46 protein-coding genes, 1 tRNA gene and 3 pseudogenes are annotated in these 52032 nt (G+C 38.6%); 36 read left to right on the forward strand and 14 right to left on the reverse strand.

The window, feature by feature from the left end:
* Nucleotides 1-1934 precede the first annotated feature (1934 nt).
* From RG963_RS07675 to RG963_RS07690, 4 genes are all read right to left on the reverse strand, one after another.
* The gene (locus tag RG963_RS07675) at nucleotides 1935-2399 is read right to left on the reverse strand and encodes a hypothetical protein (RefSeq protein WP_310575681.1); all 465 of its coding nucleotides are present in this window, start codon (nucleotides 2397-2399) and stop codon (nucleotides 1935-1937) included.
* A 529-nt stretch (nucleotides 2400-2928) separates the two neighbouring features.
* A complete protein-coding gene (locus RG963_RS07680; protein WP_310575682.1) occupies nucleotides 2929-5919 on the reverse strand; it encodes a hypothetical protein in 2991 nt (996 codons plus the stop codon).
* Nucleotides 5920-5922: 3 nt separating this feature from the next.
* Nucleotides 5923-7974, reverse strand: a complete 2052-nt coding sequence (locus RG963_RS07685; protein WP_310575683.1) for a trypsin-like peptidase domain-containing protein — start codon at nucleotides 7972-7974, stop codon at nucleotides 5923-5925.
* A 2-nt stretch (nucleotides 7975-7976) separates the two neighbouring features.
* Nucleotides 7977-8345 carry a CU044_2847 family protein gene (locus tag RG963_RS07690; RefSeq protein WP_310575684.1) on the reverse strand — a complete coding sequence of 123 codons (369 nt, stop codon included), beginning with the start codon at nucleotides 8343-8345 and terminating at the stop codon, nucleotides 7977-7979.
* 359 nt (nucleotides 8346-8704) lie between these two features.
* Between RG963_RS07690 and RG963_RS07695 the strand changes: the two genes are divergently transcribed.
* From RG963_RS07695 to RG963_RS07710, 4 genes are all read left to right on the forward strand, one after another.
* Nucleotides 8705-8920: a hypothetical protein gene (locus tag RG963_RS07695; RefSeq protein WP_310575685.1), complete on the forward strand. Its 216-nt coding sequence runs from the start codon at nucleotides 8705-8707 to the stop codon at nucleotides 8918-8920.
* 552 nt (nucleotides 8921-9472) lie between these two features.
* On the forward strand, nucleotides 9473-9802 hold the full coding sequence (locus RG963_RS07700; protein WP_310575686.1) for a DUF2551 domain-containing protein: 330 nt from the start codon (nucleotides 9473-9475) through the stop codon (nucleotides 9800-9802).
* 37 nt (nucleotides 9803-9839) lie between these two features.
* The gene (locus tag RG963_RS07705) at nucleotides 9840-10241 is read left to right on the forward strand and encodes a hypothetical protein (protein ID WP_310575687.1); all 402 of its coding nucleotides are present in this window, start codon (nucleotides 9840-9842) and stop codon (nucleotides 10239-10241) included.
* 134 nt (nucleotides 10242-10375) lie between these two features.
* A tRNA-Gln gene (locus tag RG963_RS07710) sits at nucleotides 10376-10448 on the forward strand.
* A gap of 179 nt (nucleotides 10449-10627) precedes the next feature.
* Here the strand turns inward: RG963_RS07710 and RG963_RS07715 are convergent.
* A complete protein-coding gene (locus tag RG963_RS07715; protein WP_310575688.1) occupies nucleotides 10628-11209 on the reverse strand; it encodes an MJ0548 connectase family domain-containing protein in 582 nt (193 codons plus the stop codon).
* 514 nt (nucleotides 11210-11723) lie between these two features.
* Here RG963_RS07715 and RG963_RS07720 point away from each other — a divergent pair.
* The 9 genes and pseudogenes from RG963_RS07720 to RG963_RS07760 all read left to right on the forward strand — a co-directional run bounded on the left by RG963_RS07720 (nucleotide 11724) and on the right by RG963_RS07760 (nucleotide 18667).
* Nucleotides 11724-12098: pseudogene (locus RG963_RS07720) on the forward strand (pirin family protein).
* A 69-nt stretch (nucleotides 12099-12167) separates the two neighbouring features.
* Entirely contained in the window at nucleotides 12168-12632 is a 465-nt protein-coding gene (locus tag RG963_RS07725; RefSeq protein WP_310575689.1) for a pirin-like C-terminal cupin domain-containing protein, read from the forward strand.
* Nucleotides 12633-13165: 533 nt separating this feature from the next.
* Nucleotides 13166-13561, forward strand: a complete 396-nt coding sequence (locus RG963_RS07730) for a hypothetical protein (protein ID WP_310575690.1) — start codon at nucleotides 13166-13168, stop codon at nucleotides 13559-13561.
* 17 nt (nucleotides 13562-13578) lie between these two features.
* Nucleotides 13579-13785 (forward strand): helix-turn-helix transcriptional regulator, encoded by a 207-nt coding sequence (locus tag RG963_RS07735; protein WP_310575691.1) that lies wholly within the window; start codon nucleotides 13579-13581, stop codon nucleotides 13783-13785.
* A 289-nt stretch (nucleotides 13786-14074) separates the two neighbouring features.
* Nucleotides 14075-14788, forward strand: coding sequence for an ABC transporter ATP-binding protein (locus tag RG963_RS07740; RefSeq protein ID WP_310575692.1), 714 nt, complete (start codon nucleotides 14075-14077; stop codon nucleotides 14786-14788).
* A gap of 136 nt (nucleotides 14789-14924) precedes the next feature.
* Nucleotides 14925-16268 carry a COG1361 S-layer family protein gene (locus RG963_RS07745; protein WP_310575693.1) on the forward strand — a complete coding sequence of 448 codons (1344 nt, stop codon included), beginning with the start codon at nucleotides 14925-14927 and terminating at the stop codon, nucleotides 16266-16268.
* A 24-nt stretch (nucleotides 16269-16292) separates the two neighbouring features.
* On the forward strand, nucleotides 16293-17675 hold the full coding sequence (locus RG963_RS07750) for an ABC transporter permease (protein WP_310575694.1): 1383 nt from the start codon (nucleotides 16293-16295) through the stop codon (nucleotides 17673-17675).
* Between the two features lie 11 nt (nucleotides 17676-17686).
* The gene (locus tag RG963_RS07755; protein ID WP_310575695.1) at nucleotides 17687-17854 is read left to right on the forward strand and encodes a hypothetical protein; all 168 of its coding nucleotides are present in this window, start codon (nucleotides 17687-17689) and stop codon (nucleotides 17852-17854) included.
* A gap of 63 nt (nucleotides 17855-17917) precedes the next feature.
* Entirely contained in the window at nucleotides 17918-18667 is a 750-nt protein-coding gene (locus RG963_RS07760) for an endonuclease III domain-containing protein (RefSeq protein ID WP_310575696.1), read from the forward strand.
* A gap of 261 nt (nucleotides 18668-18928) precedes the next feature.
* On the opposite strand, the gene RG963_RS07765 is transcribed toward RG963_RS07760, so the two are convergent.
* Both RG963_RS07765 and RG963_RS07770 read right to left on the reverse strand, forming a co-directional pair.
* Nucleotides 18929-19141: a hypothetical protein gene (locus tag RG963_RS07765; protein WP_310575697.1), complete on the reverse strand. Its 213-nt coding sequence runs from the start codon at nucleotides 19139-19141 to the stop codon at nucleotides 18929-18931.
* A gap of 1025 nt (nucleotides 19142-20166) precedes the next feature.
* A pseudogene (locus tag RG963_RS07770) lies at nucleotides 20167-20517 on the reverse strand (DUF2173 family protein).
* 426 nt (nucleotides 20518-20943) lie between these two features.
* Here RG963_RS07770 and RG963_RS07775 point away from each other — a divergent pair.
* The 5 genes and pseudogenes from RG963_RS07775 (at nucleotide 20944) to RG963_RS07795 (ending at nucleotide 23869) form a co-directional block, all read left to right on the forward strand.
* On the forward strand, nucleotides 20944-21147 hold the full coding sequence (locus tag RG963_RS07775) for a hypothetical protein (RefSeq protein WP_310575698.1): 204 nt from the start codon (nucleotides 20944-20946) through the stop codon (nucleotides 21145-21147).
* 190 nt (nucleotides 21148-21337) lie between these two features.
* Complete coding sequence (gene modA, locus RG963_RS07780) at nucleotides 21338-22171, forward strand: molybdate ABC transporter substrate-binding protein (protein WP_310575699.1); 834 nt, start codon at nucleotides 21338-21340, stop codon at nucleotides 22169-22171.
* A gap of 11 nt (nucleotides 22172-22182) precedes the next feature.
* Entirely contained in the window at nucleotides 22183-22866 is a 684-nt protein-coding gene (gene modB / locus RG963_RS07785; protein WP_310575700.1) for a molybdate ABC transporter permease subunit, read from the forward strand.
* Nucleotides 22867-22967: 101 nt separating this feature from the next.
* Nucleotides 22968-23320: pseudogene (locus RG963_RS07790) on the forward strand (ATP-binding cassette domain-containing protein); the annotation flags it as partial.
* A 114-nt stretch (nucleotides 23321-23434) separates the two neighbouring features.
* On the forward strand, nucleotides 23435-23869 hold the full coding sequence (locus RG963_RS07795) for a hypothetical protein (RefSeq protein ID WP_396654696.1): 435 nt from the start codon (nucleotides 23435-23437) through the stop codon (nucleotides 23867-23869).
* A 100-nt stretch (nucleotides 23870-23969) separates the two neighbouring features.
* Here the strand turns inward: RG963_RS07795 and RG963_RS07800 are convergent, their stop codons facing one another.
* Nucleotides 23970-24221 (reverse strand): MscL family protein, encoded by a 252-nt coding sequence (locus RG963_RS07800; protein WP_310575702.1) that lies wholly within the window; start codon nucleotides 24219-24221, stop codon nucleotides 23970-23972.
* Between the two features lie 660 nt (nucleotides 24222-24881).
* On the opposite strand from RG963_RS07800, the gene RG963_RS07805 reads away from it, so the two are divergent.
* Entirely contained in the window at nucleotides 24882-25181 is a 300-nt protein-coding gene (locus tag RG963_RS07805) for a carboxymuconolactone decarboxylase family protein (RefSeq protein WP_310575703.1), read from the forward strand.
* A gap of 297 nt (nucleotides 25182-25478) precedes the next feature.
* Here RG963_RS07805 and RG963_RS07810 read toward each other — a convergent pair whose 3' ends face one another.
* Nucleotides 25479-25766: a DUF1330 domain-containing protein gene (locus tag RG963_RS07810; RefSeq protein WP_310575704.1), complete on the reverse strand. Its 288-nt coding sequence runs from the start codon at nucleotides 25764-25766 to the stop codon at nucleotides 25479-25481.
* Nucleotides 25767-25960: 194 nt separating this feature from the next.
* Here RG963_RS07810 and RG963_RS07815 point away from each other — a divergent pair, with 194 nt between their 5' ends.
* From RG963_RS07815 to RG963_RS07840, 6 genes are all read left to right on the forward strand, one after another.
* Nucleotides 25961-26539, forward strand: a complete 579-nt coding sequence (locus RG963_RS07815) for a TetR/AcrR family transcriptional regulator (RefSeq protein ID WP_310575705.1) — start codon at nucleotides 25961-25963, stop codon at nucleotides 26537-26539.
* Nucleotides 26540-26684: 145 nt separating this feature from the next.
* Nucleotides 26685-27887, forward strand: a complete 1203-nt coding sequence (locus RG963_RS07820; RefSeq protein ID WP_310575706.1) for an aldo/keto reductase — start codon at nucleotides 26685-26687, stop codon at nucleotides 27885-27887.
* A gap of 64 nt (nucleotides 27888-27951) precedes the next feature.
* Complete coding sequence (locus tag RG963_RS07825; protein WP_310575707.1) at nucleotides 27952-28767, forward strand: nitroreductase family protein; 816 nt, start codon at nucleotides 27952-27954, stop codon at nucleotides 28765-28767.
* Between the two features lie 212 nt (nucleotides 28768-28979).
* Nucleotides 28980-30173 (forward strand): aldo/keto reductase, encoded by a 1194-nt coding sequence (locus RG963_RS07830; RefSeq protein WP_310575708.1) that lies wholly within the window; start codon nucleotides 28980-28982, stop codon nucleotides 30171-30173.
* Nucleotides 30174-31130: 957 nt separating this feature from the next.
* Nucleotides 31131-31727 (forward strand): restriction endonuclease subunit S, encoded by a 597-nt coding sequence (locus RG963_RS07835; protein WP_310575709.1) that lies wholly within the window; start codon nucleotides 31131-31133, stop codon nucleotides 31725-31727.
* A gap of 24 nt (nucleotides 31728-31751) precedes the next feature.
* On the forward strand, nucleotides 31752-33242 hold the full coding sequence (locus tag RG963_RS07840; RefSeq protein ID WP_310575710.1) for an N-6 DNA methylase: 1491 nt from the start codon (nucleotides 31752-31754) through the stop codon (nucleotides 33240-33242).
* 473 nt (nucleotides 33243-33715) lie between these two features.
* On the opposite strand, the gene RG963_RS07845 is transcribed toward RG963_RS07840, so the two are convergent.
* Complete coding sequence (locus RG963_RS07845; RefSeq protein WP_310575711.1) at nucleotides 33716-34285, reverse strand: flavin reductase family protein; 570 nt, start codon at nucleotides 34283-34285, stop codon at nucleotides 33716-33718.
* Between the two features lie 490 nt (nucleotides 34286-34775).
* Between RG963_RS07845 and RG963_RS07850 the strand changes: the two genes are divergently transcribed.
* On the forward strand, nucleotides 34776-35102 hold the full coding sequence (locus RG963_RS07850) for a hypothetical protein (protein ID WP_310575727.1): 327 nt from the start codon (nucleotides 34776-34778) through the stop codon (nucleotides 35100-35102).
* Nucleotides 35103-35130: 28 nt separating this feature from the next.
* Nucleotides 35131-35640 (forward strand): Ig-like domain-containing protein, encoded by a 510-nt coding sequence (locus RG963_RS07855; RefSeq protein ID WP_310575712.1) that lies wholly within the window; start codon nucleotides 35131-35133, stop codon nucleotides 35638-35640.
* A gap of 110 nt (nucleotides 35641-35750) precedes the next feature.
* Here the strand turns inward: RG963_RS07855 and RG963_RS07860 are convergent, their stop codons facing one another.
* Nucleotides 35751-39476 carry a hydantoinase B/oxoprolinase family protein gene (locus RG963_RS07860; RefSeq protein ID WP_310575713.1) on the reverse strand — a complete coding sequence of 1242 codons (3726 nt, stop codon included), beginning with the start codon at nucleotides 39474-39476 and terminating at the stop codon, nucleotides 35751-35753.
* Between the two features lie 381 nt (nucleotides 39477-39857).
* Between RG963_RS07860 and RG963_RS07865 the strand changes: the two genes are divergently transcribed.
* Entirely contained in the window at nucleotides 39858-40103 is a 246-nt protein-coding gene (locus RG963_RS07865; protein WP_310575714.1) for a hypothetical protein, read from the forward strand.
* Between the two features lie 37 nt (nucleotides 40104-40140).
* Here the strand turns inward: RG963_RS07865 and RG963_RS07870 are convergent, their stop codons facing one another.
* Nucleotides 40141-41001 (reverse strand): GNAT family N-acetyltransferase, encoded by an 861-nt coding sequence (locus RG963_RS07870; protein ID WP_310575715.1) that lies wholly within the window; start codon nucleotides 40999-41001, stop codon nucleotides 40141-40143.
* 291 nt (nucleotides 41002-41292) lie between these two features.
* Here RG963_RS07870 and ade point away from each other — a divergent pair, with 291 nt between their 5' ends.
* Nucleotides 41293-42948: an adenine deaminase gene (ade, locus tag RG963_RS07875; RefSeq protein ID WP_310575716.1), complete on the forward strand. Its 1656-nt coding sequence runs from the start codon at nucleotides 41293-41295 to the stop codon at nucleotides 42946-42948.
* A 516-nt stretch (nucleotides 42949-43464) separates the two neighbouring features.
* On the opposite strand, the gene RG963_RS07880 is transcribed toward ade, so the two are convergent.
* A complete protein-coding gene (locus tag RG963_RS07880) occupies nucleotides 43465-43878 on the reverse strand; it encodes a hypothetical protein (protein WP_310575717.1) in 414 nt (137 codons plus the stop codon).
* 404 nt (nucleotides 43879-44282) lie between these two features.
* Here RG963_RS07880 and RG963_RS07885 point away from each other — a divergent pair, with 404 nt between their 5' ends.
* From RG963_RS07885 to RG963_RS07915, 7 genes are all read left to right on the forward strand, one after another.
* The gene (locus RG963_RS07885) at nucleotides 44283-44750 is read left to right on the forward strand and encodes a peptidylprolyl isomerase (RefSeq protein WP_310575718.1); all 468 of its coding nucleotides are present in this window, start codon (nucleotides 44283-44285) and stop codon (nucleotides 44748-44750) included.
* A gap of 934 nt (nucleotides 44751-45684) precedes the next feature.
* On the forward strand, nucleotides 45685-45891 hold the full coding sequence (locus RG963_RS07890; RefSeq protein WP_310575719.1) for a hypothetical protein: 207 nt from the start codon (nucleotides 45685-45687) through the stop codon (nucleotides 45889-45891).
* Between the two features lie 634 nt (nucleotides 45892-46525).
* On the forward strand, nucleotides 46526-47512 hold the full coding sequence (locus RG963_RS07895) for an NAD(P)-dependent alcohol dehydrogenase (protein ID WP_310575720.1): 987 nt from the start codon (nucleotides 46526-46528) through the stop codon (nucleotides 47510-47512).
* A gap of 545 nt (nucleotides 47513-48057) precedes the next feature.
* Nucleotides 48058-48354, forward strand: a complete 297-nt coding sequence (locus tag RG963_RS07900) for an MscL family protein (RefSeq protein WP_310575721.1) — start codon at nucleotides 48058-48060, stop codon at nucleotides 48352-48354.
* Nucleotides 48355-48459: 105 nt separating this feature from the next.
* Nucleotides 48460-48756 (forward strand): hypothetical protein, encoded by a 297-nt coding sequence (locus RG963_RS07905; protein WP_310575722.1) that lies wholly within the window; start codon nucleotides 48460-48462, stop codon nucleotides 48754-48756.
* Between the two features lie 764 nt (nucleotides 48757-49520).
* Nucleotides 49521-49859, forward strand: a complete 339-nt coding sequence (locus tag RG963_RS07910) for a hypothetical protein (RefSeq protein WP_310575723.1) — start codon at nucleotides 49521-49523, stop codon at nucleotides 49857-49859.
* Between the two features lie 254 nt (nucleotides 49860-50113).
* Nucleotides 50114-51454 carry a radical SAM/SPASM domain-containing protein gene (locus RG963_RS07915; protein ID WP_310575724.1) on the forward strand — a complete coding sequence of 447 codons (1341 nt, stop codon included), beginning with the start codon at nucleotides 50114-50116 and terminating at the stop codon, nucleotides 51452-51454.
* Nucleotides 51455-51752: 298 nt separating this feature from the next.
* Here RG963_RS07915 and RG963_RS07920 read toward each other — a convergent pair.
* Nucleotides 51753-52032 (reverse strand): hypothetical protein (locus tag RG963_RS07920; RefSeq protein WP_310575725.1); only part of this gene is annotated, 280 nt, incomplete at its 5' end.

Below are 52032 nucleotides of genomic sequence, written 5' to 3' on the forward strand. Positions count from 1 at the left end.
AATTTTTTTTATAATTTGTATTAAAAATAGGTTAAATTTTATAAGTGCTAGATTTCTAATTGCAAAATATGCTTGCATGTATGTATCATTAATAACATATTTATAACTCTGAATGGTGAGTAATTATAAGAAAATTATCCAATTAATATAATATATATTAAAATGCATATTTTTAGTTTCATATATAAATTATAATTACTCTTAAAATATACAGAATAATATAAGTATAATATAGAACATATTAAACAGATATTAATTAACTTATGTGTCTCGTTGTACATAATAAATATCACTTCGTTTAAAAGCAGCTTTTAGAATGCATATATAAGATAGAGTATCGAAGTTGTGGATTTAATATACTACTATATCGAAATGATCATTTAAGCAAGACAATTTATTTATTGGCATAACTTTCTTTTGATACATATGTTATATAAAAGACATTTAGTTGTTTACAAACTAATTAGTGTATATAAGTGTCACCTATATCTTTTATTTTTTTAATTACTATGTGAAATATAAATCAAAAACAGATTATTAAATATAGATACTCAAAAAATAAAAACTATATCCTGCTAAATTCATTTTCCTTTTATAGCTTATAATATTTCTAAATAATAATTTTAATTTTCATAGACTTTCTCGTCTTTCTTGTGCAGTCTGTTTAATATTTCACTATATTTATAATTTGGTTTTTCGAGTAGATAGTGTAGGACTTCTGTTTAAAATATTAGTGAAAACACATAGGTAAAAATTGGACTGAAAATTAAATTTACCGGATAATGTGTAAATTAATAACAAGTAAAGCATTTTTAAAAAGGATGTTTGAATTTTTAGATTAGATAAGGCAGGCACCATCTGTACCTATAGTATATGTGTATAACTCAGTTGTTATTCTGAGAATCTTTCTCCAGTATTTTTTTTGTATTTAATGGGGCGGTTTTCGGTCAGAACCCTTTTATTCCTATAGTCTATGTAATGGATGAGTTTACAAAATGAGGGGTCAAGTGCTGTTTTGTGAACTTAGCAAAATCCATACATATACTCTATATGAATAGATTGTCCCGTAAATTTTTAGAGCCTGGAAAAAGGCCCCCAAACAAAAGAATAAGAAGCAAAAATTAAAATATGCATTTGAGTTATAATCGCTGCTCTCAATTATTAGTATATTGTGGCTTTGTTCACTCAGATTCTGATTTATGGTCCTGAATACCAAATGTTTTAACATTTGACTATTATATAAAATATTCAGTTTCTAAAAAAAACGTTTTCTGGGTTTTAATCGATAAATTCTCTTAATTTATACTTCATTATTTTATATCTACCTTGATAAAATAAAAATTTCATCTTTTATGTACCTGTATTTATATATTACTTTTTGATCAATAGAGTGTATACTGCGTAAGTAAAAAGTCAGTTAGAACGCATAGTGAGAATATATTGGTTATTTGCTAGAATTCAAATTTATTCATCCAACATTATAAAAATATAGTCCGCGATGCCTAATTACAGTAATACCCTTTTATCGGGTAAAATGTACGTTTTTTTAAAAAACTATTGATTTTGTTAAAATGTGTATGTATTTCTAAAAATGCAATATAACATATATTAAAGATGTTATACATTTGATTTTTTGTTGTTTTTTATTAGACCTAATTACATTTAAAAAATATCGTTAGAATTGAAATATAATTTATTTTTTGTATGTATTTTTATATTATTACGCTAACTAAGTAAGAATTCAAATTAAGACCTGAAAGAAAAAAATTATCAAAAGATCTCATTCCACAACCGGTTTTATTCTTAATCAGTAAGAGTTTCAAAAATAAATTTCATGAGCAGAAATCTTGAGTAATTATTCAGAATACGAGATTAGGAGAAGCAATTTTGAGTTTGGAAATCAGCTCCAAAAATAGAGAACAGGTGTAGCTAAATTATATTACCAGCTTCAGGTCAAATATTTCTTCAAAAAGTCCGTATTTTTTGCGGGCCCTATACAGGTACTGGCGAACAGGAGTTTTATCTTTTGCCCTGGAAATAAGGGCTTCGATTTCCCCTTTGGAAAATACGGCTTCAAGCTTTTTTATAGGAATTGTCTCAAGCCCTTTCCAGTCATCAATTATCTGGTTGCTTATAGGGATAGGGATTGGGAGCAGGGCTACAGGGGCCTCATCTACCCAGTTCCATTCTGAATTGTAGATGTTTGCATAGAAAGCCCCGCATGAAACACATTTTGTTACGACTACAGTCCTCTCCCCGGCAGAGTGGTAGCTGAGGCTCATAAGTATCGAATCGCAACTAGTACAATTACCAATCTCATTTTCTTCCAGGCTATACGCAGGTATCCGGCTTTCTTCAATGTAAAGATTATTCCCGTTAAGGTCATAGCTGTATTCCATATTATCCGCTCCTGGATGAGGCTGAAAGAATCGGCGCTGCTATTAGTTTCAGGCTTTTTCTTGAGTTCCTTTGCTGTTCTGTCTAAAGGTTATAAACCTATTAATATTAATCGGGTATATACACTCTTCGTTTTTGGGGGGGTTTATAAGGTTAAAGATAATATAAACATACTTTCTTGAGATTAATAGCATGAATTTTATTTTAACATACATTTTCTAATAAATAACACTAAAAGAGAAATAATCCTAATGAGAAGAACTGTAATCAAAACAAGTTACATAATATTTTCAAGATTTATTAAATTTTTAATCCCATATAAACATTTTATTTTAGTTGTTTTAGCGAAGACATTTAAATAAGGATATTTTAATAATAGCAATTTTTCCAAATAATCTAGATTTGCCCTGATAATAAATTTAACCTCTTTTCTATTTTTTCTTTTTCAAAAATTGCCTTAGCCAAAATCAACATGTCTTAAATTTAGCGTCAAATTAAGGTTCTTAAAATATACTACTTTAACCTATCCTTTCAATAAGTTAAGCCATATTTTTTACACAATTTCTCATAGATTGTTGCAAGGGTAGCTTTTGGAGAAAATTTAGTATCTTTAATTGAAAGTTTTTTTGAAGGGTTGAGATCAGTTAAAAAAGAAAAATCGGACAATAAGATTTCTGACTCATTAATTATTTTTAAAATTGCTTGTGAGTTGTCTGGATATAATTTAACAAGAAATCTACACATATCAAACGCGCTTTCTAAATAATATGAACACGGAATTAGTAATTTTTTAAAGTTATCAAAATCACCAATGAGGATCAGAGCTTCTGCAATGTCAGAAAGGTTCTCCGCTCTATCGGTCAAAATTGTTTCAGCAATTTTTACTATACGATCATTATTGCCAGCGTTTACATTAATAATAGATATCAGAGCTTCGCTTTTCTCCCCGTCATCACAAATATCCATAGTAAGATTTACAGCAGTATTCAATGTCGATTTTGCTTCTATATCCCTGTTTGTAGAACCTTGCTCTTTAGCAATCGCTACTAATACTTTTTCTTGTTTGGATATGCCTTCTATCATTTTTACGGTATCTATAGCAGATATGTAATTTCCAACACTTGCTTGTGCCACTGCAATGAATTCTAGTGCATTATGTCTATATAGTTTGTGTTCATTTGTAATTCCCTGAACTGTTTTTAAGGCGGAAGTAAAATCATTTTTCTTTGCCTGTGCTTTAGCAATAAACTCCAAAGCTTCACTATAGACAGAATCATTTTCAAAATTTTGAATAATTGTAAAAGCAGAACTAAAATCTCCAGTTTCTGCCTTTGCCTTAGCAACATACTTTAGAGCCTCCTCTTTTCCCCAGTTCCATTCTATTTTCATTGCTGTACAAGTGGCAGAATCGAGATCTCCCAGTTTTACGTACGCTTTAACGAGGGATCCTAGAAGACGATCTATTTGTTTTACTCCTATTTGTTCTGCCTTCCTGATAGCATATTCTAAATCATGTGGTTCAATCACTTCATTAAGTATAGAATTTAGTGCATGATATTTAGGATCCAAATCTACCATTTTGTTTATAGTTTCGAAAGCAGAAGTGACATTCCCGGATTTTACCTGTTCTATTGCAATGAGTTGCATGGCTTCTTCTTTTTTTAGATAAAATTCAATTTTGTTTGCAGTCGCGATAGCATCTGTGTAAAAACCGACTTCTGCTTGTGCTTTGGAAATAGCCTTAAGAGTATTCCAACGTTTCGAATTTATCTGAATCGTTTTTGAAGTTTCGACTGATAAGGTATGTATATTAAGCTGTTTATCATTTAATTCTGGAGGCAACAACCACAACTTATGGTCTATGCTAAGAGCCATTTTTAATGCTTTTTTAAATATTTTTTTTGCTAATTTTTTTTCTTCAATCCTCGCCGCGGCTTTGGCAATAATTGTGAGATTTATTGCCTTGTATTCCTTTCTCTTCATTCCTCGCACTACTATCTGAGCAAATTCAAGAGCTAGTAGGGCATCTTTTTTATCAGTACAATCCTCTGCAATAAAAGTTAGGAGTCGCACTTCCTCATTTTGATCGTTAATACTACTTACAATATCTACCGCTAATCTAAAATCGTTCTGTTTAGCCAGTATCTCTACAATTTTCACAAGTGTTTCGTCTTTTAGCGACTTCGTTTCGATCCAATATGAACTCTCTATATCAAATGCAAATACGTTTACTTTTACCATTGCCTTAATAACGGGTTTTAAATAAATTATCCACATCCCGCCCAAATGTCTCCGTGCTAATTTTATTGCTTTGTAAAACGTGTCGCTAGCCAATTCCTTTTTTCCACATTTTGCTTGATTTACTGCGATGGAAGCTAACGCTTTTAAATAAGAATATAATATTGATATTATCGGACCTGTCTCTAGATCAAAACCACAATCTTCTAAAGAGGCCATTCCTTGTAAATGATTGATTCCACGTGTACTCATCTTAGTGAACTCAAAAATTTCTTTTTCCATCTCACTCTCAATTTTTTGAGAAATTTCCGTAGCGGAAGTTAAATCTCTATTATCCGCCTGCTTCTTTACAATGTACGCTAATGCTTCTGCCCTTATTACTCTGTCCTCAATCTTATATGACGTTTCTAATGCAGATATAAAATCATCCACTTCTGCTTGTGTTTTAGCAATGTAAGACAGTTTTACTGCTTTTGCACTTATCAATCTAACATTAGCCGATGATTCGAAACTACTTTCAGAGAATTGTCTTAGTTCTTGGGACTCAGATTCGGGAATTTGTTGTGCATATTTTATCGCGATGACAAATGATTTCTGAGCTAATTTTTTATCTCCCTTTCTAGATTGGATCTCAGCAATAAAAACAAGTCTATTTATCTTTCGGTCTATGTCTCTGATTTCCTTTGCAGCGCTGATTTCAGAATTAAAATTGTTCAGGACTTTATTCTCAAATTCTTCACAAAAACTATCTGATTGTTCAGTTTTTACCAAAGATGAAAATCCGTAGACTTTTGCCTGGGATTCTTTAATTATTAGCTGAATTTCCACCCTTTTTTTGAGATCTTTAATATCTATTGATAGATCCATGGCGAAATTTAACGAGCTTATCGCATCATCTATCTTTCCTTCTTGCATCTGCGCGATGCCTATCAAGATCAGGGCATTCACCTTATCAACTAAATCTGTAATATCTGAAACGACCTTCTCCGCAGCGACAAAGTATCCACTCATGGATAGATACTCACACAGAATGAGTCTGTGATTGTCTTTAAAAAAATCCCGTTGAAATTGATAGAAGGCTTCCTCTGAGACGTCATATACATGGACAAGTAAAGCCGCTGCATATTTTTCCCATCCAATAATATGAGAGGCCTTTGGGTAATATTTCTGAAGAAGTCTGACAAGTGTCTTATTTGCCTCTGCTAATTTTCCAGAATTTTTCAATTCCCAAGATAAAAACAAATACCACAGAATAGAATCATCATATTCGTTTAAATCTGCCAATTCCTACGCTAGTTGTAAATTACCCTTTGAAAGCGCACCTGAAGGAGACATGTCTCTAATAGCCGCCAGTAATTTGGCATGGAATATGAGATAATGTGCAGTACGCTCTATGTTATTGGTTTCAATAGCTGCTCTCAAAGCAGCATTAAAATTTTTGGATATTGTCTGTAGTAAATCTTCTGGGAATGTCTCAAATAAAGTATTCCAAAATATTTTGTTATCTACTAAAGCAAACAGTTTTTCATACTGTTGCGTTTCCAAGAGATGCTCTGTGAAGTGACGGAATGCGTAAGGACTCTTATGCCTCTGAAAGTTAAAACAGTAGTCCAATATTTTCTTAAGAGCATCTTGAGACTCATTTCTAAGTTCACGTTTGAATTCCTGTGCTAATAAGGGGTGAGTGAAGGAGTAAAGACGTGACGTTTCTGTTGTTATTATGTTGAACCAGCGTCTTAATGACCATGGCAAGCTTCGTAAGTCCCATTCTGTGATTTCTATCATAGCCATTACATCGTCCTCGGACAGTGCCGAATGTGCTATTGACAGCAAAGCGAAGAGCTCTTGAAATCTACGGTTGTTTTCAACGTTACCTGTTTTTACTAAAAGACTAAATTGGTCATGTACATAAAGACTAAAGTCTGGTGGACTCTTCTCAAGTACCCGATATGCCTTTTCCCTTGGAGAGTTATTAATATCATGTATCAGAGAGTCATTAATTTCATCTATCAGATAGTGTAAATATAATGGAAAACCGTCTGTTTTTCTAGCAAGTTCTTCTGTAAAGGTTTTGTCCATAGAAAGCGATTTTAGTGCGTTGTTTTCTGAAAACCGAAGCCAGTCCACAATATCAGCATGATATAATTTTGGTAATTTGATATGATTTGTACACTTCAAACGTTTTTTTAGAGATTCTACCTCATTAATTTCGTCACGCATAGACGCTACGAAAAATATGCCTTCCGGTAGGCTTGAAGGAATTATGCTAGATAAATCGGGCCAATCAATGGCTTCGTCTAGTCCATCAAGTATTATAACAATACGAGTGCTTGCTGGAGGAGACCATTTTAAAAGCTCAGCGAAGAGAATTTGTAACTCGCTCATATCATGAGGTATTTTCTCTACCAAGCCATTGATTTCCATCAATTGTTTGCAAAGAATTTTTAAGCAAGAGTATAAATCTGGATTACTTGTCTGTCTGATTAAATGTATTACAACATGAAAATCTTTTGATTTCAAGCATATAGCCCAGTTTCTCAATAGTGTCGTTTTTCCAAATCCAGCTGGTCCAGTAATAAAAAAGTAACCTTTTTTCTCCTTATTGACAAATCGATTAAGAAGGGTTAATTCTGTACGGCGCCCGAATATCCTATGAGAAGAAGAAATCGATTCAGAATGTTGCAGCGAGAAATCCCGTAAACCCCTTATTAGACTGTCCTCTTTCTTATCTGGCACTTGCTTTGTGTTTTCTTTTTCTAGATCCGGCCAGTGTGCAAAAATCTCATCCATGGGGATGACATAAGCAATTTGAGATAGAGGATTATTTGTTTCCTTTGCTTTAAAAAATCCGACGACTCTGCGTAAGTGTATATCATAAATAGGCCCACCACTAACTCCTTTCGAAATATCCTCAGATACATAAAAATTTAGAACTTCATTTTTTCTCTCTCCAAATTGTAGCGTCTGTCCGGATCTAAGGTATCCATAAAAAGAATGGCCTTCAGGCTCAATAGAGATGTTTTTTGGCCTAAAGCCGAATCCAAAAACTTCGTGTCCATCTTTTACTCTTCCCAGTTGTACGGCGTCAATAGATACGTTAGAAAGCTTTAGAACAGCGAAATCTGCAGTTGGATTGGAGAATTTTTTCAGATATTCAGCCTGATGCAACGTTTGATCATTAGTAATCTTTACAAAGAACTTATTGAGGTCCTGGATAACGTGATAACATGTTAGGATATATCCTCCTGGTAAAATAAAAAATCCAGTTCCACTATGACTTTTCCTATCATCTTTCAATATCTGGCATATGGAATGCTTAACTTCATCAAAACTACTCATATCTATTCGGTCCCATCCCCTGTTTTCAAATTCCACTCTGCGGTAATTTTAATACTTGCTTCTGATGAACTTTTTACTAAATATACGTCTCCTTCTAGAGAAAAATTGAGTCCAAACTCAATAGTAGCTTTCGTAGGTTTTGCATCTTCTGCCAATTCATAAAAACTGTTTATAGTGTTCCCACAAAAGGACTTGATAGAGTTAGTTAGCTGTTGACCTCTTAACAATTCTTTTATATTATCAATACAACTGACTTCTTCAATACTACAAGTTTCTTCAATAGATTGAGCCTCGAGTGTTTGACACGAATCAGAGCTCTCTATATAGACAGTTGTCCCATCCGGAAATTTAACTGGAATTAATTCTACCATACGATAAACCTCATCATTTTTGAATTATCAAAAGCTCAATATCATAAATTTCGATAAGATTCAAAGCTTAAAACAGTTTCTTTTTTGATTTTAGGAACTTGCACTGAGATCAATTTAAAAGAGGAAAAAAAGATTAGAAAGTAGCTTTTAAATACATAACTTAGACTTTGTCTATTATTCGGAATAATGAATCAAGGTTTAGGATCGTGAAAATTATTTCTGAAACTCTTACTGATTGAGAATAAAATTGGTTTTGGGATGAGCTCAATATTAATATTAATCCCCTTTTTTATGATAATTCTTAGCTGTAGGGATAATCCAGTTTCCCCTACCTTTTCAATTAATTCTTATATTTCAAAATGTACACAACAGAAGTTGCAAGGTTCTTCAAGAATAGGCCTTTAAAAACAAATTTACGTTACACCGGATACGTGATAAATTTAAGAATGAAAATATTCAGCTACAGAATAAATTTTGAGAACGGCTTTCCTGATGAGGTTTTTACAGATCTAGCTTCAAAACTCCAGCTCTCCATGTTTTTAACTGCAAACCTATATTATATTTACTTGTATTGACCTTTATTCGTCTCCTGTCAAATATTGGTTCAGAGGAATTAAAAGTAGTATTGAAACAAACTCATATAGAATTTAAGAGTCTTGAACAAAATTCGGAAAACGCAATTTTCACTTTAGTTAAGTAAAACTGGACATTTTTAGTAGAGTAGAGTAAACACAAACTTAATATATAGCCATAAGAGAATAATAGTGTACCAAAGTAAATATATTTTATAGGTATTCAAATTCATTTTTTTTGATAAAAGCTTTTCCTATTTATAGGAGTATACAGCTTATCAAAATCAGAATTTAAGGGCAAAAACATAAGAGTCAGGCATTTATAATGAAAAACTCTAAAGAGATTTGGAAATATAGATGGCACTGATGAGCCACAAAAAGCGATATATCAGAAGAAGAACATATAGGTATACAGAAAACTGGACTTGAATTAAAGTAAAATTGTTTAATGGATCTAAATTTTTATATTCATTCCCATCAGGACGAATAAATTTACAAATCTATATATATGACTATAACTGACATAGTTTACTATATCAGTAAAGGTGGTAATTAATGGTATCCATCCGAGCTAAAATTAAAGCCAGATTAGAGAAGTTTCTTGAAGTTGATTCCAGTGGATATCGAAGAGCTATACTGTGTATCTTCATCAAGGTAAAAAAAGCGACTATTGATGAACTACATGAAATGCTTACAAGCAAGTATAATGTATCGAGAAATACTGTTGCATCCATGGTAGGATACATCCATTCGAAACTTGGAATTCTGAGGGCGCATAAAGAATCTTATAAAACCCCGATGGTTTATCTTCTGAGAGAAGAATATGTAGACCTGCTCATGAAGATTGTAAATTCGTCCAGGACGTCTACCGAATTTACAGTTTGATAAGTTTATCTATTCCACCCACATTTTCTGATGGACAATGTCTCTTGTGAAAAACGCACCCAGAACAGCAACAACTGTAGTGGTAAGATCTGATGCCAATACCCGTATAGGCCATTCAAGGGATCCCTATTACAGTCTTATGCGACGTATTTTTCAAGAGGATGCCACTGCTGTTAGGGGGCAAAAGTTCCTGACAATCATTGAAGAGCGGCAAGCCGCAGGAAATGCAATCCGAACTGACGAATGGAAGGCCATTCTGGAAGAACTCCAGGTAGGACGTGCCTCATTTTACGCAATGCGCAATAAGCTGCTTGGAGCGGGGCTGATCTCGATAAAAAATAAAGAATACAGGCTTTCAGGCCAGTTCTCAAAAGACCTCTTGGATATGGCCCGCTGGTGGTGGACTGCAGTTCTCAATCAGCCAGAAGAAAACATGTAATGAAAATGTAACTTTTTTGTTATTTTGTTTTAGAAGTCTAGGGCGCTTCAGCCAAAAGATATATATATCTAATCTTCCTTTAGAAGATACGCTTAAGGACGAAAGAAATGCGTCCCACAGCGAAAAATCATCGAAGCCCGGTAGTGTAGTGGTCAATCATGCGGGACTCTGGATCCTGCAACCTCGGTTCGAATCCGTGCCGGGCTATACCCATTTTATTTGAATCCTACTCTTTTGACTTTTAATGTTTGAAAGTCCTTGATCTTTCAGAATATGCACAAAAGGTTGGCAGAACTTATAATAAATTGGCTCAATGGCTTGCAATGCTGCAAGTTCCAGATATATTTCTTGAAAAAATAAGTCTGGTTGATTTTTCAACCCTACTTTCATTCTTTCAGATCTTCTTCCACGACTTTTAAAACATCAACATTCAAGGCAGTCTGAATCAGAAAGAATTGCTTGCTCACAGAAGCGGTTTTCCTGGCTGCGGTTTCCATACAGAGCATAAGGATTTTTACCGCGTCCTGAAAATTGCTCTTTTTCGTCCAGTTGTCCTTGAAGCATTTATTGGCTATCTGTTTGGTAAATTCATTTCCAAAAGCTATAAAATTGCTTCCTTTCCCATGTGAAGTTAATATGATTTCTATGTCTCTGAGTTCGGTAATTGCATAATTTCCTGCTGAAGCATACAGCCTTCTTTTCTTGACGACTCCGCCTTCAACTGAGGACACTTCCCCCATTAAAACGCCGTTCCTTTCCGATACCTTGCTCTTACGGTCCGTGACAGTTATGCCGACCCCGAATTCTTCTGCCTTTTTTACTAGTTCTTCATCCGTGACTATTGCACCGCTGTAAAGCTCTTTTTCAAGCCTCTCCCTATCCGATTTATCTCCTTCAAATGTTATTTCCCGCAGGTCTCCGGTCATTACTGCACCGTTTTTCCCGATAAAAGCGATAACAAGGGTCATTCTTCAGGCTCCGATAATTGTGATATTTTTTATTTTTAATATTCCATTTTCAGATCTCAAATTTAAGGGAAGATTTTAGCATTCTGTTATCAGTACATCTTACAGAAAGCAGAATATAGAGATTAGGATTGAAACTCTATGGCATAAATACCTATCAATTAAATTCAGTATGAATTCTGCAGCGGTCAACATTGTTCAATCTGATCAGGCGTTTTCCAAAAAACCAAAGTATAACAAACGTGATAGTAAGATAGGGGAAAAATAACTCTAAGCAGATAGAAATAAATCAAAGAATTTGCTCAGGCGGATTCAGAAGCCAAGTTCCGCTTCGGGATCACAGGAAATCGGAGATTTTCCGGGAATTGCGATGTAATCGCAACAGCACAATGTCTATTTCGCTTTGCTCAAGCGGACCTGGGCTATTTCTCATTGATTGAGGATATAATACATTATTTTTCACCAGGGAGTGGTTACATTGGTTAATCCAAGAAGGATAAGAAAAATAATAAAAAGCATGCCAACTATTGAGGGCGCAGGCGTACATCTTAAGCGAGCTTTTGGATTCCAGCAGGCTCCTGAGCTTGATCCTTTTTTGCTTTTGGATGAGTTTCATTCACGTAATTCGGAAGAATACATGATGGGATTTCCGTGGCATCCTCACAGGGGAATTGAGGTGATAACATATGTTCTTAAGGGGGAGATCAAGCATGAGGACAGTATTGGAAACAGAGGTCTGATCAGGCCAGGGGACGTGTAATGGATGACTGCAGGAAGCGGGATTGTCTACCAGGAAATACCTACTGGAGATGAAAACGGGCAGTTGCGGGGCTTTCAGCTTTGGGCAAACCTTCCGGCTTCACACAAGACGATGGAGCCTCGCTACCAGTAGATCAAAAGCAACAAGATACCCGAACTTCTTATAGAAAAAGGCCTGAAGGTGAGGATTATTTGCGGGGATGTGAACGGCATCGAGGGGTCCGTAAGAGAAATTGTGACCGACTCCGAATACATTGATGTAACAGTGCCTGCAGAGGAGAAGTTTTCACATATAACAATTCCTGGTCACACTGTCTTTGCATACGTAATAGAGGGAAAAGGGTATTTCGAAGAAGGAAGAGAGCTCTGTGCTTTTGAGGCCGAAGGAAGAAGGTACATTGATCCTTCAGAAAATTGCGCAATAGAACCTGGAAACGTGATTCTGTACACAGATGGAGATTTTATAGAGGTAATTGCCGGAGAAAAAGGCGTAAAGTTTCTTATTATATCTGGAAAGCCTATCGGAGAGCCTGTTGCCTGGTATGGGCCGATTGTCATGAACACGCAAGAAGAATTGAAAACAGCTTTTGAGGAATATAGAAAAAATACATTTGGAGCTGATCCCAAAACTTCAAATCATGTTACTAAATCTCAAATTTGGAAATAATCAATCGAGCTTCTGATTCGAAAAATGGTTCTGAAACTCTTATTGATGTGAAAATAAAACTGGTTTTGGGATGGGCTCTTGTTAAATACCTGTGATGCAAAAAATTAACACTGTAGACCCGGAAATCTGCCGCTGAAAAAGATATTCACCTGAATATAAAGAAAAGTATTTTATAGTCCGGGATTGGAGATTTAATAACTCGGTAATTATTCCGGGCTTTGATTTCAGCTCTCTTATTTTTCCTCTATTTTACCTCCAGAGTACCATAAGCTGCAGAGGATTTCTGTTTTTTACAACCTATTTGTTTTGCTTTGATAACATTATGTCAGTGATTTCTAACTGAAAGTTCCTTTCCGGGCAGAGTTCTTAAATATTAATATATGTTATCTATATCTAACTAAATGTTAAAAATATCAAATAATATGTTGTAAATAATGAACAAATCTTTGCTAATCTCCGAAATATGTTAATATCCAAAATCTTTGCTAATGTCCGGAATATTCCTTAATATCTGGCAGAAACAAACTCAAGAGATGGAAAATATGGAAAGAAAATACATGTACAAACTTGTCCTCGGAATAGCCATCATGGCTGCCGGCATGTTGTCGGCTGCTTTTCTTGATATTGATATGCGGATCCCGATTGTTTTAATCAACACGGGCCTGATTATCTTCATTGCGACAGCTTTCAGGCTCTTCAGGCATGGAAACCTTCCTGACAGGGATGAGAGGACAAAAAAGCTGGCAGCGTACGGGATTACATATTCCTGGCTGCTGACTCTCGTTGTTATTGCTGTCCTTTCCTGGGTTCAGTGCTTCGGGCTGGCAGAACTTACTGCAGAAGGAGTTCTTGGCATACTTCTTTTCTTTATGATTATTTCTGCAAATGTTTTCAGGTGGTACTTCATGCAAAAGGGTGATGTCGAGTAAGGCTTGGAGGGCAAATTGTGAAAACAAGGATCAAGGAGTTTCGAGCGAGACACGATCTTACTCAGGAAGCTCTTGCAAATATGGTAGGGGTCAGAAGAGAAACCATCGTTTTTCTTGAAAAAGGAAAATATAACCCCTCTCTCAAGCTTGCATACAGGGTATCCAGGTACCTGGATACTACAATCGATGAGTTGTTCATTTTTGAAGATTCAGATCTCGAATGAATACTCAATTCCTGTACAAAGGAAAATGAATGCATATTCAGCCCAGGCAACGCAACATTAATAGCCATATTTTTGAAAATCCAATGGGCACACTTCTTTAAGTTAATTTGATTTAAATGTTCTCCAATAATCATGTTTTTTTTAGTTAGTTAATAATCACACTATTGAGTACATTAAAAATCAGTATCATTAAACTGATTGTGAGTAGGCTGAATAGAGTTACAAATGAAATTAAATAAACTTTTTAACTATTACTCATATTTCATTAGGTAGTCATTCAGGAGAGAACATGGAAAATACACTGATCGCCTTTCGGAATGTCTGGAAAACTTATCAAATGGGCGAAGTTCAGGTCAATGCTCTGAAAGATGTAACTGTAAAACTCGGGAGAAATGAATTTGCGGCTATAATTGGCCCTTCCGGAAGCGGAAAGTCGACAATGATGAACCTTGTTGGTTGTCTTGATATCCCTTCAAAAGGTGAAATTTTCCTGAAAGGCCGAAACATAGCCCTCCTTGAGGAATCGGACCTTGCAGCTCTTAGAGGTCGGACTATAGGGTTCGTTTTCCAGCAGTACAACCTGATCCCGGGAATGACGGCTCTCGAAAATGTGCTTTTGCCTCTGGAAATCCAGGAAATTGACGATCATACTGCGGAAAAAAGAGCAAAGGAACTGCTGACCCTTGTAGGGCTTTCCGATAAAATGCAGAATAAACCTTCTCAGCTCTCGGGAGGCCAGCAGCAAAGAGTCTCGATCGCAAGATCTCTTGCCTGCGATCCCGAAATCATCCTGGCAGATGAGCCTACTGGAGCACTTGATAGCGTCACCGGCAAAGAAGTGATTGGAATTCTCTACAGACTCTGGAAGGAAAAAGAAAAAACAGTAGTTATGGTCACTCACGACCTGCACCTCGCAGGGTATGCCAGCCGACATATTCAGCTAAAGGACGGGGAAATGGTTAGGGATGAGCCGAACAAAGAACAAATCGATCCTGAAGCCTGACCATGAGTATATGGATCAAATTTCAGAAAAAATGCGGAAAAATACGGATCAATCATTGGGATGCATTTCAGAATGAAAGTATCCGGACAGAAAATAAGGCAAAAATTTTGGGATTAAGAAACAGAGGAATCTAAAAATGGACCTGAAACAATTTACCGGTTTTATTTGCTTGATACTGCTAAGCCTTTCATTATGCTGCGACTCCACCATGGCCACAAGCACTCTTGATACAGAGCTTGATAAAGGGGTAAATATTAGCCTTCTCAACCAGGATCCTGATCCTGTAAAGCCTGGGGATGTCCTTGAAATCAGTCTCTCGATCGAAAACACGGGTTATAAAGATATTGAGAATTGTTTTATAGAAGTCCAGCCCGAATATCCTTTCAGAACTCTTACCGGAGAAAAACTTGTAGAAAACATAGGCACTCTCGGAAAACGCTCTGAAGATGACCGAAGAAAGGTCGTTAAGCTCAAGCTAGGAATTGAAAATGACGTTAATGAAGGTAAATATCCCCTTAAGGTACGCCTTTACACGACAGGTAATGAAGATGAAGCTTCGATCATTCGAGAACTCACGATAGATATAGACAGCGAATCAAATGCTGAAATTGAATATATCAGCGTAGAAAAATTGATACCTGGAGAGAAAACCAATCTTATTTTTGGCATAAAAAATGTGGGTAATTCCCCTCTCAAAAATGCAATGTTTTCCTGGGAATGCGCAAACGATGTAATCCTGCCTGTCGGCTCCAGCAATGTTAAGCACATTAACCTTATCGGTATTGGAGACACTGAAAACGTCAGCTTCGAAGTTTTGACCAACGTGAATACAAAACCAGGCCTGTACAAACTGAACATGGTTCTTACCTATGACGATATTGAGGAACTCCAGACAATTACGGAAGCGGGCACTGTCGAAAATCAAAAGCGAAAGGAAATCAAAAGCAAGGCAGGAATCTATATTGGAGGTACCACGGATTTTGATGTTGCCTTCATGGAAATAAGTCCTGCTGGAGCTTACACTTTTTCGATTTCGAACATCGGAAACAACGGGGCAAATTCGGTCAAGGTTTCTGTTCCGGCACAGGCAAACTGGACAGTGACGGACGGCAGCAACTCGGTTATTCTTGGCAACCTGCAAAAAGGAGACTATGCGGTTGCGGAATTTAGCCTGAAACCCAAAAATAATGGCCAGGATCTGCCTATAAAGTTTGAAATCAGCTATACTTCCAGCGACGGGATGAGACAGGTACAGGAAAAAATAATGCCCCTGTATGCTTCACCTTCTGCAACTGAAGCAGGTTCGAAACTGCCTGAAGAAGATAATGGATCAAGCGTATTCCCATCTATTATAATTGTGTTTCTTTTAGGAGCTGTAGGTTTTCTTCTTTATAAACAGCATCAGAAAAAGATGAAAGAACGAAATGCTGAAAAAGGACCCTATGAAGAGCAAATAGAAGAAAGGAAAACAGACGAGTAAATCCAAAACCGGGTCTGTGGTTCCATGAAATCGAAAAAAATTTTGAAAATTGCCTTTAACATGGTTAAAGCCAATAAACTGAGGAGCTGGCTGACAATCATAGGGGTGATCATAGGTATCGCCTCGGTAATGGCAATCGTCACAACAGGAGAGTATTTTCAGGAGCAGGTAACCGAAACTCTGGAGGGGCTTGGAGGCGACACTATTACAATAGTGGCCTCGATTCCATTTCAAGTAAATGAGGACGGAGAAATGGTGAAAGATACAGAAGTTAGTTCAGAGGTAGCTGCAGAGACTGAGGAGGTAGCCCCAGAAACTGAAGAGGTTACTGAAGAGACTGAAGAGGTATCTGAAACCAATAATTCTGATTCCATAGAGCCTGAGTCCGTAACAGAGGCAGAGCTAACAAAAACGGATGTGTTCACTCTTCTGAGCATTCCAGATGTCGAGTATATTAATGTTAATGTTGAAGGCGGAGCAGAATTGACATTCGGAAGTGAGACAACTTCTGTCGGGGTCAAAGGTGTGGACCCTAATTTCTGGCCCAAGCTCACAAATAAGAAGGTAGAACAGGGGAGGATGTTAAAATCCGGAGACAAATCAGTTGTAATAATATCAAAAGAACTTTCGAATGATACCTTTGAGCAAGAAATCCGGCTCAACCAGATGATTCTCCTCAATGGCAGATCTTACAGGGTAATCGGAATCCTTGAAAAAGATGAAGGGCTTCTTGGGGGCCTGAAAGGACTTTTCGGGAGCAGCATCTATATGCCTTACAAGGATGTATATTCCCTTTCGTATAGTGATGAGGATATGCCTGAAAGGGAACGGGAAATCTACGACAGCATAGAAATAAAACTCGATGAAGGGTCGGATTATGATGCAGCCCTTAAAGAAATCGAGCGCAAATTAAGGCGCTCGAGAAGAGTTACCGAAGATACCCAGGACTTCTATATAAATTCTCCAAAAAAAACGATTGAGAGCACCGGAAAGCTGATTAACGGCCTTACAGCATTCCTAGCGTTTATTGCAGGGATTTCCCTACTTGTAGGTTCTACAGGGATTGCGAATACAATGTTTACGTCTGTCCTTGAAAAAACTAAAGAAATAGGGATTATGAAAGCCATCGGAGCAAAGAATAAAGATATCATGCTCATCTTTCTCTGCAACGCAGCAATGATCAGTCTTGTGGGTGGAATTATAGGAATTCTCCTTGGGACAGCTGCAGTCCAGGTGATTCTCTTGCTAATTTCAATTCAGATGAAAGTTCCCTTTGAATTTGCTCTCAGCCTGAAAGGCACAGTGACTGCAACCCTGGTTTCTATAATTGTGGGACTGATTGCAGGTCTCGTGCCTGCAAAGAATGCTGCTGAACTGAAACCTGTGGACGCATTGAGGTATGAATGAACAGTTAAGGTATGGAGGAACAGTTAAAAAGGCAGGAAATATTTTTAACTGCAAATCCTATCAGGTTAAAAGGATATCTCAGGAAGTATACAGGGACAGGGAATAGAGGTAATTACAAATCAAGAAATAAATTTTTATATTTTTTTAATTCAGAAATATTGAGGGAAATTCAAAAATAAAAACACATAAAAAGTACTGGAATAGAAGAGTTTTAAACTATTTCTTGAATATGATATGTTAAAATGAAAAAGAGTGCTCAAAACCTCAGTTCCGAAAAAAAAACGGTCAAGCCTGTTATCAGGAAGATCTACGACTGTCTCTTTGCCACTTACGGCCCACAGGGCTGGTGGCCTCTAACCGAACTTCATGAAGCCAGAGGGACGAATCCTGCAAAAACGGGGTCTACCCTGGGATATCATCCTGCCGACTATACCTACCCGCAGACCAGGAACCAGCAGTTTGAGATTATCTGCGGAGCCCTGCTTACCCAGAATACGAGCTGGATGCAGGTTGAAAAGGCTCTTCTTAACCTGAAACGTCTAAATGCTCTTTCCCCTGAAGCTGTAATCTCCCTTAACTCTGAAACCCTTAAAGAAGCTATCAAACCCGCAGGATATTATAACCAGAAAACGATGCGCTTGAAAGCCCTTGCCTGTTGGTTTCTCGAACTTGGAGGCAGAACACCAACTCGGGAAGAACTTCTCTCTTTAAAAGGCGTAGGCTCGGAAACTGCAGATTCGATCCTGCTGTATGCCTTCAGACAACATTCATTTGTCGTTGATAGCTATACGAGAAGAATAGTAACAAACCTGGGCCTTAATGATAAAAAAGCAAATTACAGTGAAATTAAAGCCTTATTTGAAGAAAATTTGCCCAACGATCTGGCAGTGTATCAGGAGTTCCATGCCCTGCTTGTGGAACATGCCAAAAGATATTATCAGAAAAAAAGCAGCTATGCAAAATGCCCGCTTCTGGATATTGTTCAGAATTAAAAGGTTTTAGGGAAAAAGAATTTAGCTACTTGCGAAATTTAGAGTGAATTTACGCTGTATGTAAATTATCGCCGTATATATTTCTTTATCCTATTTGAACACCTGGCTCAATGGCCAAATACTTAACTAAGTGACTGAACATTCGGCTAAATACTTAAATACTTAGTCTAATCCATTATTTCTCAGTTAGTCCTTTATGTTGTCATACGGTGGTTTGTGATTTCCATTTCTTCAATTTCTACTCGAAAGGTAGCAAGCTTCTTACAAGAGCTTTATTTCGCACCAGTCTGAGAGTTCCGCATCAAGAACCCCTTCATGGACCATCTTCTCGATCTCGTTTTCAATCTGTCCGTAAGTGAACTGATAGTCGTACGAGATTGCGGAAATGACATCCGGACTATGGCAGAATCTGTTCGGGAACGCTTCATTGAACATTGCTACGTTTTCGAGAATTAAATTCCTTAGTTTTTCCATTTTTTATCACCTCTTTCTAACTTGTATTTAGTTTTCTATTACTTATGGTCGATTGCTTTCCTTATCGACATACTATAGTTGTCTTCCAGACATATATAGATTTTCCTTATACCCTATATAGTCAGATTATTTGAGGACGTTATAATATTAATATATATTTACTACTGACAGACTGCGATCTCACAACTGTGGTTTTTGATAGGTAATGATAATTATGATAAAATAAAAACCAATATAATATACTATAAATAGTAATATAAAACAAAGATAAAGGCATGGAATGGGAAAAGGGAGACAGACAAGAGCTGCAGTATTAATTTATCTCTATTGATAACCAGAAATAATAATTGGCTTGAAAGCTGATCATCAGGTTTCTATTCATTCGATTTTTTTAAAGGACGACTGCAGTCTGCTGGTGTGAACAGGGGTTAGAAAGCTAAAACTAAGCCAACAGCATCTGCAAGGGAAACAAAAGAGAAAACCGAGAGCCTGGTAATATAATTAGAGAAAAGGGTTATTCAGGAACAAGCGAAATTAATAAGGAATCAAGCGAAATTAACAAGGAATCGATTTACTGCGAAAGCATTTAAGAGTCTTCAAAAGTGATCCATAAGGCCTGGTCCAATTTTATGTAATTTAGTTCTGTACTCAGTTAAGTTACTACTTATTTAAGTCATTACTCAGTTAAGTTACCTTAGTCAAGTTACTACTTATTTAAGTCATTACTCAGTTAAGTTACCTTAGTCAAGTTACTACTTATTTAAGTTATATATCTTCTTTGTACGTCTTCTTCATACATCAGGGACTGACCCTATGGACCAATTATTAACTATGTAAGTAATGGTATAAAAAAAAGACGATGGAAATTTATTTTTTAGCGGTACTGCTGTTTCATGACATGTAACATGGGCACAATTTTTCATGGCTGTAAGTTTTTTCCGTGGTTGTAAAGTCTAGAGTGAATTAAGTTTATTTATGTTCGAAACTTTAGCTAACCGAGGATGGTCAGCCAGGCTTATTAAGCGTTAACACATTCCCAATGCCTTAAGAAGCTGCTTTAAATCCGCCTTGGAGCTTTCGACGAAAACGCCCATTGTTCCCGAGATCATAATGGTCCAATCGCCGCCACTGTACATCCAGTTATGCTAAGGTAGCCAGTTCATCTTATAAAGCTGTTTGTAAGCACTTGCCAGAGTATCAAGTATCATGTTCACGGTTCCGCAGAACTTGGCGGTCATCTCAGCCATCTCTTTTGGCATTCCGTCCTTGGATTTATAATCCACAAGTTTTCCCTCAGGGCTGAAAATCCCGGCTGCCATTACCTCTTCAAACTTCAAAAGCTCATCTAACGATAGATTGCATTTCTTTCTGTTCATACACTAACCCCCATAATTCAGTATCTATTGTGAGCTACTCGCTAAATCTAAAGATTTAACGGGCTTTATGCTTCCTTCATCGAACTGCTGTCCACAGGTCTGCAGGCGCTTCTAGTGTCGCGTCAACAGCAAAATATCGTATAAAATCGATTGCTACTATTCAGAATCGTTGAATCTTTGATAATTGACACGATACTAGGTGTTAATGAATAAAATTAGTTCAGCGAAATAGTGTTTCCTTTGGGCCTTTTGCATAAAGGAATGAAAAGTGATTGGTATAATATTATACAAAAATATCAAATTAAAAAAAGAAAATTAAAACTTAAAAATTAAACATTTTCTATTACTGAAAATTTGCTTAAAATCTTTCCTTCATGAAAAAATATCGGAAAGGGAAAATAGGTTCTTTTGAATATAGGAAAAATAATGGGAATGTTTGTCATTATTACAGTCAGTGCAACCATTTTGGCAAGCCATACTATTGCAATCTCGTACTCAGAATCTTTCCTTAAAGGATTTGATTCCCCTGTCACTGCCTATTCGTCAACAACCAGGCCTTTGCCTTCAATAATTCGGTCATCGGCAGGAATACGAAGCCTTGAAGATATTACAAGGATCTTTCAGAAATAACTGATTTCCTTAAAATCACGGTATAAAGCGCTATTTATTTAAAAATAATAAATCCAGGCTACGAAGCCCTTTTTGAGACTGAAACCGGAAATCTTCTTATACTATTAAAGTAAAGAAAGAAAACCGTTATGTCTTGTCAAACATAACACCCTGTTCATAATGTGATATTACTATAGTTAAGAGGAGGTAAATGATGAGAAAAGAATTGCTTATTTTGTTAATATTGTTCAGTGTATTCCTTGCAATAGGATGCACTGGCGATAAAGGTGAAGCTCCAAATGCAACTGAGACTCCAGTTACAGCAGTAACTCCAACTACAGCAGTGCCTGAAGTTATAACCGTTTCTGCAGCTGCCAGCCTTACTGAAGCTTTCACGGACATTGCTTCCAGGTTTGAAAAGGAAAATCTTGGAACTGACGTGAACCTGAACTTTGGAGGCTCAGGGAACCTGCGTATGCAAATAGAAGGAGGAGCTCCTGTCGATGTTTTTGCTTCGGCTGACGAAGGTCAGATGAACACACTTGGCAATGAAACCTTTATCGAGAACAGTTCGCGAAAAGACTTTGCTCGCAACTCACTCGTGATTATTGTACCTGAAGCCAGTACCCTTAATATAACTAGCATAAAAGACCTTGTAGATCCTAATATTCAGAAAATCAGCATTGGAAACCCGGATACAGTCCCAGTGGGCAACTATTCGCGCACTACACTGACGGAAGCGGGCTTGTGGAGTCAGCTTGAAAATAAACTGGTACTTGCCGAGGACGTAAAACAGGTCCTTGTATATGTGGAGAGAGAAGAAGTGGATGCAGGTTTTGTATATACGACCGATGCAAAGACTGCACAACCAGGAACTGTAAAAATTGTTGCCAGTGTGCCTGTTAGTATTCCGGTAAATTATCCGATAGCTGTAGTTTCCTCGTCTGAGCACAAAGAAGAGGCCCAGAAGTTCCTTGATTTCGTAACCGGAGAAGAAGGGCAGACAATACTGAAAAAGTATGGATTCACAGTCATATCCAAGTAATATAATTAGACATGATCTCTATGCTGGACCAGATATGGTTTCCTTTATCTATAACGCTCTGGATAGCCTCCATATCATCCCTCCTCGTACTGTGCAGCGGCGTAGTCATAGCTTATATATTTGCAAGGCGTGATTTCCGGGGAAAAGAGCTTGCAGAACTGCTACTAACACTTCCTCTAGTCCTTCCACCTACTGTAATTGGCTATCTTCTGGTCATATTGGTAGGGAAAAACGGGTTTATTGGACACTTGATGTTCGATGTTCTGGGGACCGGAATCATGTTTACCTGGCAGGCAGCAGTTATTGCGGCTTATACGGTTTCCCTTCCTCTCATGGTAAGAACCGCAAAAGCAGCCATCGAGATCGTGGATAAGGAACTTGAATATGCAGCATACATTCTTGGAAGAAGTGAGCTTGAAACCGCTCTGATAATAACATTGCCTCTTGCAAAAAGGGGCATACTGGCAGGATTGGTGCTCAGTTTTGCAAGGGCTGTCGGAGAATTCGGAGCAACCCTTATGCTTGCAGGAAATATCCCGGGAAAAACGAACACAATGTCGATTTCAATATACAGCGCTTTTCAAGCAGGTAACAACGAACTTGCCAATATAATGGTTTTAGTTTTGATCCTTATGTCCCTGCTGTCCATTGCTCTGACCGGGAAAATTGCCAGCAGAGGAAAGTTCGAGGTATAAGCTTGGGTGTCAAGGTCGACATTAGAAAATGTTATCATGAAGCTGAAAGTGGTAGAAAAAGAAAAAACAGGAAAGCTTTTACTCTGGACGTTAGCTTCGAAATGGAAAACGAACTTGTTGTACTTTTCGGGCCGTCAGGATCCGGAAAAACCACATTGTTCAAATGCATTTCAGGAATCACGGAGCCTGATGACGGAAAAATAACGGTGGACAGTAAAATTTTCTACGACAAAGACAAAAAAGTTAATCTGCCGATCCAGAAGCGCAATCTGGGCTATGTTTTCCAGAACTATACCCTGTTTCCCCATATGAATGTGAAAAAGAACATAGAATGCGGTCTTAAAGGTTGGGAAAAAGAAACCAGAGAGAAAAGGGTTCTGGAAGTGCTGAACCTTCTTCGCATCGAGGAACTGGAAACACGTTACCCCTTCAGCTTTCAGGCGGGCAAAAGCAGAGAGTTGCTCTGGCAAGGGCTCTTGCCCCCGGACCAGAGCTCCTGCTGCTTGACGAGCTCTTTTCTGCACTTGACCGGGAAATAAGAACCGAATTTGCGGAAAAAATAAAAAGCTTGCAAAAAAAACTCGAAATACCTTTGCTGTTCATTACCCATAACCTTGAAGAAGCTTTTCTGCTGGCTGACAGGATTCTTGTCTTACACAAGGGAAAGGTCCAGCAGCTAGGGACTCTGGAAGACATTTTTTATAACCCTAAAAACCGGAAGGTAGCCGAGCTAATTGGCCTGTTAAATATTTTTGACGACGCCAGGGTAGAAGGATATGATAAAGCATCCAGAAGTACAGTTTTAAAAAGCGTAGACCTGCGAATTAGAGTAAACTCCCTTAACATCAATAAAGGAACAAAGAAAAAAATAACAGTTAAACTTGCCAGACACAATAAAATCCTAACCGCAGAAGTGCCTTCACAATTTGCTGACGTCCTGCAGTTGAATACAGGTGATTTATGTCTGGTCAAAATGGAAATAAGTAAAGTGGTGACATTCTGAATAAAGGGCTTAATTCAGAAATCCTACTTGCTTGACTCCAGCCTTTTCTTCTTTAAATATATTGTCTTTTGATGCGACCAGCCAATTGTGTTTCAGCTGCTCACCTTTTCTCTACCTTTTCTTCTTTGAGAACCTTTTTTGCGATGATAAAGACCACGAATGCGATAATAATGAAATTTATCAGTTCTCCCAGGAAGGCACCCCAGCTTATAACTATAGGTCCCAGATCAACTGTTGCGGTCCTCCAGGCTCCACCGGGAATAAAAGGCGTAATTATTGGCATGATGACGTTATCCACAAATGACTTTATAAGAGCCGTGGATGCAATACCTATAATAAAGGCAATTGCCAAGCGGAATTACCTTATATTCATAAAGAAAGTCTTTAAATTCACTTGTAAGCCTCATTATTCCTCCCAATTATTTGGTATATCTAAATTGTTAATATAAGTTCTTAATAAAATGAGAAACACTAATCAGAAACGCAGGTCAAAGTACTAGCAGGAGAAATTGATCAGCTAAAGTAAATCAGCAAAATTTCTGGAAGAAAATATCTCATTTTGTATCTCATTCAGAGGCTGTTCTCCCTATTTCCAAGTATTTTAGCAATTGTAACTCAATATTTACGCCGAAATCCGGCATTCGGAATATTTATGCACAATTCGACAAACTAAAATTATATCAATAATATTATATATTAGTAACTAATATTAGTATTTAGGGCATCTGATAAACACTTTTCTTGTACACCCAAACCAGTTTTTAGACCCCCTAAAATTCCAAACCATCTCAAATATCAGATGCCAATTCCCCCAAGCTTTCGTATCTATATAATTTTCTTAGTTGGTTTTTAGTCTTTTCTTGTTATTTTTCCCTTATTTTCCCACCTTATTTTCCCACCTTTTTCGACTGCTTAGGGAATGCTTTAAAATTGATTGGTAGTATAATAATTAACAAACAGAATAGAAATAAGATCAAAATTTTTAGGAATAATACGAAACGGAGAGGATATATTGGCAGAGAACCCGTTACAGGTTATTATGGATCAGGACCCTGAATTATTTACCCTGCTTGAAAATACACGCGAGCTTGCGTTTGCAGAGGGAGGGATTCCTCTTAAGTACAAATTACTTATTGCAGTGGCTCTGGATGCAGCTAACGGTTCTGCAGATGGGGTAAAATTCCTTGCAATGCAGGCCATGCAGGCAGGGACAACAAAAGAAGAAGTGATGCAGGCAATAAGGATAACTCAATACATTTTCGGAGCTGGAAGCGTTTATACAGCCTCAGAAGCCCTTAAGGACGTTTTATAAAATCTATCAGAGGTGTCGGAGGCAGGATTTCGTCTGACTCCATCCTCTTTATTTCCGGAAATAAAGTAGAAAATTATTACGTTATTTTTCATTAAGGTATTTTACAGGTGTTATTTTACAGATAATGAGAGAATATATTATATACGGAACAGGGTGCCTGAAAACTTTTTTCTCAACACCCAAACTCATATCTACCTAGACTTGATCCCAAAACCAGATGCTCTATCTTTCTCTAAACTTTTTTTACTTGAAGCCCTGCTATCATTACCAAAACTGTAAAAATTAATTAGTAATAAATTATTTTGATAGCAAACATCCATTTACTATTATTGATTTTGTGATAGTGGAGTGCTCTCTGAAGGGTCCAATCTCCAGGTATTCCGCGGAATTGAAGCAATTTCTTAAATTTTCCACGGTATCAAACTCTATCAGAATTATTTTCTCTGGGTTCCAGTTCCCAAACATAGGAATCACTTCACCTCCCCTAGCCAGATACCTGCCTCCGTGCTTTTTTACGATTTCCGGAACTTTTTCGACATATTTGGCGTAAAGTTCATAGTTCAGAATTGTGATTTCAATTATCATATAAACAGGCATTTTTATCTTTCCTTACTGAGTTTTTGTTAGCCGGCTTTATAAGTTTCCTGTCATTTTCAAAAATAAGTTTTAAATATTTTTCTAATATTCACATAAACTTTAATACAAAACTTTCTGCTCTCAAAATAGTAAACTACTTATAACAAAGAGACTGACTGATCAGTCAATTATAGAGATGAATTATGAAAAAACAAGTTAAAGACAAGAGAACAGCCATAATGGAAACAGCCCTGAAGCTCTTCACTGAAAGGGGCTTTCAAGGTACCTCCACTGCGCAGATTTCAAAAGAAGCAGGCGTAGCCACAGGTACCTTTTTCAACTACTTCCCTACCAAGGAAGATCTCATAAATAGCCTTTATTTTGAGGTCAAAGGTAGATTAAGTAGCAGTATGGAAAAAGAAATCGAAAGCAAGAGTACCTTCCAGGAAAGAGTGAGAAGATTGTGGTCAAATTTTATCAATTGGGGTATAGACAATCAGGAGGAGTTCCTTTTTGTCGGACAATTCTGTTCATCTCCTTATATAACAAAGTATACGCGTGAGGAAGTGATGAAGGAATATATCTTCCTTCATAATCTTGTGAATGAAGGGATAAAAACAGGAGAAATCAAGGACTTTTCCCCGGAATTGACCATAGCGATGTTTTATCAGAGCAGCAGGGCTGTAGTTAACCTGATCCTTAATTCGAATTTATCGAAAGATAAAAATGAACTTATAGAGAACGGATTTCAAATTATCTGGAGAGGTCTGAGTGAAAATTAAGTTTTTACTCCATTTATGAGTGGTCAGTCGATTATATAGAGAAATATATAGAGAAATTAGTGAATCAATTTATCTCACAAATAAGCAATCCATCAAAAACTCAATCAAAAAAATAGAATATTTCAAAATCTCAGGAGGAGAACAGATGCTGTACAGAAAAATACTAAAGAACGGTGAGGAACTTTCAATACTGGGATTTGGGTGCATGCGCCTCCCCGAGAAAGAGGATGGCACAATAGATGAGGAAAGAGCTGCGCGGCAAGTGCGCTTTGCAATCGATCATGGCATAAATTACATAGACACTGCCTGGCCATATCACATGGGAGAAAGCGAGCCCTTCCTTGGCCGAGCCCTTACAGGTGGATACCGCGAAAAGGTTAAACTTGCTACAAAACTCCCCTCCTGGCTCGTAGAAAGCCGCGAAGATATGGATCGATTCCTGAATGCCCAATTAGAGAGACTTAACACTGACCATATCGATTATTATCTGATTCATGGTCTCGCAGGAGAAGTATGGGATAAACTTGAGCCTCTTGGTGTGACTGATTTCCTTAATAAAGCAAAAGCCGACGGACGTATTACCAATGCAGGTTTTTCTTTCCATGGATCAATTGAGGATTTTAAGCGGATTGTCGATACATATCCCTGGACTTTCTGCCAAATTCAGTATAATTTCATGGATGAGAAGCATCAGGCAGGAACTGAGGGACTTGGATACGCAGCTTCGAAAGGTCTCGGTATTATTATCATGGAACCTCTACTCGGAGGCAATTTAGCTAGCCCGGTACCTCCTGAAGTGGAAGAGATATGGAATGAAGCAGAAGTAAAACGAACGCCTGCAGAGTGGGCTTTTCGGTGGGTGTGGAGCCATCCCGAAGTCACAGTTGTGCTTTCAGGCATGAATGAGGAGTCCCAGGTTGAAGAGAACCTGAAAATAGCTGATGAAGCCTATCCTGATTCCCTGACCGAAGCGGAAGTACAGCTTGTTAGCAGAGTTGAGCAAAAATATCGTCAGCTCATGAAAATCGGTTGTACCGGCTGTCAGTACTGCATGCCCTGCCCTTCAGGCGTTAATATCCCTGAATGCTTTAGTATCTACAATAACCTTCACATGTTCGGTAACGCGGATGGGGCCAAATTTACATATGCAATCAGGATGAGCGGAGTATTTACAAATAGTGAGCCTGGAGGATTCGCTTCCCAGTGTATTGAATGTGGTCAATGTATGGAGAAATGCCCCCAAAGTCTGAAAATACCTGATCTGCTCAAAGCTGTGACAGAGGAACTGGAGGGGCCTGACCTGGAGCAAAGGATGGCTATGGCTAAACAACTTTTTAAGAAAAGCTAACTCAGAGAAAGCTATCTGATTACTAGGAGAATAATGTAAGCGGAGACTAAATTAGGTGACTTAAATGAGCCTTATTTCTTTTAATTTGGAAAAATGCACAGCCTGTGGAATCTGTTCCATGGTTTGCCCTATAAATGTTATTATACCAGATAAGGAAGGTTTTCCTTGCTTTCCAGCCGAGCATGAAGCCTTCTGTACATGCTGTGGACACTGTGAGGCTATCTGCCCCACAAATTCAATTACAGCAAATTACCAGGCATTTCCTCCTGAAGGAGATACATCTGATATTGGACAGATTAGGCCTGACATTCTCGCAAAATATGTCCAGAGCAGAAGGACAATAAGGGCTTTCAAGGACAAAACGATTGAGAAAGAGAAAATAGAAGCCATCTTTGAAGCAGTCCGTTTTGCTCCTTCCGGCATGAACGCACAGCCTGTTAAGTGGCTTGTAGTAACTGAGGCAGCAGATATCAAAAAATTTGCAAAGCTTACTATTGACTGGATGCGAATGATGGCAGAGAAAGGAGCAGACCATCCTCTGAAGCATTATTTCCCTGTCCTTGTTACTCTGGCTGATACAGGTCTTGATCCCATTTGCAGAAATGCTCCTGGCCTTGTATATGCTTACTCGGAAAACGCCTTCGGATATACAGATAGTATTATAGCTCTGACAACCTTTGACCTGGTGGCTCCTTCATTTGGCCTGGGTACCTGCTGGGCAGGACTTCTTCATAGAGCGGCAATGGAGTATCAGCCATTAAAAGAGGCTCTTGGAATTCCCGAAGGCTTTATATTGCAGTTTCCTATGATTTTTGGGTATCCAAAATATAAGTACAGGAAGATTCCGGGAAGAAAACAGGCAGATATTATCTGGAAATAATCTCATTTGTACGAATAAAGATCCATTTTTACATTGAACTCAGGTATTTTTTACCTGAAATCAATAACATTTTGGATCAACAAATCCTATTTTTACGTAATTAAAATGCTTTATTCCTTTAATAAAGTCATGATAACGTATAATTACGTTAATGGCGTCATTTTAAAGGCAAAGAAGAAAATGGAAAACAGAGGAATAAGGGAGGTAAGTGGATGCTTTACAGAAGGATTCCAAAGAACGGAGACGAACTTTCAATACTGGGATTTGGGTGCATGCGCCTTCCTCTCAAAGACGGGAAAATAGACGAGGAAAGAGCCACGCGCCAAGTGCGCTCCGCAATTGACCGCGGTGTAAACTACATAGATACAGCCTGGCCGTACCACATGGGAGAAAGTGAGCCTTTCCTTAGCCACGCCCTTGCTGACGGATACCGTGAAAAGGTCAGACTCGCAACAAAACTTCCCTCCTGGACTGTGAAAAGCCGCGAAGATATGGACCGGATCCTGAATACCCAGCTTGAAAGGCTCAGGACCGACCATATCGATTATTATCTGGTCCACGGGCTTGTGGGTACTTTGTGGGACAAAATGGAAAAACTAGATGTTGTGAGTTTTCTTGAAAACGCAAAGGCTGACGGCCGCATTATAAACGCAGGTTTCTCTTTTCACGGGTCAATTGACGATTTTAAACAGATTGTAGACGCTTACCCCTGGACTTTCTGCCAGATCCAGTACAATTTTCTTGATGAAAAAAACCAGGCAGGTACAGAGGGACTCGAATATGCCGCTTCAAAGGGCCTCGGCATCATTATCATGGAACCCCTGCGCGGAGGCAAGCTGACAAACCCCGTGCCCCCTGAAATTCAGGATATCTGGAGCGAAGCATCTGTAAAACGCACGCCAGCAGAATGGTCTCTTCGGTGGATCTGGAACCGCCCGGAAGTCACGGTCGTGCTTTCAGGCATGAACGAGGAGTCCCACATCGAAGAGAACCTGAAAATTGCAAATGAAGCCCACCCCAATTCCCTAACTGAAGTCGAATTGCAGCTTGTAAAGAAAGTGGAAAAAAAGTACAGGGAACTCATGAAAACAGGCTGCACAGGCTGCAGGTACTGCACGCCCTGTCCTTCAGGAGTGGATATTCCTGGCTGTTTTGAAATCTATGACAATTTTTACCTGTCAGGCAACGAAAAAGAAGCAAAACTTATGTATGCAGCAAAACCCGGAGGAATAATAAGAGGCGATGTTCCTGGCTACGCCTCCCAGTGCGTGCAATGCGAACAGTGCATTGAAAAATGCCCTCAGCACCTGGATATCCCTTCCCTGCTCGAAGCTGTTGCAGAGAAGTTTGAGGGAAACGATCATAAGGGGTGGAAAGTCCTGGCAAAAAAAGCGTTCGGAAAATAATAAAGGTCAAGGGGTATCTCATTAATTATTTTTCAGTGTGGTTATAGTTTCTTTGGATTGGCTTGCTCGTTTTTTTGGATTTGGTCAGTGATTTTTCCTTCAAATCCTGAACTATTTTTTGTCAGAAAGTATTATATACAATATCCACGTACCATATTATATTCTCTAGAGAACTACTAAATAAGAAGTAATTAACTAGCAATAAAATGTTCTGTACAATACCTACTTAATATGAAGTAATTTGAGAATATGTAGTTACTTAATATTTAATATACAACTACTTAATATTAAAAGTTAATCAATTAATTTAACAAAAATTATGGAGCAAAAAATGAGATTAAGTATAATCCTGTTTGAAAAATTAACCATCCTTATAGTTATTGGAATAATAATGCAAAATCATGATTTCATTTTGATTACAATGCAGATAATCAACATATTTGATATAGGTACATCGATGAGAATTAGTGATTCAACGACACTTATAGGATCTACCATCTGTCTATTGATTGAAATACTATTTGTAGAATTATTCAACTTTCCAAATTTAGTTCTTGCAAACACATTCACGAGTACGACTAGAACTTCAATATTTCTTTTCATATCAAAAACAGGTGAACAGACCCAAATTAACAACAAATCTGTACATGAAAAAAACAACAAGTAGAAAAGAAGTACATAGCGTCCGTCATGAGAATAAATAGCAAAAGTAGAAGAAAAGAGTGGGCGATTTTCCCACTCCAACTTCCTCAAGTAACGAGAAATAATAACTCAATTATTATAATACACATCGAATAATAATGTATTATACAACAGAATTCTACTACTAAAACTAGTGTCGCGTCAATCATCAAAGATTCAATGATTCTGAATAGTTGCAATCGATTTTATACGATATCTTTCAGTTGACGCTACACTAGCCTATTTTATTTGAAATTACAATCAAGGAGGTATATTTTGGAAGAAAAAATCAAAATGATTCCGTTGGAAAACTTAGTTAATAATTTGAAAACTGGACTTTCATTTTCTTATTACGCTAAGAAGGATGAAAGCACCGAAGGTGAGGAAGTCCCTTTCATAAACACAAAATCCATAAAGAGAGGAACTGTGGACTTCCAATCGTTAGACACTATAAAGGTTGAGGAAACTAAAATAAGAGGGAAAGAAAAGGTGTCTACAAATGATCTTTTGATTACAATTAGAGGTTCAACATTTAAAGCTGCTGTAGCTGGATCGAATATCAACGGTCTACTTTTTAGCTCAAACCTCATAGCCCTTGAACTAAATAAAGAAGTAGCTCCTGAAGTTATTGCAGCTTATTTAAATTCTCCAAGGGGACAAATAGAGCTAGAATCAAGATCTGGAGGATTAACAATTAAAGGACTAAGCACGAAGAAAATACTGGAAATTTCTGTCCCTGTACTCCCAAAAGAGATTCAACAAAGGTTTGCGAGCTATATTACATTTGCAAACGAACAAAACAATATTCTTAAGGAGATGATCTCATTAAGAGAGCAAACCACAGATGCAATTCTGGAAAATATGCTGGGATAATTGTACAGTAATTAGGTGATTAACGTGGAAAGAAATATAGATCAAGTAGTTTCTCAAATTTTTGAAATTCGATCAGTTTTTAAGGGAAAAATCTCTAATCAAAGCATCATTGACCTCACAACTTCACTTTTTTTCTTAAAGTGTATTTCAGATATATCTGAAGATAAGACTAAATTGATTTCTCAGACAACGGATGAAATAGAAATTAAATTACACCATGAAGAGTATACACTCATTATCCCTTCCTCTGCTCAATGGCATTCCTTAAAGAGAATAAGATACAATCTAGGAAGTGCACTCGATGAAGCCTGCAGAGAACTGGAGGAAAAGAATTCATATTTATATGGGGTGTTGTCATCAATAGATTTAAATTCTATAGTTATTGCAGCATCTAATGAAAAAGATCTTATATTCTCCTATATTATTCAAAAGCTTTCAGAGATTCCAAATCTAAAAAATTACTCAGATGATCCTGAATTTATAGGTAAAGTTTTTGTAGAACTCATAGAACAAACCAGCAAGGATCTGCCACAATGGGATACAAATTATGAAATTCCTGAAAGTGTATCAAATCTTATTTTTTCTCTTTTAAACCCAAAAGCAGGATCAAAATTCTGCGATCCGGTATGCAGATCAGGGAATACATTTATAGGATGTTTAAAATACCTAAAGCAAAGAGGAAAAGATCCTTCAGGTATTAAATTTTTTGGCCAAGAGAGCAATCTCCATCTATGGAGGCTCTGCAAGATGAATATGCTATTAAACGGATTTGCAGATGCAGAGATAAAGTTAGGAGATCTTATCAGGAATCCTCAATTACTTAGTAATAGCCACCTTATGCATTTTGATTTTATAGTATCATCTCCCAGTTTTGGAATCAAAAATTGGGGATATGAGGTTGCACATTACGATCTTTATAATAGGTTTCACTATGGAATTCCTCCCAAAAACAGAGGAGATTTTGCTTATCTGGAACATATGATCTCAACTCTTAATGAAGAAGGCAAATTGGGAGTAGTTATCCCCAATGGGATGCTCTTCCGCATGGGTAAAGAGGGCGAAATAAGGAAAAACATCATCAAACAAGGCATTATAGAAGCTGTAATAAGTCTCCCTCCAAAAATGTACCCTGGTACATCGGTTTCTACTTCTATATTGCTACTCAATAAAAATAAAGAAGAAAGACATAAAGATTCAATACTCTTTATTGGAGCAGAAAAAGACTATGAAAAAGGCAAACAGCAAAATTACCTCAAGGAGCAAAATATTGAAAAAGTTATAGAAGTTTTCAGAAACTATAAAGAAATCGAAAAATATTCCAGATATGTTTCCTTTTCAGAAATCGAAAAAAACGAATTTAGCTTGAATATTTCCTTATATATCAATGCTTCTATGGAAATAGAAGCAGTTGACCTTAGAGAAACTCTCCAGAAATTGAAAGAATTAGGAGAAATATCCACTAAACTAGATATTAAAATGGATGAATGTCTGAAGGAACTGGGATATAAGATATGAGCACGTTAATGATATGAATTTTTGAGCTAGTCATATTGGGTAATGGGCATGAGTTATTGAAAACCGTAAGCACAAGAATCTCTACATTTTCCTCAAATATAGGGGACTATACTTGCTTTTTCGGAATTGATCAATAGCTCACGGACACACCTCATATTGGGAGAATAATTAATATTATTGTGAATTTTTGCTGGGAATGGACTCACTATAGCAAAGACTCAAACTTTTCAACAATGAGTTCAGTAGCCTTTATCAGATGGCTCAAAAGTTACTTTATTGATAGGAGGAGAGGGTAAAAATTCAGTCAATTTCGTATTTCAGTGAAAAAATGGAACTGCTATTGTTTCTGAAAAATCTCTTGCCAGAAAATAGAACAAACCTGAGGAAGATGAGGCGTAGAAAGATTTGTGATTACAGGAAGTCTTCATTTCCTCAAGTAGAATTTGAACCCCATAATTTATTTTATTACCATTTCATTTATCATTTTTTCCAATTGAGAAAGCTTTTCCAAGATTACATCCGACGCCGTAATAGCTTCTATTCCCTGAGCTGTATATAACAGGTCTGATTTTCTCGATATCAGGGTTTTTGTTTTCATCGAGCACGGATTCTTCGGCCTTAATGTCCAGGATTTCTCCTACAAACAGAGTGTGAAGCCCTATCTCAAGAGTGTGAAGAAGTTTGCATTCAAGGACAAACGGAAACTCTTCTACATATGGGGCAGGCACAAGCTCACTTCTTACCGGAGTCAGGCAGGCTGCCTCAAACTTATCTTCATCTCTTCCGCTTGCGATACCTAAGTAATCGGCTTCTTTTACATAATCCTCTGAGGGGATATTTACGGTAAATGCCTTATTTTCCATAATACCGGCATAGCTGTAAGTCGCTTTTCTTAAGGATACGCTGATACATGGAGGGTTCGAACAGCAGATTCCGGCCCAGGCTACAGTCATGGCATTTGGCTTTCCATTCATGTCATAGGTGCCGACAACCCAGGTTGGAGTCGGGAATGCAAGTGTCTTTGCTCCGATTGATTGTTTCATGGTCTTAATCTTCTTTTCTATAATACAAAATGCTTTCGTGATCTATCATCCTGTATCTTTATTACAGGACATTTATCATGAGTTTCTTCAATCTGTGGAGTTTCTTCAGGTTGAGGTCCGGAACTCCCAGATCTGCAGTCGAATTTATCGCAATTTGGCATTCTTACTGTTTTTTAAGTATTTTTTCTCTGCCGAGCCTTATAACATTTTTTAATAAGAACTTATAACATTTTTCAATAAGGGTTGTTTCACCTTTCTCAATTAATCTCAGGTTTTTTCACAGGATAGCTGACAGTATCCAGAGACAGTTATCAGTTAAAAATTATTGAGTATTTTGTATAGTTGCCGTTATATAATATGTGAGCTATAGGATAAATACAGGAGTATTAAGTTAATTACTCTCAAGTTGTATTACTCTCCTTTCCGGAAGAAATGACGAAATAAGGGTTATCCGGCAGGGAAATCTTAAGGGGGTGCAAAATTGGTGAATATGAAGAGATATGGTAAGCTGTTACTAAGCGCATATTTAATGAAGAAAATTAAGGCAGGGGGCTCTCAAAAGAGCAAAGGGGCATTGCATAGATATGCGAAGCTGGCTCTTGGGGTGTATCTCCTTAATAAACTTAAGTCAGGAAAATCTCATACAGAAGTAGAAGTGGAACCAGAGGAAGAAATAAAATTAAGTGAAGCAAGTGAGGGGTCTTCAACTATGAAATTCGGAAAAATTATTCTCGGCGTGCTTGCAGGAGCTACAATCATGTACGCTTTTAAAAAACATGCTGCTAAAAAGGCTGGGCATAAACTCGAAGTGGAATGAAATTAAGGAGGATATAAAACTGCATAAAATGAATAAATGGTGTAAATTCCTGCTGGGCGCATTTGCAGGAGCTGCCATTATATATGCTGTTAAAAAACATATGTGCTGTTGCAGTAAGTGCCTCCCAGAAGTTTTAAAATCTTTTTCCGTTCCTTTCAAGCATGGACAGGCTCCTCCGAAGGTAAAGTCGATTTATCCTGACAGGCAGACCTTTGCTTTCAGGCATGACTCTCCTATCTGGATCGAATTCGATATGCCTATGAATAATGCAAGCATTACGAAAGAAACCGTAATAGTAAGAAGTTCCGCATCAACAGAGCCTGTGGAAGGATTACTGGATGCAGGGTCCAGAACGCTGATGTTCCGTCCTTATGGCGAATATCCTATGGATGAGTCAGGTGCTGAAATAACAATTACCTTACTTGGAAGCGAAACCGGATGCGGAGTAATAATAGATGAACAGGGGATTGCTCTGGATGGCGATAACGACGGAAAAGCTGGCGGAGACTTTGAATACACTTATAGAATTATAACGTGAAATTTCGGCCCTCCGAAATAAGCCCATTTTTTTAACCAACCTACTTTTTAAATTTATTATTTTCTTTTTATTTTTTTATTAAGTTTTATTTCATTAATTCTTGTTCTATTTCAGTTCCATTTCAGTTCCATTTTATTTCGTTTTTTCCGGTTTTCCTGACTTTTCTTCTCGCCGTATCCTCCACCGCCCGGGGTTTCGATCACAAAAACGTCTCCGCTCTTTAGATTCACCTCAGCCTGCCCCCCAACTTCGAGAACACTTCCATCACTGCGGATGAGCGTGTTCTTTCCGCATTTTCCAGGCATGCCGCCTTTGAGCCCGAAAGGCGGGAATTTCCTGTGGCTTGAGAGAATTGCGGCATTCATGTCTTTCAGAAACCTTAGCTTTCTGACAACCCCGTTTCCACCCCTACATTTACCGTCTCCGCCGCTTCCTTTCCGGATGGAAAATTCTTCAAGTAAAACCGGAAACCTTGTTTCAAGAATTTCAGGATCAGTAATTCTGGAGTTGGTCATATGAGTATGGACAGCGTCAGCTCCTGGAAATCCGGGGCCTGCGCCTACACCTCCGCAGATAGTTTCATAATACTGGAAATCGGCATTTCCGAAGGTGAAATTATTCATTGTGCCCTGTGAAGCCGCCAGTGTGCCAAGGGCTCCGAAAAGGGCATCAACAATGTACTGTGAGGTCTCAACATTGCCTGCGACAACTGCTGTGGGAGGCTCTGGCCTGAGCATGGAGCCCTCCGGGATAATAATTTCAAGCGGCCTCAGACAACCCGCGTTCAGGGGAATATCGCTTTTTACAAGAACTCTGAAAGCATAGAGGACAGCAGCCATACAAACCGAAGCGGGAGCATTGAAATTATTTGGAAGCTGGGAAGAGGTACCCTTAAAATCGATTCTAGCACACCTGTTTTTGTGGTCAATTGTAACCTTCACTTTAATTGTGTTTCCGTCATCGAGCAGATATGTGAATTCTCCATCCTCAAGCCTGTCAATGACTCTTCTTACAGCCTCCTCGGCATTGTCCTGCACATGGCCCATATAAGCCTCAACAGTTTCAATGGAAAATTCTTCGACCATCCTGCGCAGTCCTGAAAGGCCCTTTTCATTTGCCGCTATCTGTGCGCGGATATCAGCTATATTCTGGTCAGGGTTTCTTGCAGGATATTTTCCTGAGCCCAGCCATGCCTTTAACCTTTCTTCACAGAAGCGGCCCTGTTTGACTATTTTCATGCCCTCGCTCAACACCCCTTCTTCTTCAATGATTCTGCTGTTAGGAGGTACGGACCCCGGGCTGATCCCTCCAACATCTGCATGATGGCCTCTGGAAGCCAGGTAGAACAAAATTTCCCCGGAACTTTCAAACATTGGGGTAACAACCGTGATATCAGGGAGATGGGTTCCTCCATTGTACGGAGAATTTATGAGGTATACGTCCCCGGTACGCATTTCCTTTAATTGCATATGGATAAGGGATTTTACGCATTCTCCCATTGAACCCAGGTGCACAGGAATATGGGGAGCATTTGCTATCAGGTTTCCCTGCCTGTCGAAAATAGCACAGGAGAAGTCCAGTCTCTCCTTTATATTTACCGAGTAGGCGGTGTTCTGCAGGGTATAGCCCATCTGCTCGGCAACTGACATAAATCGGTTATTGAAGATCTCAAGCATTACAGGGTCAGCATCCGTCCCTATAGCTGTGCGAGCAGGAAGAGGGATCTTCCGTTTAAGGAAAAGGTGGTTTCGTTCAGTGATCTTTCCTTCCCAGCCAGCTTCAACAATAATCGTAGTATTTTTCTCGACAAGAACCGCAGGCCCGCTTATACAGGCTCCGGGTTTGAGGTCGTCCCTCCGGAAAACCAACGTCTCATGGAATTCTCCGTAACTGTACATCTGAACCGTAGATATGGGGGAAAAAACAGGGTTTATTTCAGTTTTCAGCACAGGGTCAGAAACTCTTTCATTAATCCCGATGATCTCCACGGAAACAGCTTCAACAACTATGGCTTTGTCCTCCATTACAAACCCGAAGCGCTTTTTGTGAGCTTCCTCAAATACATTCCTGAGAGTGGCCTTATCTGCAAAATCCACAATCAGTAGCGTATCTGAGCCTGCATAACGCATATGCACCTTAAAAAGCGCGGCAATGCAGTCTTCCTGCATTCCCTGTCCCAGCATCAGGAGGCGGCCTTCGTTTTCAAGCCCGGAAAATACTGTTTTCAAATCCTCTATTAACGTGTCTGAAAGTTCAGTGCCTATATAGCGCTCTTTTATCAGCCTCTGGTCTGCAAGTCCCATGCCATATGCCGAAAGAACGCCTGCATAAGGATGAATGAATATGCTTTTGATTCCGAGGCTGTCTGCAACCCGGCAGGCGTGCTGGGCGCCGGCTCCTCCAAAACAGCAGAGTGTATATTCTTTTATATTATATCCCCGCTGGACCGAGATTTTCTTGATGGCATTGGCCATATTCTCAACTGCAACCGAAAGAAAACCATCGGCTACCTGTTCAGGTGTCCGAGGACTGCCTTCGCTTGAGACCTTTTCTGCAAGTTCTGCGAATTTCCTGCGCACAAGTCCGGCATCAAGAGATTGGTCTGCATTGGGCCCAAAAAGCTTCGGGAAAAATTCCGGATACAATTTTCCAAGCATAAGATTGCAGTCTGTAACCGTAAGAGGCCCATCTTTTCTGTAACATGCCGGACCAGGCTCCGAACCTGCAGAATCCGGTCCCACCCTGAACCTGCCTCCCTCATAGTGAAGTACGGAACCTCCGCCTGCTGCAACAGTATGGATACGCATCATAGGAGAACGAAGGCGCACACCTGCAATCTCGGTTTCAAGACTGCGCTCGTATTCCCCACTGTACTGGGCTACATCCGTAGATGTACCCCCCATATCGAAAGTGATGATTTTTTTTGCCCCTGCCATTTCCGAGGTTGCAACTGCCCCAACGATTCCCCCTGCAGGCCCGGACAGGATGCAGTCCTTACCCTGAAATACTTCTGCATCGGTAAGCCCTCCGCTGGACTGCATGAACATAAGCCTGGGACTTCTTTTAACTTCGTTTTCTTTTCCGTCCCCACTATCTTTTTCTGTCTCATCCCCGCTTTTTTTTTCCTCTTTTCCTTCTTCCAGGGATTCCTGTACCATATCAATATACCTGCGAAGTACAGGAGAGAGATATGCGTCCACTACTGTCGTTTCTCCCCTGCTCACGAGTTTTATTAAAGGACTTGCCTTATGGGACAGGGAAACCTGTGTAAAACCTATTTCGCGGGCAAGCCTTCCGAGTTTAAGTTCATGCTCGGGATATCCGTATGCATGCATAAGTACGATTGCAGCCGAACGGATTCCGGCTTTGAAAGCCGCTTCAAGCTCTTTTTTTGCATTTTCGAGGTCCAGGGGTACAAGCTCTTTTCCATCGGCTCCGACCCTTCCGGAAACTTCGATAACCCTTTCATAAAGCTGGTCCGGAAGTTCGATTTTCTGGGCAAAAATATCCGGGCGGTTCTGGTACCCGATTCTCAAAGCGTCCCCGAACCCCCTGTTTATAACAAGTACAGTCCGTTCCCCTTTCCGCTCAAGAAGAGCATTTGTACCGACTGTTGTTCCCATTTTCACGGAATCTATAATTTCAGCGGACAGGCGTGCATTTCCAGGCAGTCCGAGAATCTGCCGGATCCCGTGCATAGCTGCATCTTTATAGTGGCACGGATCTTCGGAAAGAAGCTTGTGTGTGATCAGTTTTCCATCAGGGCTGCGGGCTACGATATCAGTAAATGTGCCTCCGCGGTCTATCCAGAACTGCCATCTGGCTTTGGGGAACATGAAGAGAATAATTGTATAGGTGATATTAATTATTAATCGGATTTTGAGGTTTTAACCCAATTTTCATTAAAGCCAAAAATCATTTTTTCAAAATCCCTGCGAGGACTTGTATCATTATTGTTGGACGGTTAAAAGAGAAGAGAGGAAAGATTTAGAGAATCTGATGAATTCTTCGACAAACCAGTATTTAACATAATAAACCAACTGCAAGCTCACTCAGAAGCAAACTCTACCGCAAAAGCCGAACAAAAAACTGATGTGGATATCGGTATTGATATCAATACCGATATCGATTTAAAAATAGATTTGCCGTAGATTCAAACTGAGTTTGACGATTTAAAAGACGAACTTGAAAACTTAAATCCCAAACTTGATAGAGACTTGGATAAAATTCAGGATTATTTAGACAAGTTAAGCCCGAATTCTGACCAAGAAAAGTTAGTTGAACCCCTTAATAAATTGAATCGACTTCTCGTAAAATTGAGCGATCCTGACTCTAATTATAACAAGGTAATAACAGGAACTCAAAAAGGAATAGAATATGCACAAAAGCTTGGTAGAACTTATAATAAATTTGCCCAATGGCTTGCAATGCCTACGGTTCCAAAGTTGTTTCCTGGAAAATGATTTTGGTTCCTCTTTCACAGGTCGATATTAGAAACCTTCACCCGAGTTCCAAAGTAGTGACCCCGTAAACCTTTTCAAGGTTAATATCAGGTTCTTCCCGGCTGTACATCCGGATAGTTTTGAAAATTACGTTCATCCCATATTTATTTGCAATTTCCATTGCTTTTTTGTTTGGCTCCGGAACATCCAGATATATGGCTTCGTCCGGAACAGAGGCCTTGAGAGCTAGAAAGATTCTTTCTGCCGCTATGGGGTCATCGGCAAAAAGAGGGCCTATTTTGTATCCATTCTGGCATTTCCTTATAACTCCGTATCCTTTCAGCTTTCCTGCTTCAACAGCTGCAAAGGCATAAGAATCAGGTTGTTTAATCCATTTTTCCAGAAAAGTATCTCGTGGAGCCGGAAACATTTCCCTGTCGTACTCCAGCAGGCTTTCAAATGGCACATCTGAGACTTTTACAAGCCCATTCGGAAACTCGCCTCCCCCTCTTCCTTCAAAGCGCAGGTTGCTATAAAAGGACTTGAACTTCATAAGCTCCTGGTACTTCTTTTCGTTTTCCACTACCGCATCAAGCCCAATATTCCTGTTGCCCATCCTTTCCAGGCATTTTTCAGTTAATTTAACCCCTACTCCTTTATTCCTGAATTTGGGTTTAACCACATAGAGGCCAAGAAAACCAAAGGAATCGTCATATGCAACAGCAGAGACACAACCTATGGTTTCTCCTTCAACTTCTGCGATAAAAAAACCATCAGGATCGGTTTCATAAAATATTTCCCCGTCATGGATACCAGGGATCCATTCTTCGCCGGTTTCCATTTGGATCACGAATTCGACTTCATCCCGTCTCATTTTCCGGATTTTCAGCCCTTGAATCTCTGTATGACTTTTTCCCATGTATTGTTGTACTTTTGTATTGTATTTATAATTTATTTACTAAGTAATACTTTCTATTTATATTTCATTTCTCAACTAACATTTCCCTCAACTAATACTTTCTATTTATATTTCATATCATAACTAATACTTTTTAATTATATTTTTAGCTCTCTATTGATTACACCTTTTACGTTCGAATTTATTATTTTCATCCTTTCCACTCCATTTCCACAGCTTTCAAAACATCAATGCAGTCCAACATCAGCTTATTTGAAAATATTTATACATCAATGGTTGCAATGAATGATCATGCAAAAGTACCAGGGAATTATTGTTGATGCCATTTCCAGGCGGAAGTTCAAAGGTGAAATTGCCGTTGAAAACGGGAAGATCATCAGTATCGAAGAGAAGGAGCACGAGAATGAGCAGTACATCCTTCCGGGGCTTGTAGACGCTCATGTGCATATAGAAAGTTCGATGACCGTGCCTTCGGCTTTTGCCCGGATGGTAGTTGCAAGAGGTACGGTTGCAGTTGTTAGCGATCCTCATGAGATTGCAAACGTGATGGGGGAAGAAGGCATTGAGTACATGCTTGAGGATGCAAAAAAAGTCCCTCTGAAGGTCTTTTTCGGAGTGCCTTCCTGTGTGCCGGCTACGCCTTTTGAATCCGCAGGAGCGGTGCTGGATGCGGAGGCTGTTGACCGATTGCTGGCGAGGAAAGATCTGTATTACCTTTCTGAGATGATGAACTTCCCGGGCGTGATCCTGGGATTCCCTGAGGTAATGGCAAAACTGGAATCTGCTAAGAAGTACGGTAAAGTTATAGACGGGCATGCACCCGGTTTGGGGGGAGCCGACCTGCAGAAATATGTGGGCGCAGGAATTTCCACAGACCACGAATGTTTTACTTATGAAGAAGCTGTTGAGAAAATAAAGCTCGGGATGAAGATACTGATCCGGGAGGGGAGTTCAGCCAGGAATTTCGAGACGCTGTATAGATTGATAGATGAATACCCCGAATCGGTTATGCTCTGCACCGACGATTCCCATCCGGATACTCTGATATATGAGGGGCATATCGATAAGCTTCTCAGGCGCGGGCAGGAAAAAGGACTTGAGATCTATAACCTCATCAGGGCAGCAGTGATCAATCCGGTGGAACACTACGGACTTAATGTCGGGCTGCTGCGGGAGGGTGATCCTGCCGATTTTATCATTGTAGACGGCCTGAAATCGTTCAATGTGCTGAACACTTTCATTGAAGGAAATTGCGTTTACGATAACGGAAAGGTTCTTTTTTCAGTTGAAAAAGCTCCTGCAAAAAACGTTTTCAACCGAAACAAAATTTCAATTGACAAGGTAAAACTGGCTGTGCCTGCTTCTGAAAATAATGGGGAACAGCTGAAAAAAATCCGAGTGATAGTTGCTCAGGACGGGGAACTGGTCACAGGCCAGGAACTGGCCCTTCCAAAGCTGGAAAACGGAAATCTGGTTTCTGACCCTGCCCGGGATATTTTGAAAATTGTTGTCCTGAGCAGATATGCCGATGACCCTGTTCAGATAGGTTTCATAAAGAACATAGGCCTGAAAGAAGGGGCTATTGCGAGCAGCATTGCCCATGACAGTCACAATATAATTGCAGTCGGAGCAACTGATGAGGACATAGTCGGAGCCGTCAACAGGCTGGTGGAAAACCGGGGGGGGATCGTTGTGGGAACCACAGAAAATCTGCTTGATCTTCCACTGGAGGTTTCAGGCCTCATGAGCAATCTGGACGGAGAAGAAGTAGCTGCAAGATACCATCTGCTAAATGAAGAAGCCCGGAAACTGGGAACCTCGCTTATGTCGCCTTTTATGACACTTTCATTTATGTCGCTTCTGGTAATTCCTGAACTTAAATTGGGAGACAGAGGCCTGTTTGATGTGACAAAATTCGAATTTGTCGAGCTTTTTTCAGGTGAATAAGCAGAAAAAGTCCTTTTTCTACGTCATATACCACAAAAACATCTACTAAATATCACTTTTAAAATTAAACTGATTTTTCTGGTGACTGTTTGCTTATATTAATAAATGATAAGGTGCAATAACAAATTGGGGTGAATTATTGTGTATAAAAGCATGAAAATAGTAGGTTTTATCATAGTAACAACAGGGCTTGCTTATGCTGTAAAACAGATAATGCATAAGAAGGAATATCGTTCTGGTTTGCATAAAATAAAAGTAGAAGATGAAAAATGAACCGGTTCAAGGTATGGTTCTAATCCGGTCAAATACTGAATCGAATATACTAACTAAATTACTTTTACTTTTTTAAAAAATCTCTAAAATTAGAATCAAAAAGAACTGTTTGCTCACAGAAGCAGTTTTCCTGGCTGCGGTTTTCATACAGAGCATGAGAATTTTTACGGAATCCTGAAAAGTGCTTTTTTCCTCTTTCCACTTAGGTATTGAAGTTTCAGCCAGGAATTTCTGCCATTGCTTTTAAGCTTTGGAATATATCCCAATCATAGGCATGGTGCTATCGGGTTCTCCAAGGGTCGAATTGGCAGCTACGATCATGCCGTCCGGGTATTCGAAGTTTGAGTGTGCCATCCCTTCTATTGTGGGCTGCAGGAGAGGATACTCTGTAACTCGGGAGCTCAGGGTTCCATTTATGAGGTTAAGGTTGAGATCAAGTATTATTTGGAGCATGGATGTGAGAAAACTGAAGTTCAGGTCTATTTCCTTATCTTTCAGTTCAGTTTCGTTGTGTATTGACTCGAAATCTGTCCCATTATTTTCATCTTTGAGAATGGTATCCACTTCATGAGTTAAAACTGCTAAAGCTGGAAGCATAGATAGCATAACCAGAAGGATCACAGCTATCCGCAGGTAAAAAACCTGGAGTCTGTTCATAATACTTTTCCCCACTATTACTTATCGGAACTTAATGTAAATTTTCCCCGCTTAAAAATAAGCCATTTTGACTATAAAAGAATAGTGATTCATATAAAATAATAGAGCAAGTAGAAAACTTTCGTAAAGAGAAAATGAAAGGTTAAAAGATAAATTAACAGTTAAGACGCTATTCCGGTTTTTGGCTTCTAGCCTGCCTGAGAGAAACGAAAAGCATTGTTACTTATCCCTAAATTAGTACTCTTGAGAGAAGCGAAACGGACTTCGTGCTGCCAGAACGAAATTCGGCTGGCGAAGCATTTACATTCTAGCCGGACATACAATGCAGAAAAGCTGACAAAACAAGCCTACAAAAAGACAGGCACAAATAAATATAAGATTAAGAGATTAGCAGAGGAAGATAAATGGCTTTATGGAAGGGAAAAAAAGTGGTTCTGCACACCACTATGGGCGATATCACAATCGAGCTTTTTGAAGACATGCCGATTACGGCAGGAAATTTTGCAAAACTCGTGGAGAAAGGATTCTATGACGGAGTTATTTTCCACAGAATCATCGACAAATTCATGATCCAGGGTGGAGACCCTACAGGAACGGGTATGGGAGGACCAGGATATGAAATTCCTGACGAGTTCGCGAAGCACAACCGGAACGAGAAGGGGACCATCTCCATGGCAAATGCGGGCCCGAACACAGGTGGCAGCCAGTTCTTTATCAACCTCGTAAATAATACCCATCTTGACAAAATGCATCCTGTTTTCGGGAAGGTAATAGACGGCATGGACGTTGTAGATGCTATGGGAAAGGTGAAAACTGGCCGCCAGGACCGCCCGAAAACAGACGTGAAAATCATAAAGGCTGAACTGGTCTGAAATCCTTACATTTTAGGTAATTCCTTTTTTTATTTTTTTGTGTATCTGGACTCTTTTAACACATCCAATAAATCCGGTTTCGTCTTCAAATTGTGCTCCATGATTGTTTTTTCTGACTGCATTATATTTTTTCCAATAAAACACGGAAATTACTTTTCCAGATTGCAGGTGCTTTTTGTAGTTCTAATTAATTTCATTGTCTACAAGCTGCAGGGCGCGGAAAAACCTACTCTGAAATTTATTCCGATAGAAAACACCGCCAGCCCGAAAGGATGTGCACGCATCTCTTTTCCCCATATTTTCCCTGCTGGCGTTAGTTCACCTTTTCGTATTGGCACCGCATCTATCCTTGATTTATACCTGCGGGTTCGCTCTGGCGGCTCGGAAATATAATAGAGTACAGGACTGACAGATCGGAAACAGTCTAAATAATCAAATAATTTTTTGCTTTGCTAACAATTTTTGTTTTGTGTCTATAGGATATAAGAAGTTATGAAATTATGATAACTAATATTGGTCCTAATGTTATCGAAACGTACAAAATTAGATTATCGAGGCGCCGAATATGATTTATGTCAAATAATTTATAGATGTTACGAGAACTTATTTTGGGTATCATCACAAAAATAATGCTTTGAAGTTCCTTATCCTTGAAACCCTAATGTGGGCGAATGAACCATTGACTGTGAGAGACATTGAAAGTAAGACTGGTATTTATCATACCAAGATCAGCTGTGCAATGTCGCATTATCGAAAGATAGTAAAGCAGAATGGCAAGATAATAAAATTACCGTACATTCAGCGATTAGAGAAAAAAGGATCTAATGGACTATACAGATACAAGATAACGATGCCTGGCATAAAGGCATAATTATCCTGCTTAGGCAGAATAAAGCGGGGTTATAGTCTTAAAAGGGGTGGCAAAACTCAAAGAATGGAAATCTATGGTAAGTGGGATCATAGTAATCCAAAAACGAGAGAAGATTATAATGTCACCCTTGAAATACTTGTTCCTTATTTGGGTCTTAGCAGGAGAGGGCATAAACTAGAATTCAAGATAAAAGACATATTTGACATGGAAACATACATTATAGACCACCCAGACTTCTTTGATAATAGAATAACAAAAAATACTGATTGACTCTTTTCAAAGACCTTAGTGTGCTTAATTTTGCATCTCAAGTGTCTAAAGTTCTAATCCTGTTTTACACAATTTTAGAGGGCTTCGTAGAGCCCGCCATAAAAATATCCTATCATACATAGAAGTCTGGCATAATCCTTCTACGTATGTTGTCGGGTTTAATAATGGATAGGACTAGAACCATACCTTGAACCGGTTCTTTTTTCCTCTTCTTCTTTTGTCTTATGCCAGCCACACAGACAACAACCTTCTTTGCAATGCATGGTACGTATATGTTTTACAACACAAGCAAATCCTATAGCGGCTAAGATATAAATCACTATTTCCATAAATTTATGCATAGTTATTCACTCCACTCTATTATTGTACCTTATCGTTTATGAAGATACGCAAGCAATCAGAAAGTTGTCATCATACAGCAAATGAGTGACACATATGACTACAAAAACACAGAGTATCGACGAGATAGCAGAAAAGATTGTTTCTATAAGAAAGAAACATTTACTGGTTCTCTATTGGCATCTTCAGTTTCTCTGATATAAAGGATTCAATCCATCTGCAATCGCTTCCGAGTCTGTAAAACAGATATAAACTAGATAAAATGACCAAACCTGACAAATCAGGAGGAATACTTATGAAGGCAATTATATGCACAAAATATGGTCCGCCGGAAGTTCTTCGGCTGGTCGAGATTGAAAAGCCTGCTCCCAAGGACAATGAAGTGCTGATAAGGGTTCACGCGGCAACCGTAACTCCGGCAGATGTCGCTTTTCGAAAGGGTGATCCCTTCATTTCAAGATTATTCACCGGCCTCCTTAAGCCGAAGTTCACACCGGGGGACGAGATAGCTGGGGAAATTGAGGCTGCAGGCAAAAACGTCAGGGTATTCAAGAAGGGGGACAAGGTTTTCGGATCAGGCGGTACTGCTTTTGGTGCTCATGCAGAGTACAAATGCCTGCCCGAGGAAGCGGCGCTGGCAATAAAACCGGCCAACGTGAACTATGGGGAAGCTGTTGCAGTCTGCTATGCCGGACTGACTGCACTGCCTTTCCTTCGAGACAAGGCAAGTATTAAGAGCAGGCAGAAAGTCCTCATCAATGGTGCTTCCGGATCCATAGGCACTCTTGCGGTGCAGCTTTCCAGATACTATGGGGCGGAAGTGACCGGCGTATGCAGTACAGCGAATCTGGAGCTGGTCAGATCGCTTGGTGCTGATAAGGTGATAGATTACACCAGAGAGGATTTCACCAGAAGCAGCCAGACCTACGATATCATTTTTGACGTCGTGGCTAGGAGCTCATTTTCACGATGTAAAAATTCACTAAAGCCAGGCGGTGTCTATCTTACCACTTTCCCTTCGTCGGGAATAATGCTGCAGGCGATATGGACCTCGAAGTTTAGCAGCAAAAAGGCAATGTTTGCGGCCACGGGTCTGAGACCGGCAAGCGAAAAGGTGAAAGATCTGCTCTTCCTCAAAGAGCTAACCGAGGCCGGAAAGATAAAACCGGTCATTGACAGGCGCTATCCGCCGGAACAGATCGCCGAGGCTCACAGGTATGTTGAGAAAGGGCACAAGAAGGGAAATGTGATTATAACTTTTGAACACAATGACAAAACCTGACAAACTTCCGGATTGTGCTTGGCCTGCCAATGTTCATCGGGGAAGTGTCATTTGTCATGTGGCTTTTGTTTAAGGGTTGAGCAATACCGGAAATGGGATGATGAAGTTGATTCCTTAAGTGTTTGAGAAGCAGGAGACAAAAAAATAAGGTATTGTCCGAATTTAAACAGCTGAATGTGGAGCCTTCCGGGATTATTTTGTCCATTTGGCTACGAGCGATAGCCTTGGCCTTTGTACGTGGCTTCTAGGTATATGTGCGTGGTTAGGCATGTACGTTCTTCAGGGATAAACTTGCAAAAAATAGTTATGCTTGGTTCCCATCACTACAATTCCTAACTCGATAGAGATTCTACGCCTTATTAAAATGGCTGGAATTTATGAAGAAACTGAATGTACTTGATTTTGTATCTCAAGTGCGTAGGTCCTAAATTATAAAAACAAATCTTACAAAAAAGATCTATAGTGCAATAGTAATAAATAATTGAGAGTTATCTGTTATTTAATATAAATATAATTCTATTTTGGAGGAGGATATCATAGGACTTATGAGTGATTTTAAAGAGTTTCTTTATGAATACAAGGTAATTTCACTGGCTATTGCTTTAATCATGGGTATCGCATCAACCGCGTTTATAAAATCATTTGTTGATAATATCGTCATGCCGATTATCACACCTTTTATTCCAGGCGGGGCCTGGCAGACTGCAACCCTTCAACTAGGGCCGATAGTACTTGGCTGGGGTGCCTTTTTAGGAGAATTGATAAACTTCATCATTATTGCATTTGTGGTCTTTATCATTGCAAAAAAGATGTTAAAAGAGGAAAAAGTGACCAAAAAGTAACCAGAAAACAGCCATCTTTTTTCTTTTTTATTTATTTTTTCAGGAAGAGAACGAAAAGCGGTATCTTGGAAAAAATTATATGAGTATGTAGCAAGAGAACTTTATATGATAGATCCTTCTAAATTCAAGTTGTTTATAAACGACAACGATTTTACAACTGCCAAGAACAAAAAATATATTTCTGAATTAGAGGCTGATTTACGCTCTCCGATAAAAATAAATGAATCACTGTTCTTAGAAGGTAACTTGGGTACAAACTATATTATAGAAAATATTCGCAAAATGATGAAAAAATTTGGTATCAGTGAGGATGAGCTCGCAATAAAACTTCAAAAGGAAACAAAAGCACTTGAGGAATTTAATTATATGGAAAGTGAAGAAGCCGAGCCCAACACAATGTAGATACCATGATGTAATCAAACAAAAAACATAAGAGGATTTCGAGAAACCCCGATTTTTGGTCGGTTGTTTATAAGAGGTATAGAAGCAATTTATTGAAATAAGATGTTTTTCGAAATTCTCATAAATTACTGGAATTTTTCGAAAATAAGGCAATTCAATCAAACACGTTTAACATTGAGAATTGAAAAACAAGAAATAATAAATTTAATGCGAGGGGTTGGATTCGAGCCCACCTTTGATACCAGACCTTAAGCACGTCGCCTTTGACTATAACTCACCCGAAAACAGCAATACATAATATGGAACAGTGCCATCATTTTTTGAAAAAAACGTATCATCACCCTTTATATACGAGCCGACGAAATTATTAAATTGTCTTTCTGGGTTGTTGACTGCCAAAATAATACCAAACAAATCAAACCACCTTACGGGAAGATAACATCTCAAACTGATGATACCATACATCGAGCCTATCCCAAAACCCGTTTTTGTTCCCATATTCATATGGTTTTATAACTACTTTCCTGATCAGAGCTCGAGTAATTATTTCAAAATTGAAATTAAAAGAAGTACTTTTTGAGTTTTGGAATCAGCTCGCTAAATATGGATCCCGTTTTTTTGGCATCATAACAAACGACTCTATGATCTTCAATCCCTTTTTGATTTAACCCTTTATTTGTAAAAAGTGGGTCTCGAAAATAAGAAGATTCGGAACTACTGGCATAATACAAAATATTAAATAGTAATACTAATTACGTTTATACATGTCTGGAAAAGTTGGTGAAGCCGTCTCATCTTCTACAAGAGTAAAGGCAAGGAAACAAATTGAGGATGCTTTAGATATACTTAAGGCAGGCGACGATTGTGGATGTGTTAAAGATCAGGGATGCTGCCAAGATAAAGGGTGTTGCAGAGAAGGAAAATGTCCAGCCGAAATGCCTGCATCATGTCCTGGAGAAATGCCTGCATCATGGGGATGTGCTGGAGACAATTTCTCTATAAATATTAACGCTCATCAGGAGCTTATCAAAGATTTTATTATTGAGAATAAAGAATCCGTTGTAAAATATTTCAAAGAAAAAGGCGTTAATTTAAATAAGTGAATAGTGATTTTTCGCGCTATAAGATTTTTTGGCTCTTCGAGTGGGTAATTCATAAATCACTTTCTAAATAAGGGTGCAATACATATAATGTTTGAATACATTTTGTTTGGAAAACCACATTCAAGATAGATGTTATCTAGTAGAGTGGTCACTTTTCAACCGAGTAATTATTTTCATCCCACAAAAAAAGCAAAGAGCCAGATTTGTTAATTTTCTTTTCGATAAAAACATAGCTATGTGAAGTGGGATAAATCATGATTATATTCAAAAATGAACAATATCTTCCCTGTTCAATACCTGAAATTTCATACACATATGAAAGAAAAACAATATCTGATAAAGAAGCCCCGCTCTATTTAAGAGAAGATTTGTTTGTTTATCCTAAGAATACGGGGTTTATTGTTGAGAATAATAATGGTCAATTTTTAGTGGATTCCATTGATTTGCTACAATTGATTCGGGGAATAAGTGTGAATGATATCTGTCATAACGAGACAGATTTCGAAGAGATTGAACAATATTATCGCTATGGTTTGATAGGATACGAAAAAAATACAACTGCTAAATTAATAATCCCGGAAATCAATCAGAGATATTTTAATTTGTACGATATTTCACAGACGACATGGTTTTGCCATATCCCGTTAAAAATTGAACTTGATATAACAAAAAAATGTAATCTTCAGTGTAAACATTGCTCGAGAGATGCTTCTCCGATAACAACTGAAGGTGAAATGTCTCTTCAGAATTATGTTGATGTCATCCAACAGGCTGGTAAAATAGGAGTTCCTGAATTCTCATTCATGGGAGGAGAGCCAACCTGTAATCCATCATTTATCGAATTAGCCACAGTTGCAAGAATGTCGGGCATTCGTACTCTGTCCACAAGTACAAATGGTTGGCTAATAAATGAAGATCTTGCAAAAAAAATTGCTATTTTATTTGATTCAGTGCAGGTAAGTATACATGGTGCTGATAGTAAAACTCATGATACCATTGTTGGCCGACCAGGAGCTTTTTCCCGAGCATGTAAGGCGATAGAATTACTCAAGGAACATGGTGTTCCTTCATTAAATATTTCATGTACGGTTATGAATGAAAATGCCCACCAGATGGATGCAATGATTCAGCTTGCACGGGATTTGCAGGTACAGTCAATTCGTTTCCTTGTTTTATTTTCTAAGGGAAGGGGTTGCCAACTCAATCAATGGAAGATAGAGGAAAAACTTGAAATGGCAAATAAACTTAGGACCTTAAGCGATAAAAATATAAATTCTTTAAAAGTTCAAAGTGGGGGTTTTCCTTCCTATTATATGATAGGAAACAATGCAGCAATATACGGTTGTCCGGCAGGAAGATCCCTTATGTATATCAGTGCAGATGGAGACGTGCGAGCCTGCGGTAATCTAGATCACACAATTGGTAACATTCGCGATAAGAAGATCATGGACCTATGGCATAGCGATGCGATGATTGGATTACGGAAAAAGCCCTCTTGCGATTGCCCATATACAGATATATGTGCTGGAGGATGTCTTTCAAATGAATATTGGAGTAAAATGTTCAATATCGACACAACTCCAATAATGACGTGAATTCTTGAACTATTAACTTCTAAATATCTTTTCGTGAATTGAGAGTAAGTTTCTATAGAAGCTTATCCCAAAACTGACCCATTTTTAATGAGTAAGAGTTTTCAGAATTGCTTTTCATGATCAGAAACTCAATTAATTATTTAGAAATCAGGGTCCAGAGAGGCAATTTTGAGTTTTGGGATCGGCTCAATGTTAAAAAAGCTATCTGAAAAATAGTTGTATTTTGATTTTTTGTGGGGAGAGTATGTCGAACTCTCCGGCACATAAGTTATTTTTTTGACTCATTGATTATACTTGTTCACTGGCCTTCTTCACAGACTTCTTCTTCTGGAGTTGCTTCTTCACAAACTTCTTCTGCTGGAGCTGCTTCTTCACAAACTTCTTCTTCTGGAGTTGCTTCTTCACAGACTTCTTCTTCTGGAGTTGCTTCTTCACAAACTTCTTCTTCTGGAGCTGCTTCTTCACAAACTTCTTCTTCTGGAGTTTCTTCACAAACTTCTTCTGCTGGAGTTGCTTCTTCACAAACTTCTTCTGCTGGAGCTGCTTCTTCACAAACTTCTTCTGCTGGAGCTGCTTCT

The organism is Methanosarcina baikalica (genome assembly GCF_031461075.1).
In the GTDB taxonomy this organism is placed as follows: Archaea; Halobacteriota; Methanosarcinia; order Methanosarcinales; family Methanosarcinaceae; genus Methanosarcina; species Methanosarcina baikalica.

What these genes read in the sequence shown, in the direction of transcription:
- RG963_RS07690 (WP_310575684.1), bottom strand. Translation starts at nt 8,345, where the DNA reads ATGGTAGAATTAATTCCAGTTAAATTTCCGGATGGGACAACTGTCTAT.
- RG963_RS07755 (WP_310575695.1), top strand. Translation starts at nt 17,687, where the DNA reads ATGGAGGAACAGTTAAAAAGGCAGGAAATATTTTTAACTGCAAATCCT.
- RG963_RS07705 (WP_310575687.1), top strand. Translation starts at nt 9,840, where the DNA reads ATGTCTCTTGTGAAAAACGCACCCAGAACAGCAACAACTGTAGTGGTA.
- RG963_RS07885 (WP_310575718.1), top strand. Translation starts at nt 44,283, where the DNA reads ATGGCTTTATGGAAGGGAAAAAAAGTGGTTCTGCACACCACTATGGGC.
- RG963_RS07715 (WP_310575688.1), bottom strand. Translation starts at nt 11,209, where the DNA reads ATGACCCTTGTTATCGCTTTTATCGGGAAAAACGGTGCAGTAATGACC.
- RG963_RS07890 (WP_310575719.1), top strand. Translation starts at nt 45,685, where the DNA reads ATGGAAATCTATGGTAAGTGGGATCATAGTAATCCAAAAACGAGAGAA.
- RG963_RS07880 (WP_310575717.1), bottom strand. Translation starts at nt 43,878, where the DNA reads ATGAACAGACTCCAGGTTTTTTACCTGCGGATAGCTGTGATCCTTCTG.
- RG963_RS07830 (WP_310575708.1), top strand. Translation starts at nt 28,980, where the DNA reads ATGCTTTACAGAAGGATTCCAAAGAACGGAGACGAACTTTCAATACTG.
- RG963_RS07915 (WP_310575724.1), top strand. Translation starts at nt 50,114, where the DNA reads ATGATTATATTCAAAAATGAACAATATCTTCCCTGTTCAATACCTGAA.
- modB (WP_310575700.1), top strand. Translation starts at nt 22,183, where the DNA reads ATGATCTCTATGCTGGACCAGATATGGTTTCCTTTATCTATAACGCTC.
- RG963_RS07675 (WP_310575681.1), bottom strand. Translation starts at nt 2,399, where the DNA reads ATGGAATACAGCTATGACCTTAACGGGAATAATCTTTACATTGAAGAA.
- RG963_RS07845 (WP_310575711.1), bottom strand. Translation starts at nt 34,285, where the DNA reads ATGAAACAATCAATCGGAGCAAAGACACTTGCATTCCCGACTCCAACC.
- RG963_RS07810 (WP_310575704.1), bottom strand. Translation starts at nt 25,766, where the DNA reads ATGATAATTGAAATCACAATTCTGAACTATGAACTTTACGCCAAATAT.
- RG963_RS07910 (WP_310575723.1), top strand. Translation starts at nt 49,521, where the DNA reads ATGTCTGGAAAAGTTGGTGAAGCCGTCTCATCTTCTACAAGAGTAAAG.
- RG963_RS07870 (WP_310575715.1), bottom strand. Translation starts at nt 41,001, where the DNA reads ATGGGAAAAAGTCATACAGAGATTCAAGGGCTGAAAATCCGGAAAATG.
- modA (WP_310575699.1), top strand. Translation starts at nt 21,338, where the DNA reads ATGATGAGAAAAGAATTGCTTATTTTGTTAATATTGTTCAGTGTATTC.
- RG963_RS07765 (WP_310575697.1), bottom strand. Translation starts at nt 19,141, where the DNA reads ATGGAAAAACTAAGGAATTTAATTCTCGAAAACGTAGCAATGTTCAAT.
- RG963_RS07905 (WP_310575722.1), top strand. Translation starts at nt 48,460, where the DNA reads ATGATAGATCCTTCTAAATTCAAGTTGTTTATAAACGACAACGATTTT.
- RG963_RS07760 (WP_310575696.1), top strand. Translation starts at nt 17,918, where the DNA reads ATGAAAAAGAGTGCTCAAAACCTCAGTTCCGAAAAAAAAACGGTCAAG.
- RG963_RS07895 (WP_310575720.1), top strand. Translation starts at nt 46,526, where the DNA reads ATGAAGGCAATTATATGCACAAAATATGGTCCGCCGGAAGTTCTTCGG.
- RG963_RS07700 (WP_310575686.1), top strand. Translation starts at nt 9,473, where the DNA reads ATGGTATCCATCCGAGCTAAAATTAAAGCCAGATTAGAGAAGTTTCTT.
- RG963_RS07850 (WP_310575727.1), top strand. Translation starts at nt 34,776, where the DNA reads ATGAAGAGATATGGTAAGCTGTTACTAAGCGCATATTTAATGAAGAAA.
- RG963_RS07820 (WP_310575706.1), top strand. Translation starts at nt 26,685, where the DNA reads ATGCTGTACAGAAAAATACTAAAGAACGGTGAGGAACTTTCAATACTG.
- RG963_RS07685 (WP_310575683.1), bottom strand. Translation starts at nt 7,974, where the DNA reads ATGAGTAGTTTTGATGAAGTTAAGCATTCCATATGCCAGATATTGAAA.
- RG963_RS07825 (WP_310575707.1), top strand. Translation starts at nt 27,952, where the DNA reads ATGAGCCTTATTTCTTTTAATTTGGAAAAATGCACAGCCTGTGGAATC.
- RG963_RS07860 (WP_310575713.1), bottom strand. Translation starts at nt 39,476, where the DNA reads ATGTTCCCCAAAGCCAGATGGCAGTTCTGGATAGACCGCGGAGGCACA.
- ade (WP_310575716.1), top strand. Translation starts at nt 41,293, where the DNA reads ATGCAAAAGTACCAGGGAATTATTGTTGATGCCATTTCCAGGCGGAAG.
- RG963_RS07855 (WP_310575712.1), top strand. Translation starts at nt 35,131, where the DNA reads ATGAATAAATGGTGTAAATTCCTGCTGGGCGCATTTGCAGGAGCTGCC.
- RG963_RS07695 (WP_310575685.1), top strand. Translation starts at nt 8,705, where the DNA reads ATGTACACAACAGAAGTTGCAAGGTTCTTCAAGAATAGGCCTTTAAAA.
- RG963_RS07750 (WP_310575694.1), top strand. Translation starts at nt 16,293, where the DNA reads ATGAAATCGAAAAAAATTTTGAAAATTGCCTTTAACATGGTTAAAGCC.
- RG963_RS07775 (WP_310575698.1), top strand. Translation starts at nt 20,944, where the DNA reads ATGGGAATGTTTGTCATTATTACAGTCAGTGCAACCATTTTGGCAAGC.
- RG963_RS07745 (WP_310575693.1), top strand. Translation starts at nt 14,925, where the DNA reads ATGGACCTGAAACAATTTACCGGTTTTATTTGCTTGATACTGCTAAGC.
- RG963_RS07815 (WP_310575705.1), top strand. Translation starts at nt 25,961, where the DNA reads ATGAAAAAACAAGTTAAAGACAAGAGAACAGCCATAATGGAAACAGCC.
- RG963_RS07730 (WP_310575690.1), top strand. Translation starts at nt 13,166, where the DNA reads ATGGAAAATATGGAAAGAAAATACATGTACAAACTTGTCCTCGGAATA.
- RG963_RS07740 (WP_310575692.1), top strand. Translation starts at nt 14,075, where the DNA reads ATGGAAAATACACTGATCGCCTTTCGGAATGTCTGGAAAACTTATCAA.
- RG963_RS07900 (WP_310575721.1), top strand. Translation starts at nt 48,058, where the DNA reads ATGAGTGATTTTAAAGAGTTTCTTTATGAATACAAGGTAATTTCACTG.